This window comes from Maritimibacter sp. 55A14, assembly GCF_003122205.1.
Classification (GTDB): domain Bacteria; phylum Pseudomonadota; class Alphaproteobacteria; order Rhodobacterales; family Rhodobacteraceae; genus QEYE01.
Genome location: NZ_QEYE01000003.1, coordinates 56,146 through 111,512, shown reverse-complemented (window position 1 = coordinate 111,512; position 55,367 = coordinate 56,146). Strand labels below are relative to the sequence as shown.

General features: G+C 66.8%; 53 protein-coding genes (2 of these 53 only partly in view). 32 read left to right on the top strand and 21 right to left on the bottom strand.

What is annotated here, in order from left to right; translation table 11 throughout:
* The 5 genes from DDZ14_RS03455 to DDZ14_RS03435 all read left to right on the top strand — a co-directional run.
* Positions 1-536, top strand: partial view of a tetratricopeptide repeat protein gene (locus DDZ14_RS03455; protein ID WP_233252462.1) — the 3' portion only. It extends 31 nt beyond the left edge of the window; the window shows 536 of its 567 coding nt (coding positions 32-567); its start codon lies beyond the left edge, outside the window; the stop codon is at positions 534-536.
* Between the two features lie 27 nt (positions 537-563).
* Entirely contained in the window at positions 564-3,419 is a 2,856-nt protein-coding gene (locus tag DDZ14_RS03450) for a helicase-related protein (RefSeq protein ID WP_369914419.1), read from the top strand.
* Positions 3,420-3,423: 4 nt separating this feature from the next.
* A complete protein-coding gene (locus DDZ14_RS03445) occupies positions 3,424-3,798 on the top strand; it encodes an RNA-binding S4 domain-containing protein (RefSeq protein WP_109423543.1) in 375 nt (124 codons plus the stop codon).
* A gap of 61 nt (positions 3,799-3,859) precedes the next feature.
* Positions 3,860-4,198, top strand: a complete 339-nt coding sequence (fdxA, locus tag DDZ14_RS03440; RefSeq protein WP_109423542.1) for a ferredoxin FdxA — start codon at positions 3,860-3,862, stop codon at positions 4,196-4,198.
* A gap of 295 nt (positions 4,199-4,493) precedes the next feature.
* On the top strand, positions 4,494-5,006 hold the full coding sequence (locus tag DDZ14_RS03435) for a CarD family transcriptional regulator (RefSeq protein WP_109423541.1): 513 nt from the start codon (positions 4,494-4,496) through the stop codon (positions 5,004-5,006).
* 75 nt (positions 5,007-5,081) lie between these two features.
* On the opposite strand, the gene DDZ14_RS03430 is transcribed toward DDZ14_RS03435, so the two are convergent.
* Positions 5,082-7,025 (bottom strand): monovalent cation:proton antiporter-2 (CPA2) family protein, encoded by a 1,944-nt coding sequence (locus DDZ14_RS03430; RefSeq protein ID WP_109423540.1) that lies wholly within the window; start codon positions 7,023-7,025, stop codon positions 5,082-5,084.
* Between the two features lie 299 nt (positions 7,026-7,324).
* On the opposite strand from DDZ14_RS03430, the gene DDZ14_RS03425 reads away from it, so the two are divergent.
* Positions 7,325-7,549, top strand: coding sequence for a hypothetical protein (locus DDZ14_RS03425; protein WP_109423539.1), 225 nt, complete (start codon positions 7,325-7,327; stop codon positions 7,547-7,549).
* A gap of 45 nt (positions 7,550-7,594) precedes the next feature.
* On the opposite strand, the gene DDZ14_RS03420 is transcribed toward DDZ14_RS03425, so the two are convergent.
* The 5 genes from DDZ14_RS03420 to DDZ14_RS03400 form a co-directional block, all read right to left on the bottom strand.
* On the bottom strand, positions 7,595-8,551 hold the full coding sequence (locus DDZ14_RS03420; protein WP_109423538.1) for a phosphoadenosine phosphosulfate reductase: 957 nt from the start codon (positions 8,549-8,551) through the stop codon (positions 7,595-7,597).
* Between the two features lie 146 nt (positions 8,552-8,697).
* The gene (locus tag DDZ14_RS03415) at positions 8,698-9,774 is read right to left on the bottom strand and encodes a glycosyltransferase family 2 protein (RefSeq protein ID WP_233252461.1); all 1,077 of its coding nucleotides are present in this window, start codon (positions 9,772-9,774) and stop codon (positions 8,698-8,700) included.
* Positions 9,771-10,448, bottom strand: coding sequence for an FkbM family methyltransferase (locus DDZ14_RS03410; protein WP_109423537.1), 678 nt, complete (start codon positions 10,446-10,448; stop codon positions 9,771-9,773). The genes DDZ14_RS03415 and DDZ14_RS03410 overlap by 4 nt, the downstream gene beginning before the upstream one ends.
* A 92-nt stretch (positions 10,449-10,540) precedes the next feature.
* Entirely contained in the window at positions 10,541-11,449 is a 909-nt protein-coding gene (locus DDZ14_RS03405) for a hypothetical protein (RefSeq protein ID WP_109423536.1), read from the bottom strand.
* A 15-nt stretch (positions 11,450-11,464) separates the two neighbouring features.
* Positions 11,465-12,274 (bottom strand): hypothetical protein, encoded by an 810-nt coding sequence (locus DDZ14_RS03400; protein ID WP_109423535.1) that lies wholly within the window; start codon positions 12,272-12,274, stop codon positions 11,465-11,467.
* Between the two features lie 244 nt (positions 12,275-12,518).
* Between DDZ14_RS03400 and DDZ14_RS03395 the strand changes: the two genes are divergently transcribed.
* A complete protein-coding gene (locus DDZ14_RS03395) occupies positions 12,519-14,336 on the top strand; it encodes a glycosyltransferase family 2 protein (protein WP_233252460.1) in 1,818 nt (605 codons plus the stop codon).
* On the opposite strand, the gene DDZ14_RS03390 is transcribed toward DDZ14_RS03395, so the two are convergent.
* Genes DDZ14_RS03390 through DDZ14_RS03380 form a run of 3 tightly spaced genes read right to left on the bottom strand, consistent with a single transcriptional unit; the run spans position 14,333 to position 17,305 of the window.
* A complete protein-coding gene (locus tag DDZ14_RS03390; protein ID WP_109423533.1) occupies positions 14,333-15,553 on the bottom strand; it encodes an acyl-CoA dehydrogenase in 1,221 nt (406 codons plus the stop codon). The genes DDZ14_RS03395 and DDZ14_RS03390 overlap by 4 nt on opposite strands.
* Before the next feature lie 43 nt (positions 15,554-15,596).
* On the bottom strand, positions 15,597-16,319 hold the full coding sequence (locus tag DDZ14_RS03385; RefSeq protein ID WP_109423532.1) for a gamma-glutamyl-gamma-aminobutyrate hydrolase family protein: 723 nt from the start codon (positions 16,317-16,319) through the stop codon (positions 15,597-15,599).
* Positions 16,316-17,305 (bottom strand): amidoligase family protein, encoded by a 990-nt coding sequence (locus tag DDZ14_RS03380; protein WP_158275455.1) that lies wholly within the window; start codon positions 17,303-17,305, stop codon positions 16,316-16,318. The genes DDZ14_RS03385 and DDZ14_RS03380 overlap by 4 nt, the downstream gene beginning before the upstream one ends.
* Before the next feature lie 130 nt (positions 17,306-17,435).
* On the opposite strand from DDZ14_RS03380, the gene DDZ14_RS03375 reads away from it, so the two are divergent.
* From DDZ14_RS03375 to DDZ14_RS03360, 4 genes are all read left to right on the top strand, one after another.
* Positions 17,436-18,347: a MoxR family ATPase gene (locus DDZ14_RS03375; protein WP_109423530.1), complete on the top strand. Its 912-nt coding sequence runs from the start codon at positions 17,436-17,438 to the stop codon at positions 18,345-18,347.
* 81 nt (positions 18,348-18,428) lie between these two features.
* On the top strand, positions 18,429-19,691 hold the full coding sequence (locus DDZ14_RS03370) for a VWA domain-containing protein (protein WP_109423693.1): 1,263 nt from the start codon (positions 18,429-18,431) through the stop codon (positions 19,689-19,691).
* Between the two features lie 140 nt (positions 19,692-19,831).
* A complete protein-coding gene (locus DDZ14_RS03365) occupies positions 19,832-20,479 on the top strand; it encodes a tyrosine-protein phosphatase (protein WP_158275454.1) in 648 nt (215 codons plus the stop codon).
* Positions 20,476-22,260, top strand: coding sequence for an ABC transporter ATP-binding protein (locus tag DDZ14_RS03360; protein WP_233252459.1), 1,785 nt, complete (start codon positions 20,476-20,478; stop codon positions 22,258-22,260). The genes DDZ14_RS03365 and DDZ14_RS03360 overlap by 4 nt, the downstream gene beginning before the upstream one ends.
* A 594-nt stretch (positions 22,261-22,854) precedes the next feature.
* Here DDZ14_RS03360 and DDZ14_RS03355 read toward each other — a convergent pair.
* Positions 22,855-24,129, bottom strand: a complete 1,275-nt coding sequence (locus DDZ14_RS03355) for an aminotransferase class V-fold PLP-dependent enzyme (protein ID WP_109423528.1) — start codon at positions 24,127-24,129, stop codon at positions 22,855-22,857.
* Positions 24,130-24,358: 229 nt separating this feature from the next.
* On the opposite strand from DDZ14_RS03355, the gene DDZ14_RS03350 reads away from it, so the two are divergent.
* Together DDZ14_RS03350 and DDZ14_RS03345 are read left to right on the top strand one after the other, a co-directional pair.
* Positions 24,359-24,940: a thermonuclease family protein gene (locus DDZ14_RS03350; protein ID WP_233252458.1), complete on the top strand. Its 582-nt coding sequence runs from the start codon at positions 24,359-24,361 to the stop codon at positions 24,938-24,940.
* A gap of 92 nt (positions 24,941-25,032) precedes the next feature.
* Complete coding sequence (locus DDZ14_RS03345; protein WP_109423526.1) at positions 25,033-25,272, top strand: YdcH family protein; 240 nt, start codon at positions 25,033-25,035, stop codon at positions 25,270-25,272.
* A gap of 30 nt (positions 25,273-25,302) precedes the next feature.
* Here the strand turns inward: DDZ14_RS03345 and DDZ14_RS03340 are convergent, their stop codons facing one another.
* Positions 25,303-25,776 carry a CoxG family protein gene (locus DDZ14_RS03340; protein ID WP_109423691.1) on the bottom strand — a complete coding sequence of 158 codons (474 nt, stop codon included), beginning with the start codon at positions 25,774-25,776 and terminating at the stop codon, positions 25,303-25,305.
* Positions 25,777-26,006: 230 nt separating this feature from the next.
* Here DDZ14_RS03340 and DDZ14_RS03335 point away from each other — a divergent pair, with 230 nt between their 5' ends.
* From DDZ14_RS03335 to DDZ14_RS03325, 3 genes are all read left to right on the top strand, one after another.
* The gene (locus DDZ14_RS03335) at positions 26,007-27,428 is read left to right on the top strand and encodes a short-chain fatty acyl-CoA regulator family protein (protein WP_109423525.1); all 1,422 of its coding nucleotides are present in this window, start codon (positions 26,007-26,009) and stop codon (positions 27,426-27,428) included.
* Positions 27,425-28,447: an NADP-dependent oxidoreductase gene (locus DDZ14_RS03330; RefSeq protein ID WP_233252457.1), complete on the top strand. Its 1,023-nt coding sequence runs from the start codon at positions 27,425-27,427 to the stop codon at positions 28,445-28,447. Before DDZ14_RS03335 ends, DDZ14_RS03330 begins: the two co-directional genes overlap by 4 nt.
* A gap of 71 nt (positions 28,448-28,518) precedes the next feature.
* Positions 28,519-29,601, top strand: a complete 1,083-nt coding sequence (locus DDZ14_RS03325; protein WP_109423524.1) for a PLP-dependent cysteine synthase family protein — start codon at positions 28,519-28,521, stop codon at positions 29,599-29,601.
* Positions 29,602-29,624: 23 nt separating this feature from the next.
* On the opposite strand, the gene DDZ14_RS03320 is transcribed toward DDZ14_RS03325, so the two are convergent.
* Both DDZ14_RS03320 and DDZ14_RS03315 read right to left on the bottom strand, forming a co-directional pair.
* Positions 29,625-30,842, bottom strand: a complete 1,218-nt coding sequence (locus DDZ14_RS03320; protein WP_109423689.1) for a multidrug effflux MFS transporter — start codon at positions 30,840-30,842, stop codon at positions 29,625-29,627.
* A gap of 55 nt (positions 30,843-30,897) precedes the next feature.
* Complete coding sequence (locus DDZ14_RS03315; RefSeq protein ID WP_109423523.1) at positions 30,898-31,941, bottom strand: proline racemase family protein; 1,044 nt, start codon at positions 31,939-31,941, stop codon at positions 30,898-30,900.
* Between the two features lie 218 nt (positions 31,942-32,159).
* Between DDZ14_RS03315 and DDZ14_RS03310 the strand changes: the two genes are divergently transcribed.
* The 5 genes from DDZ14_RS03310 (at position 32,160) to DDZ14_RS03295 (ending at position 35,441) form a co-directional block, all read left to right on the top strand.
* Entirely contained in the window at positions 32,160-33,692 is a 1,533-nt protein-coding gene (locus DDZ14_RS03310) for an acyl-CoA carboxylase subunit beta (protein ID WP_109423522.1), read from the top strand.
* 10 nt (positions 33,693-33,702) lie between these two features.
* Positions 33,703-34,098: a DUF6497 family protein gene (locus DDZ14_RS03305; protein WP_233252456.1), complete on the top strand. Its 396-nt coding sequence runs from the start codon at positions 33,703-33,705 to the stop codon at positions 34,096-34,098.
* 214 nt (positions 34,099-34,312) lie between these two features.
* Entirely contained in the window at positions 34,313-34,447 is a 135-nt protein-coding gene (locus DDZ14_RS20115) for a hypothetical protein (protein WP_255417484.1), read from the top strand.
* A gap of 78 nt (positions 34,448-34,525) precedes the next feature.
* The gene (locus DDZ14_RS03300) at positions 34,526-34,882 is read left to right on the top strand and encodes a hypothetical protein (protein WP_109423520.1); all 357 of its coding nucleotides are present in this window, start codon (positions 34,526-34,528) and stop codon (positions 34,880-34,882) included.
* 358 nt (positions 34,883-35,240) lie between these two features.
* On the top strand, positions 35,241-35,441 hold the full coding sequence (locus tag DDZ14_RS03295) for a hypothetical protein (RefSeq protein ID WP_109423519.1): 201 nt from the start codon (positions 35,241-35,243) through the stop codon (positions 35,439-35,441).
* A 67-nt stretch (positions 35,442-35,508) separates the two neighbouring features.
* Here DDZ14_RS03295 and DDZ14_RS03290 read toward each other — a convergent pair whose 3' ends face one another.
* Positions 35,509-36,720, bottom strand: a complete 1,212-nt coding sequence (locus tag DDZ14_RS03290) for a DcaP family trimeric outer membrane transporter (RefSeq protein WP_158275453.1) — start codon at positions 36,718-36,720, stop codon at positions 35,509-35,511.
* Positions 36,721-36,905: 185 nt separating this feature from the next.
* On the opposite strand from DDZ14_RS03290, the gene DDZ14_RS03285 reads away from it, so the two are divergent.
* The gene (locus DDZ14_RS03285) at positions 36,906-38,906 is read left to right on the top strand and encodes an acetyl/propionyl/methylcrotonyl-CoA carboxylase subunit alpha (protein ID WP_109423517.1); all 2,001 of its coding nucleotides are present in this window, start codon (positions 36,906-36,908) and stop codon (positions 38,904-38,906) included.
* Positions 38,907-38,981: 75 nt separating this feature from the next.
* Here DDZ14_RS03285 and DDZ14_RS03280 read toward each other — a convergent pair whose 3' ends face one another.
* Complete coding sequence (locus tag DDZ14_RS03280) at positions 38,982-39,479, bottom strand: DUF4174 domain-containing protein (protein ID WP_109423516.1); 498 nt, start codon at positions 39,477-39,479, stop codon at positions 38,982-38,984.
* Positions 39,480-39,578: 99 nt separating this feature from the next.
* Between DDZ14_RS03280 and DDZ14_RS03275 the strand changes: the two genes are divergently transcribed.
* The 4 genes from DDZ14_RS03275 (at position 39,579) to prpE (ending at position 47,378) form a co-directional block, all read left to right on the top strand.
* Positions 39,579-40,592, top strand: a complete 1,014-nt coding sequence (locus tag DDZ14_RS03275; RefSeq protein ID WP_109423515.1) for a hypothetical protein — start codon at positions 39,579-39,581, stop codon at positions 40,590-40,592.
* Positions 40,555-42,690: a methylmalonyl-CoA mutase gene (scpA, locus tag DDZ14_RS03270; RefSeq protein WP_233252455.1), complete on the top strand. Its 2,136-nt coding sequence runs from the start codon at positions 40,555-40,557 to the stop codon at positions 42,688-42,690. The genes DDZ14_RS03275 and scpA overlap by 38 nt, the downstream gene beginning before the upstream one ends.
* 173 nt (positions 42,691-42,863) lie before the next feature.
* Positions 42,864-45,149 (top strand): NADP-dependent malic enzyme, encoded by a 2,286-nt coding sequence (locus DDZ14_RS03265; RefSeq protein WP_109423513.1) that lies wholly within the window; start codon positions 42,864-42,866, stop codon positions 45,147-45,149.
* 333 nt (positions 45,150-45,482) lie between these two features.
* Positions 45,483-47,378: a propionate-CoA ligase PrpE gene (gene prpE, locus DDZ14_RS03260; RefSeq protein ID WP_109423512.1), complete on the top strand. Its 1,896-nt coding sequence runs from the start codon at positions 45,483-45,485 to the stop codon at positions 47,376-47,378.
* Between the two features lie 12 nt (positions 47,379-47,390).
* Here the strand turns inward: prpE and DDZ14_RS03255 are convergent, their stop codons facing one another.
* From DDZ14_RS03255 to DDZ14_RS03235, 4 genes are all read right to left on the bottom strand, one after another.
* A complete protein-coding gene (locus DDZ14_RS03255) occupies positions 47,391-47,819 on the bottom strand; it encodes a DUF6647 family protein (protein WP_146193073.1) in 429 nt (142 codons plus the stop codon).
* 175 nt (positions 47,820-47,994) lie between these two features.
* Complete coding sequence (locus tag DDZ14_RS03250) at positions 47,995-48,624, bottom strand: 3-oxoacid CoA-transferase subunit B (protein ID WP_109423510.1); 630 nt, start codon at positions 48,622-48,624, stop codon at positions 47,995-47,997.
* 188 nt (positions 48,625-48,812) lie between these two features.
* Entirely contained in the window at positions 48,813-49,508 is a 696-nt protein-coding gene (locus tag DDZ14_RS03240; protein ID WP_109423508.1) for a CoA transferase subunit A, read from the bottom strand.
* Between the two features lie 104 nt (positions 49,509-49,612).
* On the bottom strand, positions 49,613-50,719 hold the full coding sequence (locus tag DDZ14_RS03235) for a class II histone deacetylase (protein ID WP_109423507.1): 1,107 nt from the start codon (positions 50,717-50,719) through the stop codon (positions 49,613-49,615).
* Positions 50,720-50,815: 96 nt separating this feature from the next.
* Between DDZ14_RS03235 and DDZ14_RS03230 the strand changes: the two genes are divergently transcribed.
* Positions 50,816-51,079 (top strand): DUF167 domain-containing protein, encoded by a 264-nt coding sequence (locus DDZ14_RS03230; RefSeq protein WP_109423506.1) that lies wholly within the window; start codon positions 50,816-50,818, stop codon positions 51,077-51,079.
* Positions 51,080-51,212: 133 nt separating this feature from the next.
* Here DDZ14_RS03230 and DDZ14_RS03225 read toward each other — a convergent pair whose 3' ends face one another.
* Complete coding sequence (locus DDZ14_RS03225; protein ID WP_109423505.1) at positions 51,213-51,443, bottom strand: hypothetical protein; 231 nt, start codon at positions 51,441-51,443, stop codon at positions 51,213-51,215.
* 148 nt (positions 51,444-51,591) lie between these two features.
* Between DDZ14_RS03225 and DDZ14_RS03220 the strand changes: the two genes are divergently transcribed.
* From DDZ14_RS03220 to DDZ14_RS03205, 4 genes are all read left to right on the top strand, one after another.
* Positions 51,592-52,284, top strand: coding sequence for a M48 family metallopeptidase (locus tag DDZ14_RS03220; protein ID WP_109423504.1), 693 nt, complete (start codon positions 51,592-51,594; stop codon positions 52,282-52,284).
* Between the two features lie 85 nt (positions 52,285-52,369).
* Complete coding sequence (locus tag DDZ14_RS03215) at positions 52,370-52,627, top strand: DUF6455 family protein (protein ID WP_109423503.1); 258 nt, start codon at positions 52,370-52,372, stop codon at positions 52,625-52,627.
* Between the two features lie 61 nt (positions 52,628-52,688).
* Positions 52,689-53,039, top strand: a complete 351-nt coding sequence (locus DDZ14_RS03210; protein ID WP_109423502.1) for a YigZ family protein — start codon at positions 52,689-52,691, stop codon at positions 53,037-53,039.
* Complete coding sequence (locus DDZ14_RS03205; protein ID WP_109423501.1) at positions 53,036-53,386, top strand: diacylglycerol kinase; 351 nt, start codon at positions 53,036-53,038, stop codon at positions 53,384-53,386. Before DDZ14_RS03210 ends, DDZ14_RS03205 begins: the two co-directional genes overlap by 4 nt.
* A gap of 108 nt (positions 53,387-53,494) precedes the next feature.
* On the opposite strand, the gene rimO is transcribed toward DDZ14_RS03205, so the two are convergent.
* The gene (rimO, locus tag DDZ14_RS03200; RefSeq protein ID WP_199221282.1) at positions 53,495-54,877 is read right to left on the bottom strand and encodes a 30S ribosomal protein S12 methylthiotransferase RimO; all 1,383 of its coding nucleotides are present in this window, start codon (positions 54,875-54,877) and stop codon (positions 53,495-53,497) included.
* 120 nt (positions 54,878-54,997) lie between these two features.
* Here rimO and DDZ14_RS03195 point away from each other — a divergent pair, with 120 nt between their 5' ends.
* Positions 54,998-55,367, top strand: the start of a protein-coding gene (locus tag DDZ14_RS03195) for an AsmA family protein (protein WP_158275452.1). 1,625 nt of this gene lie beyond the right edge of the window; only the first 370 of its 1,995 coding nucleotides appear in the window; the start codon lies at positions 54,998-55,000; its stop codon lies off the right edge, out of view.

Below are 55,367 nucleotides of genomic sequence, written 5' to 3'. Positions count from 1 at the left end.
TCGTGGCGGCAGGTCTGGTTTTCCTGACCGTTCTGGCGGTGCCCGCCGCCGCGCAGCAGGACGAGACGCTGAACGAGCTCTTCGCGGAACTCGGGCAGCCCGACGCGCAGGACTGGCAGATCATCGAGCAGGAGATCATGTCGAGCTGGTCGAAATCGGGCTCCGCGGCAATGGATCTTCTGCTGGAACGCGGTATCGAGGCCATGAAGGCCGGCGAGATGGAGGCCGCGGTGGAGCATCTGAGCGCGCTGACCGATCACGCGCCGGACTTCGCCGAGGGCTGGAACGCGCGCGCCACCGCGTTCTTCCACATGGAGGAGTTCGGCGCGTCGATTTCCGATATCCGCCATGTCCTGGCGCTCAACCCCCGGCATTTCGGTGCGCTCTCCGGGCTCGGTATGATCCTTGAGGCGCTTGGCGAGGACGCGGCGGCGCTGGCCGCCTATCGCGCGGCATTGGCTGTACATCCGCACCGGCCCGGCATAATCGAGGCGGAGGAACGGCTGGCGCGCAAGGTGACCGGCCGGGAACTCTGATCGCCGGGCAGAACACGGGCAGCTTCCATGGCTATGAACGACAGCGCGATCAAGGCGGTGCTGGGGCCGACCAATACCGGCAAGACGCATTACGCCATCGAGCGGATGCTGGCCTATCCGACCGGCGTGATCGGCCTGCCGCTCCGGCTTCTGGCGCGCGAGGTCTATGATCGGATCGTAGCACTGCGCGGCCCGTCCGTCGTGGCGCTGGTAACCGGGGAGGAGCGGATCGTCCCGGACCGGACGAAATACTGGGTCTGCACCGTCGAGGCGATGCCGACGGGCATTGGTGCGGATTTCCTGGCGGTGGACGAGATCCAGCTCTGCGCCGATCCCGAGCGCGGCCATGTCTTCACCGACCGGCTGCTGCATGCGCGCGGGCTGCGCGAGACGATCTTCCTGGGCTCCGACACGATGCGCCCGGCCATCGCCGCACTGGTGCCGCAGGTGGAGTTCCTTCGCCGCGAGCGGTTCTCGACGCTGACCTATACCGGGCCGAAGAAGATCAGCCGGATGAAGCCGCGCTCCGCCATCGTCGGCTTCTCGGTGGAAAACGTCTATGCCATCGCCGAGTTGCTGCGCCGTCAGAAGGGTGGCGCGGCCGTGGTGATGGGCGCGCTCTCGCCCCGAACCCGCAATGCGCAAGTCGCGCTCTACCAGAACGGCGATGTGGACTATCTGGTGGCGACCGACGCCATCGGCATGGGGCTCAACCTCGATATCGACCATGTGGCCTTCTCGGGGCTGGAGAAGTTCGACGGCCGACGGATGCGTCACCTTGCGCCCAACGAACTGGCGCAGATCGCCGGGCGGGCGGGGCGCTACATGGCGCCGGGAAGCTTCGGCGTGACCGGCGAGGCGCCGCAGCTGTCCCCCGAGACTGTGGAGGCGATCGAGAATCACAGCTTCACGCCGCTGCACCGGCTTCAGTGGCGCAACCGGAAACTCGATTTCGGCAGCCCCGCGCGGCTCATCGCCTCGCTGGAGGTAGCAAGCGGTGATCCGCGGCTGATGCGCACCCGCGAGGCCGACGACCTGGCCGCGCTCAAGACGCTTGCGTCCCTGCCGGAGGTTCTGGACCGCATGGACGGGCCGCGCGACGTTCGGCTTTTGTGGGACATCTGCCAGGTGCCCGACTTTCGCAACATTACCTCGGGGGAACATGCCGCGCTCCTGACGCGGCTCTATGCCTTCCTTCAGGGCGGCGGTACCGTCCCCGACGACTGGATGGCCGGGCAGATCCGCCGCATCGACCGGACCGAGGGCGATATCGACACATTGTCAAAACGGCTGGCATATATCCGCACATGGACCTTCGTGGCGCAGCGCAAAGGTTGGGTCGCGGACGAAAATCATTGGCGCGGCGAGACCCGCGCGGTAGAAGACCGTCTGTCGGATGCGCTCCATGCCCGTCTGACGCAGAGATTTGTTGACCGGCGCACCAGCGTGCTGATGCGCCGGTTGAAGCAGAAGGAGAGCCTTGTGGCAGAGGTGAACGACAAGGGCGAGGTCACGGTCGAGGGTCAGTATATCGGCCGGCTGGAGGGATTCCGGTTCCGCCAGGACAGCACCGCCAGCGCCGATGAGGCCAAGACGCTGCGCGCCGCGGCGATCCAGGGTCTGCAGCCGCAGTTCCACCTGCGCGCGGACCGCTTCTACAACGCCCCCGATACCGAGTTCGACTTCACCGAGCAGGGCGGGCTGATGTGGGGCGAGAACGCGGTGGGCAAGCTGGTGCCGGGCGCCGACGCGCTCTCGCCGCAGGTGCAGCCCTTCGTGGACGAGGAAGCCGGCCCCGACGTGGCCGAGAAGGTGCGCCGCCGGCTCCAGCATTTCATTGACCGGCGCATCGCCACGCTCTTCGAGCCGCTGCTGGCGCTCAAGCGCGACGAGGAGATGACCGGGATGGCCCGCGGTGTCGCCTTCCGCCTGGTGGAAGCGATGGGCGTGATCCCGCGCGAGGAGATCGCGCAGGACGTCAAGGCGCTGGAGCAGGACATGCGGGGCATGCTGCGCAAGCACGGGGTGCGCTTCGGCCAGTACACGATCTTCATGCCGCTCCTGCTCAAGCCCGCGCCGACGCGGCTGCGGCTGGTGCTCTGGTCGCTGGTGAAGGGGCTGGGCGAATTTCCCTCGGCGCCGCCGCCGGGGCTGGTGACGATCCCCGCCGTGGTCGATGCCGATCCGGGCTATTACCCGATGTCGGGCTACCGGCTGTCGGGGGCGCGGGCGATCCGCATCGACATGCTGGAACGTCTGGCCGATATGCTGCGTAGTCAGGACAACCGGGGCGGGTTTGAGGCCGCCGCCGACATGCTGTCGATCACTGGCATGACGCTGGAGCAATTCGCCGACCTGTTGCAGGGCCTGGGCTACAAGGCCGAGCGCGGCGAGCGGCCCAAGGCGCGGCCGGTCGCGGCCGCGACGCCGGAGGCCGAGGCAAGTCCGGATACGCCCGAGGCCGGCGCCGATGCCCCCGAGGGCAACGGCGCGTCCGAGCCCGAGGCGACGCCCGACGCGCCGGCGGAATCCGCGGCCGGGGCAGATCCCGCGCCCACCCCCGCGACCGAGGCGCCCGAGCCCGAGGCCGGGACGCCGGCGGAGGCGCAAGCCGAAGGCGGCGCCACCCCCGAACCCGAGACCGAGGTCTTCTATACCTTCACATGGGCGCCCAAGCGGCGGCCGGGCGGTCCGCGTGCGGCGCGTCAGGGCGGCAAGCCGCGCGGCAAACCCAAGGCCAAGACGCAGGGCGGGGCCAGGGAACGCGATCCGCAGGACCGTGGCGGCAAGTCCTTCTCGGCCCGCCCACCGCGCAAGGAAAAGCCCATAGACCCGGACAATCCCTTCGCCGCGGCGCTGATGGGGCTGAAGGACAAGACCTGACGTTTTGGGACCGGCGCGCGAGACCCTGCGGATCGACAAATGGCTTTGGCAGGCCCGGTTCTTCAAGACCCGCAGCCTGGCCGCACGGGTGGTGAGCGCCGGCAAGCTGCGCGTGAACGGCACCCGCGTGACCAAGCCCTCCGCCACGGTGGGGCCGGGCGACACGCTGACCTTTCCGCAGGCCCGCCGCATCCGCGTGGTGCGCGTCCTGGCGCTGGGCGAGCGGCGCGGACCGGCGCCTGAGGCGCAGGCGCTCTATGACGATCTGACGCCGCCGGAGGAGAGCGTTCCAGGCGCGCCGCGTCCTGAAGGAAAGGGGCGTCCCACCAAGAAGGAGCGGCGCAAGTTTGATCCTTTTCGCCGCTCCCCGCTTGATTGATCCTGCCCGCCGGAATAGGTAGCTCACATCCGATGAACACAGCCACGAAGATCGCCCGCCAATGACCTATATCGTCAACGACAACTGCATTGCCTGCAAATACACCGACTGTGTCGAGGTCTGCCCGGTGGATTGTTTTTACGAGGGCGAGAACATGCTGGTGATCCATCCCGACGAATGCATCGACTGCGGCGTTTGCGAGCCGGAATGCCCCGCCGACGCGATCCGCCCGGACACCGAGCCGGACATGGAAAAATGGGTCGAGTTCAATCGCAAGTATTCCGAGATGTGGCCGGTGATCATCACCAAGAAGGACCCCCTTCCCGACGCCGAGGAACGCGACGGCGAGACCGGAAAGCTGGAGAAGTATTTTTCCGAAGCTCCGGGCGAGGGCGGCTGAGCGCAAAACGGCCGATGATTCGCCGCAGCACGCCGATCTGCCTGCTGCGCAACCCGTGATTAGGCCGTTAAGCGGCTGATAACGTTTTGTTTACGGCCAATGCGGCGCCGCGGCACTGGAAAATGCCGGGTTTTTCTGTTATATTCCTGTCGCAATGTGGGGAAACCTGAACCGAACGCGCGAACGCGACGTGCGGCGGTGAATTTTTGAAAGACGGAGGAGGTTCCGGTCCGCGGGTGCGGTCTAGGGCACTTCGTCTCTTACTGCCTGCGGGCCTGATCGGGAACAGTTGTACATGAGCAAGACCAAGAAGAACTCGGAATTCCGTCCCAACGATTATGTTGTGTACCCCGCGCATGGCGTGGGCCAGATCCTGTCGATTGAGGAGCAGGAGATCGCTGGCATCACGATGGAACTCTTCGTGATCTCGTTCGAGAAGGACAAGATGACGTTGCGCGTGCCCACCAACCGTGCCTCGGAGATCGGCATGCGCACGCTGTCGAGCCCGGACATTGTCACCAAGGCGCTCGACACGCTCAAAGGGCGTGCGCGGGTCAAGCGCGCGATGTGGTCGCGCCGCGCCCAGGAATATGAGCAGAAGATCAATTCCGGCGACCTGATCTCGATCGCCGAGGTCGTGCGCGACCTGCACCGCACCGACGAGCAGCGCGAGCAGTCCTATTCCGAGCGCCAGCTCTACGAGGCCGCGCTGGAGCGGCTGACCCGCGAGGTTGCGGCAGTCAGCGGGATCGACGAGGATAAGGCGCAGCAGCGCGTGGACGACGTGCTGATCAGCCGCGCCGCCTGACACACGGGCTTTCTCCCGGTATCGCAATGCCAAGGCCGCAGCCCCGCTGCGGCCTTTTTCGCGGCCTCCGGACGGTCAGTCCGCCCGACCGACCGGCGTGTCGGGCACCGGGTAATCCGCCGCCTCGTCGCGGATCTCGTCGTCCTCGGCCTTTTCAGGGTTGTTGAATTTCGAGACCAGTTCGGTTTCCAGTTCCCGGTCCAGTTCGCGCGCGCGTTCGATGTAGGCCTCGTTTTCCGTCACCGGAATGCCGGGCTTCCAGAGTTTCGCGAGCTCCTGGAGCACATAGCGGTCGGCCCGGTAGAAGGCTCGCACGCGCTGATGCGCCTCCGGTTCCAGGACGCCCAAATGCTGGAGCACGTAGCGCCCGGCGCGCAGGCTGCTGTCGAAGGTCTCGCGCACGATTTCGTCGGCGCCAGCGCGATAGAGCGCATAGACCTGCACCCGGTCGCGGGCGCGCGCCACGATATGTAGGTCGGGCCGGACCCGGCGGGCGTGTTGCACCAGTTTCAGCGCCGCCTCGTGATCGTCGAGCGCCACGACCAGCACATCGGCGCTGGCCAGGCCCGCAGCTTCCAGCAGCTTGGGCCGCGTCGGGTCGCCGAAAAATCCCTTGAAGCCGAAGCGCCGCATCAGTTCGACCGTTCGGATATCGTTGTCGAGCACCGTGGTCTTGTAACCGCTGGCGCCGACGACCCGGTTGACCACCTGCCCGAAACGTCCGATCCCGGCGATGATCACCTGGCCGTGCTCGTCGATCTCGTCGGCCTCGCGGCGCTGCTTCTCGTCCTTGAAATAGACCTTGATCCGGTCATAGGCGATGAAGAGCAGCGGTGTGAGCAGCATCGAGAGCGCGACGACCAGGAGCAGCGTCTGCGACAGTTCGACCGGCAGCACGAAGGTCTGGGTCATGAAGCTGATGAGCACGAAGCCGAATTCCCCGGCCTGCGCAAGGCTCAGCGTGAAAAGCCACTTGTCGCGCGCCTTCAGCCTGAAGAGCCAGGCCAGCACGAAGAGCACGCCCCCCTTGATCGCCATGACCGCCAGCGTCAGGCCGAGGATGGTGGTGAAATCGCCGAAGAGAACATTGAAATCTATCCCGGCGCCCACGGAAATGAAGAACAGCCCCAGCAGCAGGCCCTTGAAGGGATCGATATCGGCCTCCAGCTCGTGCCGGAATTCCGAATTGGCCAGCACCACGCCGGCCAGGAAGGTGCCGAGCGCGGGCGACAGGCCCACCAGCGTCATCAGGAAGGCGATTCCCACGACGATGAGCAGCGCAACCGCGGTGAAAAGCTCGCGCAGGCGCGCGGCGGCGACGAAATGGAAAATCGGCCGCGACAGGTAGTGACCGCCCAGGATCACCGCCGCGATGGCGCCGATGGTGACCAGCGTGACGCCCCAGCCCGGCAGCCCCTCGACCAGCGACAGCGCCTCGGCCCCTTGGCCGCCCGCGCCATGACCCTGCTCTGCGGCGGTGACGTGGCGGCCCAGTGCGGCCAGTTCGCTCATCGCCAGCAGCGGGGCCAGCGCCAGCATCGGGATCACTGCGATGTCTTGGGTCAGCAGTACCGAGAAGCTGGAGCGCCCGCCATTGGTGTGCATCAGTCCCTTTTCGGACAGCGTCTGAAGCACGATCGCGGTGGAGGAGAGGGCGAAGATCATGCCCACGGCGACCGATACGCTGACCGGCAGTCCCAGATACCAGGCGCCGCCTGCAATCAGCCCCATGCTGAGCAGGATTTGAAGCCCACCCAGCCCTATGAGCTTGTTGCGCATGTTCCAAAGGCTGCGTGGGTCAAGCTCCAGTCCGACGAGAAAGAGCATCAGCACCACGCCGAACTCCGCGAAATGGCGGATGTCGGTCATTTCGGCCCCGACCAGGCCCACGACCGGACCGATGACGACTCCCGCGATCAGGTAGCCCAGCACCGAGCCCATACCCAGCCGCATCGCCAGCGGCACCGCGATCACGGCGGCGGCCAGGAAAATCGTGGACTGGTGCAGGAAGGATTCCATGAAATGCCTTCGACCTTTGCGCGGGATCCGGGTGATTGGCCTGTCCTGAAAGCATGCGGCAGGGCCGATGCGTCATTCAAGCGGTAATCGGCTTGGCGTCGCAAAGCCCCGCGTCGCGGCGGGCGCCCTTCCGCTGCCCACATCGACGGCACGATGGCGCGGATCCGGGCAGACCGAGGTCCAGCATCCCGGCCCGTGCAACGCGGGCATGCGCCCAAACCACTGGTACGAACCGCCCGATCGGGCCATCTTGAGGCGCAAGGGAGGAAACCACACTGCGAAGCAAATGAGGTTTCCAAATGGCAGCAATCACCACGAATTCCGGCCGCAACAGCGATCTGCGCCAGCGCATCGACATGTTCTTTGCGCGGATGGGGCAGGGGGTGAACGCCTATCTCGAGCGGCGCTCGCGCCGGGACCGGATCGAGGAACTCGAGGCGATGTCCGATGCCGAACTGGCGCGCATTGGGCTTACGCGCGAGCGCATCCTGCATTACGTCTTCCGCGATATCTACTATCTCTGAGGCGCCTGGCGGCGGGCGGCGCCATGCCGTCCGCCGCCGCTGAAACTAGAGCGCCGCGGCCTGCCACGGCCGCGCATCAGTTTCCTCGCTGTGCAACTTTCGCAGCGCCGCGTCGTGAAACTTGCGGATGAACCGGTCGTCGTGTCGCGCCAGAATCGCGGCTGTGCAGCGCGCAAGAAGGTCCGGCCGCTCATTGCGCCCGACGCGCCGGGTGAACTGGCGCAGATAGGGCCGGTGGTCGTGGCGGGTCCGCATCAGTGCGGCGAATCCGGCCCGCGAGGTGCGGCCCCCGCGCAGCGCGTCCAGCATCCGGCCCAACAGGTCCGTTCCCGCGAACATCCCTGGCAGCGTACCGGCCATGTGACGGCAGCGCAGCTTCGTGACGTGCTCGCCGGTGAACTGCGCGGCATGCATGGCGTCCTCGGCCACGGTCGGATCGTAGAGAAGCAGCATCGCGTCGGCCGCCTCGATCATCTCGGGTGCATATCCGTAGCGGTCGGTGAAGTTCATGCGGCGCGCTTCGGGAAAGCGGTTGTCCCATTCCGTGGTGTTCCGGGCCAGCGTGGCCTGGGGGCCGACGGCCAGCACCCGCGCGCCCGGCGCGACCACCGAATAGGCGCAGGCGGCATAGCCGCAGGAGCCGATGCCCAGGAAGAGCACGCTGTCGAACTCGTCGAAGAAGTCGTCATCGGTCATGTGATCGAAGAAGGCGTGCAGGGCGCCGTCGCGAAACCAGTCGTGCCGGTCCGACACAAGGCCGAGATAGGACCAGCCCCGTTCGAGCGCCGCCGGCAGGCCCAGAGGCAGGCGTGACGGGGCGCGTGCGAGCGCGGCTTCGCGCCAGTCGAAGGCGACCAGGAGCGTCCTGCCCTGCCGCAGATGCATCGCCGTGTGCAGATCGCCCACCGGCTGGAAAAAGCCCTTGCCGATCAGTGCCGACCGCATGGCGTCCTGCCAGGCTTCCGGGGTCTGAACCGCCGCAAGTGTCGAGAACGCTTCCATGATTCTGTCTCCGAAACCTGTACGAACTATGGGCCGCGCGACGTCGGCGCCGGGTGTCGCCGCTGCTTGCAGTGCTTGTGGCATGGGGGTGGGTCCGGGATCGGGCCGCATCAAGAAATCAATGTGACTTTTTGGTTACCGAAACATTAGCGGTCTTGCGATTCCGCATGCGCCTTCCGCGCCCAAGCCATCAGGCGGGCGGCTTCCGTTCGGGTGATCGCGCGGGTCGGCGGGCAGATCCGGATATGCCCGTAAAGCGCGCGCAGATCCTCGTCGCGCATCAGCGCCTCGAAACGCTGCCCCCGCCAGGCGCAGGCCGCGTCGTGGAGGCGGGCCAACTCCGGGTCGGATTTCAGGCGCTGCAACGCTTCCTCCACGCGGGGCCAATGCGCGAGGACCGAGCGGTCTTCCACATGGCAGAGATTGCGCTCCACCCAGTAGGACATTCCAGTGGCGCTGCCGCTGCGGTTGGGCCGGCCGCGGTCGCATTTCAGGATGTAGCTCTGCATCGCGCCGAGCGGGTAGTGGTTGAGCTGGACCAGCCCGAAACAGTCCTGCCGGAAATCGGTGAAGAGCCGCGAACTTCGGTAGATCGCGGGCAGGGCGCGGCCGGATCCGTCCACCCATTGTGCCTCGTCCAGCCGGTCCCTGTCGGGGTTCCTGGGGCGATGGACGCCCAGCTTGCGGTAGATACCGTCATTGCGAAAGAGCGTCTTGAACATCCCCAAACGCCAGGGCCAGAGCGGCGGGTTCTGCCCCGCGCGGGTGAATTGCCCCGTGACCGACGCATCCTCGAATGCATCGACGCCGTCATTGCCGAAAATCCGCCAGGTCAGGGCGATGGCGCTGGCTTCCGGCACCGCTTCCAGCAGATCGCCGATGCGCCCCGCACCCGCGTGGATGTTCACGAACTCGTCCACGTCGAGCACCGCGATCCAGTCCGCCGCCTGCGTCAGCGGGTGCTTGTCGGCGCGTTTCAACGCGCTCCACTGCACACCGCTGTCGTCGATTTCGGTATTTCGGACATGGGTGATCCGCCCCATCGCGTCGAGCCGGTCGAGCATCGCGTCGGTGCCGTCGTCGCAATCATTTGAGAAGACCAGAAAATCGGTGAACCCCGTAGCGCTGTGATGAGCCAGCCATTCCAGCAGGAAGGCGCCCTCGTTGCGCACCGTCAGGATGGCCAGCACGCGCAGGGCGGGGTCTTCGGGCGCGCCGGTCATATCCAGTCCAGATTGACCTTGCGCGGCGGGTATGCCGCGGTGATGCGCTGGCGCAGCGCCTTGAAGCGGGGGCGCAGATCCTTGAACTTGCGCTCATGCGTCTCGGCCACAAGGCAGCGGATCGGGCCGAAAAGCTCTGCCGCCTCCATCGCTTCGAGGATGTCCAGTTCAGCGCCCTCGATATCCATCTTGACGAAAGCGATCTCGCCGCGCTCGGCGATCTTCTCGCGCAGGAAATCAGGGAATGCGATCACCGGCACCTCCACCGCGTTTTCCGCGCTGATCGAGCGCCCGCCGGCCATGATCGTGCTCTTGACCGAGGCGCCGGAAGGGTTGGTGTCGAAATTCTCCGCCCGCATCAGTTCGACCTGGCCGGCCTCCACCCCGACGGCGGCATTGATGCGGGTGACGTTGGGCATCTCGGCCGTGGCCTCTTCTAGCCGTCCGAAGGCATAGGGGTCGGGCTCGAATGCGATCACGTCGGCGCCGGTGGCGGCCAGCAGCGTCGTCACCGCGCCCACATTCGCCCCGCAATCGAGCACCAGATCGCCCGGTTTCAAGAGCGCGGTCACACCCAGCATGAACCCCTCCGCGCGGGCCTTGCGCTGGTTGCGCTCCATCCGGCGGATCATCTTTTCCGCCTTGGTCTCGGGCGTCTTTGCGGGCTCAGACATGGGTCACGTCATGTCCCTGTACGAAGCCGCGGCATGTACGGCGTTGAGAGGGAAAAAGGACGCCGGAAAGTAGCTGATGCCCATGCGTTCTCCTAACCCGCCGCGCCGGTCAGGGACGTTTCCGCGTCCGGTGCGAGCCGGCGCACGTATTTCTCGCCGGTCAGGTCGTGCAGATAGCCGCGCGCGGTCTTGTGGTGGCCGACATCGCGCAGATGCTTCTGGCTGCGATAATGGATCGTGTAGATCTCGCGGTTCTCGGGCAGCGGCTTGCCCTTGAGCTTGCCGCCCAGGATGAAGTGCTGCTCTTCGGGCAGGATGTTCCATTTCAGCCCGGCGCGCTGGATCGCCGCGGGCAGCGCCATCTGGTCCAGATAGGGGCGGCGGCGGTCGAGGCTGTCCACCTTGTCGATGATCTGCGCGGTCTCGTACCAGACATCGGGAAAGCGGCGCCGCGTCCTGGTGGCCTTTTCGGGGAAGGCGACCAGGCCGGAGCTGAAATAGGGCACGACCTTCCGGGCCTTGCGCCGCATCATGTAATAGCGTTCCTCCGGCACCGGCATGTCCAGCGCGCCATAGATCGTGTCCCAGATCGTCTGTTCCGCCCAGACCATCGAGGCCGCCATCGAGCACGAGACATGGCCCGCCTTGACGATATTGCGCGCATCGTTGGGGCGCAGGAAGAGCACGTCGGAATCGACGAACATCGAATAGGTCGTGTCGCGCGGCTCCAACGCCGCCAGCATCTTGTTGCCATGCGGGTAGGGCGGGTCGAAGCGGCCCTCGCTGCGGAAGGTCCGGATTTCGCCGCCTAGCTTCTCATGCGCGGCATGGATGGCCGGGTGCAATTCGTCCAGCCGGTGTTCCGGGCAGTAACCGACGCATTTGACCTTGGCGGGGAAATGCATGCGGATCGAGGCCAGCAGGTAGCAGGCCATCGCCTCGTATTCCGGCGGCTCGACGATGTAGAAAATCGTCAGGCTGGGGCTTCTTGTGCCGGCCATGTCTGCCTCCCGGCCCTATTTCAGCGCCTTTTTCGGGTCGATGCCGATCTTCTCGCACATCCGCCAGGCATAGGAACCTTCGAGCGGCGGGTTCTTGCGCCACCAGGGCTTGGTTCCGTTGGTGTAGAGATGCACCGAAAGGGTGTTGTCGGTGAAATGCCCCTCCACCCGGCCATAGGGGTCATAGAAGATATCGTTGAGTTGGAACGGCACCGGATAGAGGTAGTCGTGGCTCAGCGCCTTGTCGTAATCGCCGGTCTGCTGGGCGAAATAGGTGAAGGCCTGCGGCCCGAAGGCGGTGCGTTCGGCCTTGTAGATGCGCACCGGCAGCGGGTCGCGCGCGTTGCGCTCCAGCTTCTTGCGCTGGTTCTTGTTGAACCAGGGCGGAGCGTCGGGCAGGTTCTCGTAATAGTCCATCAGCATGTCGATCAGCGCGCCGTCCGGCGGGATGTAGACCACGCCGCAATTGAGCGCGCCGCGAAATCCGTGCCCGGCATAAATATGGTCCATGTCGTCGGGAAAGGGCTTGTGGCAGAAGGCGTCGCAGTCGATCCAGATCGCGCCGGTCATCTTGATCATCTTGTAGCGGAACACGTTGGACAGGAAGGAGGCGCTGGTCTGCTCCACCACGTCCATGTCGATATCCATGATCTCGGCAGCGGGCCGCACCTCGACGCCTTCAGGTGCGTTGGTGACGTTGTCGGTGCAGTAGAGCGTGGTAGGGTGCCCGGCCAGGATATGCGACTTCAGGCAGAGCTGGTTGAGGTAATGCAGTTCCTTACCGATCCAGAGGGAGGCCACCGGCCTCCGGTTCAACTCGACCATTCCTGTCTCCGCTCTTGCCCCGGACCGCGCCTTGGGACGCGCGGAACATTGTGATTGTTGTTGCGCGGAGGATGCGGATTTCGCCGCGGGCTGTCCAGTTCCTTTTGCCCCGCGGGCGGACCGGCGGTGCGATTGGGGGCGGTCTGTGACGTGTCCGACTCACCGCGGGCCGCCCCCCTTGCTTTTCGGCCCCGGCCCGATATGCAATGGCCCCGCGCAGGCAAGCAGGCACAAGGCGGATGCGATGATTTCCAGGAATGTCAGCCCGCATGGGCGAGTCACCGCCGTCTCGATGATGAAGGACGAGGGGCCCTATGTGCTGGAATGGGTGGCGCATCACCTGGCGCTGGGCTTCACCGATCTGGTCGTCTACACCAACGACTGCACCGACGGCACCGACGAGATGCTGATGCGGCTGGAGGAGTTGGGCCTCGCCCATCACCGGGTCAACGCGATCCCGGAGGGGATACGCCCGCAACCCTCGGCGCTGAAATACGCGCAAGTGGAGCCTGTGGTTTGCAACAGCGACTGGCTGATCGTTTTCGATGCCGATGAGTTCCTGTGCATCAAGCGTGGCGAGGGTACGATCGACGGGCTGATCTCGGCGGTCGAGGCGGAGGGCGCGAACGGCATCGTCGTGACCTGGCGCATCTTCGGCTCCGGCGGGGTGCAGGACTGGTCCCGCGCGCCGGTGACCGAGCAGTATCTCCATGCCGCGCCGCCGATGTGGAACAAGGGTTGGGGGGTCAAGACACTCTTCCGGTTCGATCCCGACTACTGGAAGCTGGGCATCCACCGCCCGAAGATGAAGAACAAGCATCTGAAGACGGAATTTCCCGACCGCGTGAAATGGCTCAACGGGTCGGGCCGCCCGATGGAGGAGTATTTCAAGTTCCGTGGCTGGCGGTCGATCACCCGCACGGTGGGCTATGACTGGGTGCAGATGAACCATTACGCCGTGAAGTCGATGGACAGCTACGCGATCCGCAAGTTCCGCGGCAACGTTAATTTCAAGAAGGACAAGTACAACGCCGATTACTGGGCACTGCAGGACCGCAACGAGGTTTATGACGACGCGATTCTGCGCCACGCGCCGCGCCGGGCGGAGATTTTCGAGGCGCTTCTGGAAGACCCGGTGTTGAACCGGCTGCATTTCGCGGCAGTCGAGCGCGCCGAGGCGCGGCTCGCCGAATTCAAGCGGACCCCGGACTATGACGAACTGATCGCCGGGCTCAAGGCGGCCGCGAAAGTGCCGATCACGCAGGTGGAGGCGAAACCGCCCAAGCCGCGCGATCCCGAAAAGATCGCCGCGCTGATGTCGGAGGTGGAGAAGAAACGCGTCGGGCAGGCGAAGGCGGCGCGGCAGGCCGCGGCGCAGGAAGCGGCCGGCGTGCTCGCCGAGGCGCTTTATGTCTCGGGCGAGATCGACCTGTCCGGCGACCCGCCGCTCGAATGGTTTACGAACCACGAATTGAAGCTGCCCGCCGATGCCCGCGTCTTCACCCCCGCGGGGCTACAAGCGATCGCCGAGGGCAAGTTCGAACGCAATCATGCGCGCCGCCTCCCCGGCCTGCTGCCCGAAGACGGGCGTTATCTGGAGGTGGGCGCCGCGGTGGGCTTTTTGGCCGGCCACCTGGCCCGCACGCGCCCGGATGTCACCGTCACCGCGCAGGAGGAACGCCCGGCACTAGCCTGCACCGCGGCGCGGGTCTGGGCGGAGAACGGGCTTTGCATGACGGCCCGCCACCACTTGGCGGCAGTGCCGCTCTTTCATGCCGAGGACGGCCAGCACGATGCGCGCGGGCTGGCGGAATTGCTGCGCAATACCCGGCCGGACCTGCTCTATCTGGGCGACCCGCGCCTGACGCCGGGCATGGTCGCAGGCGCGCTGGACGCAACTGGTGCGGCGCCACTGCGCATCGTGATCGCGGGCCGGCTGATGCTGGAGCAGGCGGACGAGGCCGCCGCCTTCGCCGACGCGCTCGCCACTTGGGGATACGCCGCGCCGGAGGAGGAGCCGCTCACCGACGCGCGCCTGCTGGAGCGTCAGGCCGGGGCCTAGAAGAACGCCTGAAGACCGGTCTGCGCGCGCCCCAGGATCAGCGCATGCACGTCATGCGCCCCCTCATAGGTGTTGACGGTCTCCAGGTTGCACATATGGCGCATGACCTGGAATTCCTCGGAAATGCCGTTGCCGCCATGCATGTCGCGGGCCATCCGCGCCACATCGAGCGCCTTGCCGCAATTGTTGCGCTTCATCAGGCTGATCATCTCCGGTGCGGCGCGCCCCTCGTCGAGCAGCCGCCCGACACGCAATGAGCCTTGGAGCCCCAGTGTGATCTCGGTCTGCATGTCGGCCAGCTTCTTCTGGTAGAGCTGCGTCTGCGCCAGCGGGCGGCCGAACTGCTTGCGGTCGAGCCCGTATTGCCGCGCCGCGTGCCAGCAGAACTCGGCCGCGCCCATGACGCCCCAGGAGATGCCGTAGCGCGCGCGGTTGAGGCAGCCGAACGGCCCCTTCAGACCCTCCACGCCTGGCAGCAGGGCGTCCTCGCCCACCTCCACGCCGTCCATCACGATCTCGCCCGTGATCGAGGCGCGCAGGCTCAGCTTGCCGCCGATCTTCGGCGCCGAGAGCCCTTTCATGCCCTTCTCCAGCACGAAGCCGCAGATCTTGCCGCCATGCGCCTCGGACTTCGCCCAGACCACGAAGACGTCGGCGATCGGCGCGTTGGAAATCCACGTCTTTGAGCCGGAGAGCACATAGCCGCCATCGGTCTTGCGGGCGGTGGTCTTCATGCCGGCGGGGTCGGAGCCCGCATCGGGTTCGGTCAGGCCGAAACAGCCGATCAACTCGCCCTTCGCCAGTCCCGGCAGGTATTTGAGGCGCTGCGCCTCGGAGCCGTAGGCGTGGATGGGATACATCACCAGGCTCGATTGCACCGACATCATAGAGCGGTAGCCCGAATCGACCCGCTCCACCTCGCGCGCGATCAGCCCGTAGGTGACATAGCCCGCGCCGATGCCGCCGTATTCCTCCGGCACGGTGACGCCCAGGAGCCCCATCTCGCCCATTTCGGCGAAGATGCCGGGATCGGTCTCGGCCTCGCGATAGGCCGCGATCACGCGGGGTTGCAGCTTTTCCTGCGCATAGGCGCGTGCGGCGTCGCGCATCATGCGCTCGTCCTCGGAAAGCTGGTCCTCCAGCCGGAACGGATCATCCCAGTCGAAGCGTCCCAGGTCGGGGCTGTGCTTGGCGGTGAGCGGGGCTTCCACGTTCATGTCGGTCTCCGGCAGGCTGTGTCAGGGGTTGGGCGGGACCGTATCATTTGCAATGACCCGGAGCAATGGCGCGGGCGACCGCGTCGCGCGCGGTCCCGCCGTCGCCCGCCGCCGCGGCGGTCAGCGCGGCAAAAAGTGCACGTTGCCGGCGGGCGTAAATCAGGTGCTCGGGATGCCATTGCACCCCCAGCGCAAAGACCGCACCTGCGCATTCCACTGCCTGGATCATGCCGCCGCTGTCGCGCGCGGCCACGCGCAGCCCGTCGCCCAGCCGGTCCACCGCCTGGCTGTGGAGCGCGTTGACCCGCATCTCCTGCGGCCCTGCAAGGATTTCCAGAAGCGTCCCGCGTTCCACCCGCACGGTCTTGCGCGGCAGGATGGTGCGGAAACGGCGGCTTTCGCGGTGCACCTCGTAAGCGTCCTGATGCAGTGTGCCGCCGCGCGCCACGTTGAGCATCTGCGCGCCGCGGCAGATGCCCAGCACTGGCTTGGATTGGGCGTCCGCCGCATGCACGAGGTCACGCTCGTAGTGGTCGCGGTCGGGGTCGAGCCGTGCCGTGGCGACCAGCGCGCCGCCATATATGTCCGGCGAGATATCGTCGCCCCCGCCGATCACGATTCCGTCCACCCGCGCGACGTCCGACGCCCGCCCGACGCCCCAGCGCACGGCCCGCCCGCCGGCCAGCCGGATATTGAGCGCGATGAGCGGGAAGATGCGCCAGCCCGACCGCGACGAGGTGGTGACGCCGATCAGCGGGCGGCTCATGGATCCTGCGCTCCGGCATGGCCGTGGGCGCGCAGGATCTCGCCGCTCTGCCGCGCCCAGTCCGGGCGCAGGCTCAGGAACGCATTGCGATGCGCGTCCCAGCCCACGGTCAGATCGGCCATCGCTTCCGCGTCGGCGGCGACGCGTTCCACCAGCACCCACTGGTTCCATTCGGCGGCCAGGCTGTAGCCGGGCTCGTCGATGCGGCAATCGGGCAGTCGGTAATGGAAGGTGGGCCGCGCGCGCAGCTTGCCCTGATCGCCGAAGAGCCGGTCGAAGCGCGCGCGGTCCAGATGCGCCAGCAGCGGCAGCATGTCGAGCCCGCGGTTGCGCGACGGCCGGTGGGCGGCATAGACATCGAAAAGCCCGTCGAGATCCAGGTCCGGCCAGCCATCGGCCAGCGCGTCGATCAGGCTGCGCGGATAGGGGTCGGTGAACGGCAGCAGACGGCGGCTGATGTCGATCGGGTTGCGCTTGCGCAGCCAGTCCTCGATCAGCGCGAAGGCGGTCAGGATATGCACCGGCGCCGTGCCCTCCAGCGCCGGCACCTCGGGGTTGAAATGCAATCCGAAGCCCAGGAGCAGCCCGTCGCGGCTCCCCAGCGCACCCGCCGCGCGCAGGTCGGCGCGAAGCCGCTCCAGGTCCGGCAGCGCCGCGACCGGCAGGGGCGGCGTCACGATCTCCACCGGGATGACCGCGCGTCCCAGCTCGAGCCCTGCCTTCTTGAGCGGCGTGTCCGCGGCATCGCGCCAGCGCGCGTCCAGGTAAATCTCGAAATCGCCATGCTTCGTGCCGCGCACCCTGACGTCCTGTGGCCCGCTCACCTCCAGCCGGCCGCCGAAACGCGCCTGCACCAATTCGCCCGCGCGCCGCGTATCGAGCCCGCCGAACTCGATCTCCACGCCCACGCGCCGCGGTGCGCCGCCGAGGCCCAGGGGATCGGGCAATGCCGCGAAATCCGGCGCCTGCTCTACATGAACTGCCATCGCGGCCTCCTTGCCGGGCTGTCCCCCGATTACATAGCAGCGCACCCGCGCAGACAAGACCGCAGCCTGTGGACCATGCCGGGCGCCGCCGCTAAGCTCCCGCGAGACATCCCAGGGGGCGGAGGCGCGCATGACAACCGGTATCCAGTCCATCGAGGACGTGCAGAAGCTCCTGGCCGGGCAGGATTACGTCTGCGGCCGGGCGCTGGCCACGGTGGTCTTCCTTGCACTTCGGCTCGGCCGTCCGCTCTTTCTGGAAGGCGAGGCCGGCACCGGCAAGACCGAGATCGCCAAGGCGCTCGCAACCGGGCTGGACCGCCGACTGATCCGCCTGCAATGCTACGAGGGGCTCGATGCCGCAAGCGCGGTCTATGAATGGAACTTCCCCGCCCAGATGGTCGCGATCCGCACCGCCGAGGCGGTGGAGGGAACCGATCGCGAGGCGCTCACCGACGAACTCTTCTCCGAGCGTTTCCTGGTCCGCCGCCCGCTGCTGGAGGCGATGAGCCCGCAGCCCGGCGGCCCGCCGGTGCTGCTGATCGACGAGCTGGACCGTACCGACGAACCTTTCGAGGCCTTCCTGATGGAGGCGCTCAGCGATTTCCAGGTCACGATCCCGGAGATGGGCACGATCCGCGCGCCCGCGCCCCCGATCGTCATCCTGACCTCCAACCGCACGCGTGAGGTGCACGACGCGCTCAAGCGGCGCTGCCTCTATCACTGGGTGGACTACCCTGACGCGGCGCGGGAGCTGGAAATTCTTGCCGCCCGCGCGCCTGGCGCCTCCCGGCAGCTCTCGCGCGAGGTGGTGGCCTTCGTGCAGCGGCTGCGCACCGAGGATCTCTTCAAGAAGCCCGGCGTGGCCGAAACCATCGACTGGGCGAAATGCCTGCTCGCCCTAGACGTGGTCAGCCTGACGCCGGATGTGATCGCCGACACGCTGGGCGCGGTGCTGAAATACCAGGACGACATCCAGAAGATCCAGGGCTCCGAAGCCGCTCGCCTGCTTGAGGAGGCCCGCGCCGGGCTGGAGCCCGCATGAGGTTCTTCTTGCCCGAAATATCCTCCGGGGGTGCGGGGGTGGAAAACCCCCGCCGCGGCGCCCGCCGCCGGGCGCGCCGCCATGGTTGAATACGCGCCGCTCGAGTTGCCCGAGGACGGCCGGCTCGCGGACAATATCGCGCATTTCGGCCGCGCGTTGCGCGCCGCGGGGCTGCCGGTGGGCACGGGGCACATCGTCGATGCAGTGCGCGCCGTGGCCGCGGTCGGTTTCAGCGACCGGGCGGATTTCTTCTATTGCCTGCGCGCCTGCTTCTGCTCGCGTCCCGAACACCGCGCCGTCTTCGCGCAGGTCTTCCGGCTCTTCTGGCGTGATCCGCGTTACCTGGAGCACATGATGGCGATGTTGCTGCCCTCGGTGCGCGGCGCGCGGGAAGAGCGGAACGCGCAGGCCGCCGAACGCCGCGCCGCCGAGGCGCTTCTCGACGGCGTGGAGCGCGCCGCGCCCAACCTCCCGGAGGATGACCGCGAAGGCAGAGAGATCGAGATCGACGCAAGCCTGACCATGTCCGCCGAGGAACGCCTCCGCCAGCTTGATTTCGAGCAGATGTCGGCCGAGGAGATGGCGCAGGCCCGCCGGCTTCTCGCGCGGCTCCGCCTGCCGGTACTGCCGCTCAAGACGCGCCGGCTGGCTGTCGATCCGCTGGGCCGCCGCCCCGACTGGCGCGCCACGATGCGCGCCGCGATGCGCCGCGGCGGCGAGGTGGAGCGGCTGGCCTTCCGCGCGCGCCGCACCCGCTGGCCCGACCTGGTGGTGCTTTGCGACATATCGGGTTCGATGTCGGCCTATTCCCGCGCCGTGCTGCATTTCCTGCATGCCATCTCAAACGCGCGCGGCGCGGGCTGGTCGAAGGTCCACGCCTTCACCTTCGGCACCCGGCTGACCAACATCACCCGGCAAATGGCCGCCCGCGACGTGGACGCCGCGGTGGCCGCCGCTGGCGCGGAGGCGCGCGACTGGGAGGGTGGCACCCGCATCGGCGACTGCCTGCATGCCTTCAACCGCGACTGGTCGCGGCGGGTGCTGGGGCGCGGCGCGCTGGTCCTGCTGATCACCGACGGGCTGGAGCGTGGCGCGCCTGAGCGGCTCGCGCGCGAGATGGAACGGCTGCACCTGAGCGCCCGGCGCGTCGTCTGGATCAACCCGCTGCTGCGCTGGGAAGGTTTCGCACCGCGCGCCGCGGGCGTGCGGGCGATGCTACCCCATGTGGACTGTTTCCGGGCTGGCCACAATATCGCCTCTCTGGAGGAACTGACCAGGGCGCTGGCCAGCGCCACCGATCAGGGCGACAAGCCGCGGCTGATGCGGCTCCTGGCCGCCGCCTGAGACGACGGAAGACCGCCCGTCTTGCCCCGCATCGCGTTTCAGGCTAGACCTCGCCCCTGTTTTTCCCGCCATCCCACCGGCACGGCATGTCCTCCCGACCATATCAGCACAGGCCCGTTCCCAATGACCGCGCTGCCCCGATGACCCAAGGCGACCGGCTCTCCACGCCGCTGGGCCGCGCTGGCGCCTGGTGGGAACTGATGATGACCGATCACGGCATCCTGCGTGTGCTCTGGCCCAACATGCACCGGATCGCGCCGGGCGTGTGGCGTGCCAACCAGCCTTCGCCGCTGCGGCTGCGCCGCTGGCGTGCGCGCGGCATCCGCAGTGTCGTCAACCTGCGCGGGGCGGAGCCGAAGGCGCCATATCTGCTGGAGGCCGAAGCCTGCGCCGCGCTGGGGCTGCGGCTGGAGAGCCTGCGCTTCTCGGCGCGCCGCTTCGCGCCGCCCGCGCGGCTGATCGAGATGCTCGATCTCTTCGCCCGCGTCGAACGGCCCTTCGTGATGCACTGTAAGTCGGGTTCGGACCGGTCCGGGCTGGCCGCCGCACTCTACCTGATGGATGCCGAGGGCGTGCCGGTCGACCGGGCCCGCCGCCAGCTCGGGCTGCGCTACCTGCATCTGAGCTTCACCAATCGCGGCGCCGTCGATCACCTGCTCGACGCCTATGCGCGCGACAGTGCGGCGCGGCCGATTTCCCTGCGTGACTGGCTGGAAACGCGTTACGATCACGTCGCGCTGGAGGCCGAATTCGCGGCGCTGCGCGGCAAAAGGGATCTCGTGTCTTGAACGGCCTCTCGCCCTCCGACGCCTACGCCGACGGGCGGGTCGTCATGGCCTGGCTCTGGCGCGCCTATCTGCGGCCCTGGCTGCCCTGGATCGGCGTCGCGCTGGCACTGATGGTGGTGGAGGGCGCCTCGGTGGGCGCGCTGAGCTACATGGTCAAGCCGATGTTCGACGAGGTCTTCGCCCAGGGCGGGGACCGCGCTGCGGCGGGCTGGATCGCGCTCCTGGTCTTTGGCTCCTTCCTGGCGCGCGCGCTGGCCGGGTTCGGGCAGCGCTTCATCATGGTCACCGTGGGCCAGAAGGTGGCGGCCGCGCTCCAGCGCGACATGGTGGGCCATCTGCTGACGCTCGACGGGACCTGGTTCCAGATCAACCCGCCGGGCAGCCTGATCGAGCGGGTTCGCGGCGACACGCTGGTCGCCACCAAGGTCTGGTCGAGCGTGCTGACCGCCTTCGGCCGCGACATGGTGGCGCTGATCTCGCTTCTGGCGGTGGCGATCTCCATCGACTGGGTCTGGACCCTGATCGCCGTGGCCGGCGTGCCGGTCCTGCTGCTGCCGATCATGGGCCTGCAACGCTGGGTGCGCCGCACTACGCGCGCCGCGCGCGTCGCGGCCGCGGGCATCGCCACCCGGCTCGACGAGATTTTCCACGGCGTGAGCACGATCAAGCTCAACAACATGGAAGACCGCGACGCGGCGCGCTTTGCCTCGGGGCTCAAGGGCTTCACGCGCGCGCAAATCCGCTCCGGCGCGGGGCAGGCCGGCATCCCCGCGCTGATGGATGTGACCGCCGGTCTCGGGTTTCTGGGGCTGATCGTCTATGGCGGGCTCCAGATCATGGAGGGCAGCGCCACGATCGGCGAGTTCATGTCCTTCTTCACCGCCATCGCGCTGGTCTTCGACCCGCTCAAGCGGCTGGGCAACGTCGCGGGCGTCTGGCAGTCGGCTCTGGCCAGCCTGGAACGGATCTACGGCATTTTCCAAGAACGCCCGCATGTCCTGTCGCCGCCGCGGCCGCGGTCGCTGTCGGAGCTGGAACAGCCCGCCGATATCCGGCTGGTGGACGTGCATTTCGCCTATGGCGACGCGCCGGTGCTGGACGGGGTCAGTTTCACCGCCAAGGCCGGGCAGGTCACGGCGCTGGTCGGTGCGTCGGGGGCGGGCAAGAGCACGGTCTTCAACCTGCTCACGCGGCTGGGCGACCCGCAGGAGGGCCGCATCACCATCGGCGGCGTGGATATCCGCGAGTTGTCGCTGGGCGATCTGCGCGGCCTCTTCTCGGTGGTCAGCCAGGAGGCCGCGCTCTTCGACGAGACGATACGCGACAACATCCTCTTCGGGCGCCCCGAGGCGGATGCGGCGGCGCTGGAGCGTGCGCTGGAGGCCGCGCATGTGAGCGATTTCCTGGCCCGGATGCCCGAGGGGCTGGACGCCAGCGCGGGGCCGCGCGGCTCCAATCTCTCCGGCGGCCAGCGCCAGCGCGTGGCGATCGCGCGCGCGGTACTGCGCGACGCGCCGGTGCTGCTTATGGACGAGCCGACCTCGGCGCTCGACGCGCGCTCGGAGGCAGTGGTGCAGGAGGCGCTGGAGCGGCTTGCCGAAGGCCGCACGACCCTGGTGATCGCGCATCGGCTCTCGACCGTGCGGGACGCCGACAAGATCGTGGTGATGGACAAGGGCCGGGTGGTGGACGAGGGCACCCATGACGAGCTTCTGGCCCGCGAAGGCATCTATGCCGGGCTCTACCGGCTGCAATTCGCGGCTGAGGACGCCGCAAGCTAGAAGGCGGGACCAGCATCGGTGCGGCGCGTGGGGAAGAAGCGGCCGGACCGCCGCCACGCGGAAATCGCAGGATCGAACCGTGCCATCACCGCATCCGGAATCCGACGCAGCGGGTCACGCGCAAGCCCGCACGGGGTTCCCGTTTGTGGAAGTTGAGCCCGGCGCTATGTGCGCGCCAAGGCAAAGAGGAGGCCGCTGACAGCGACCAATCCGATCAAGATGACTGCGCTCGACATGGCGTCTCTCCGCGTGCGATCCGTGTGTGTTGGAGTGATGCGGTGGAATCGCCTCGCACGGCAATCTCCGTCGCGACAACTGGCCACCGGGTGTTGCAGGAATGCCGGGAATGTCGGCGGATGGTCACCGATCGAGCCGGCCTGTCCGCGTGTTTCCGCCGAATAGACAGAAAATCGCGGGCAAGGGGCGCGGGCCGGAACTGCCGGCGCGGCTCCAAGCCGCGCCCGGAGTAGGACGGAACGCAACGATGAACGGCGCCACCTGCGACCGGGCGCCGCGACATTGGCCAGCGCGGCGTGCCGCATTGGAGGTTCACCGGGTGCGGCGGATTGACCGCAAGCCGGCATTGGTCCCGGTTCAGGACTGCGGGACCGGAACCGCCGCACCGGTGATCCCGGCCATCGCACCCAGAAACTCCAGCACCTCGGCCTCGGTGTTGTAGTGGCAGAGCGAGACACGGATGCAACTCTCCAGCCCCAGCGGGTCCAGGATGTTGCCCGAATAATGATCGGCCTTGCGCAGATGGGTGCGCACCCCCTGCGCGTTCAGCCGCGCGACGACATCCACCGAACCGATCCCGTCCACGACGAAGGAGACGAGCCCTTCGCGCCGCGGGTTCTCCACCCCGCCGATGACCTCTACGCCGGGCATCGCGGCCAGTCCCGGCAGGTTGCCCACGCCGTGCAGCATCGCATGCGTCAGGCGCGACTCGTGCGCGTGGATCGCGCGTGCCGCCGCCTCGATCCGGGCGCGCCGGTCGGTGGCCTGCGAGACCGCGCCGCCCAGCCAGTCGAAATAGGCCACGACATCGGCGAAGGTGGCATAGGCGCCGGTGTCGCGCGTGCCCATCTCCCAGCCCTCGGACGGGGCGCCGCGCAGCATGTCATGGGGCAGGCGCGTCAGCCGGTCGGAAATCCAGGCCAGCCCATAGCCGTGGCGCGAGAAGACCTTGTAGGGCGACACCACGTAGCCGTCGATGCCGTAGGCGGCGATGTCGATGCCGCCATGCGCGGCGTGCTGGATGCCGTCCACCACGATCAGACAGTCGGGCGACACGGCGCGGATCGCCGCCGCGATCCCGGCCACGTCCACGCCCATGCCGGTGACGGGCGAGGTGTGCAGGATCGTGGCGACGCGGGTTTTCCCGGACAGGTGCGGCACGTAATCCGCGGCGGTGACGGTGCCGGTCGCCGGATCATGGGGCACGCTGACATAGTCCATGCCCGCGATCCCCGCCCAGCGGATCGCGGCGCTGCGCGAGGCGGGGTGTTCCAGCGTGCTGCCCAGAACCTCGCCCGGACCGGCGTCCAGGCAGGCGGTGCGGATCAGCCGGAACAGCAATTCCGTGCCGCTTTCTCCGACGAAGAACTGGCCGTCGGGGGCGTTGAAGAAGACGCGCATATCCGCCCGCGCACCCGCGATGATATCGGCAAGCGCCTTCGACGCAGGGTTGTCGCGGCCCTGGTTGTCGGGGATCGCGGCCATCCGGGCGGAGGTCTCGACCACGGAATTCAGGGTCAACGCGCCGCCGGCATTCTCGAAGAAGACGCGCGGGCCTTGGAACGGGCAGGCGTCCACATGCGCGAAACGGGCGCGGATTTCGGACATGAGACCGGGATCGGAGAGCGGCATGGGGGGCTCCTGCAAGACGGGCGGCGCGGGGCGTGCGCACCGGTCAGTCATCGCCCCGAAGCGGGCCGAAGGCAAGCCGCTCAGGGCGCGTTAAGAAAGATTAACATACCGGTTGCGAGGTGGCGTCGGCGCGCGCATCCTGAGCCCCGTGTTAAGGATTTGTTCACTCTTTCTTCTGCTCTGCGCAGCGCTCCCCGTTTGGGCGACCGAGATCGGCGGCCGCGCGCGGGTGATCGACGGCGACACGATCGAGATCGGCGCGACCACGATCCGGCTGCACGGCATAGACGCCCCGGAACTGGCACAGACCTGCACCGACGCGCAGGGCCGCGCCTGGAGTTGCGGCCGCTGGGCGAAGCGCCAACTGGCGAAACGCCTGCGCGGCGCGCAGGTAAGCTGCTACGGGCGCGAGCGGGACCGCTATGGCCGCCTGGTGGCGCAGTGCCGGGCCGGGGAGGCGGATCTGGGCCGTTGGCTGGTGCTGAACGGCATGGCCACGGCTTACCGGAAATATTCAACCGCCTATGTCGCGCAGGAGGCGGCGGCAAAGCGCGAATCGCGGGGGCTCTGGGCCGGCCAAATGGTCGCGCCCGGAGCTTACCGGGCGAACCGCCGGCAAGACCGGCAGGCGGATGCGGCGCCGCAGGCGGACTGCCGGATCAAGGGCAACATCTCGGGCAACGGGCGCCTTTACCATCTGCCGGGCAGCCGCTGGTACGGTGATACGCGCATAGACACCGCGCGGGGCGAGCGCTGGTTCTGTTCCGAGGCCGAGGCGCGCGCGGCCGGATGGCGGCGTGCGCGGGGCTGAATCGCTGGCCTCGACTTGACCCCGATCAAGGTTTGCCCGCGCCGCCCTGCCTAGGGTTGCCGGGTGACGCGATCAGAGGAGGATGAAGCGCAATGTCCCACACCCCGCATGAACTGGCCGAGGAATTTCCCGAACAGGCCGAGGCGATTCAGAAGCTCAAGGTAGTGAACGCCCATTTCGCCAAACTGGTGGACGACTATCACGACGTGAACCGCGCCATACACCGTGCGGAGACGAACGTGGAACCCATCGACGACCTGTACGAGGCGGAACTGCGCAAGAAGCGGCTCATGCTGAAGGATCACATCTGGTCGATGCTTCAGCCAGCCTGAGGCCGGGCGGCCGGGCGGCGCGGGAACCGGTCAGGCCGCGCCGTCCTCTTCCGCCGCGCCGTCGCTCTCGACCCGCTCCTGGAACCGCTCGAAGAACTGGTCCGCCATCTTCGTCGCGAATCCGTTGATCAGGCGCGAGCCGAGTTGCGCGAGCTTGCCGCCCACCTTGGCTTCCACGTCATAGCTCAACTCGGTGCCGCCAGCCTCGGCATCGGCGAGATGCACGTCGGCCGCGCCCTTGGCGAAACCCGCGACGCCGCCCTTGCCCTCGCCGGAGATGCGGTAGCTTTGCTCGGGCACGATGTCCGACAGCGTCACAGCACCCTTGAAGGTGGCCTTCACCGGGCCGACCTTCTGCTTCACGGTGGCCTCGAAACCTTCCTCGGGCGAACCGGTCAGCTCCTCGCAGCCCGGAATGCAGGCGGCCAGAACGTCCGGGTCGTTCAATGCCGCCCAGACGGTGGCGCGGTCGGCGGCGATGGTGCGGCTGCCCTTGAGTTCCATGATCTCCTCCCTGTCCTGTGCGGCAGGATAGGGGCGCACGGGGCGTGCTTGCAATCCGCCAAATGTCGGAGCGGGTCACGCCTGCGTGCGCCGGCGCCGGAACGCCGGGTCTTGCCGCGACCCATTTGCAATTGCTAACCTCGGCCAGCAAATCTGCAAATCAGGCGGGGCGTTCGGCGCATGCGCAGGACAGATCGGCATTGGCAAACTTGCGGGCGGGGTGCAGGGTGATGGCGACGCAGAAACTCTATGCCGGTGTGAAGCTGCGCGAGACGCGCACGCGGCTCGGCCTGACGCAGAAGGATTTCGCCGCCAAGCTGGGCGTGTCGCTGCCCTATCTCAACCAGATGGAAAACAACCACCGCCCGGTTTCCACCGGCGTGGTGCTGGCGCTCGCCGGCGAGTTCGGCCTCGACGTGACCGAACTGAGCACCGGCGACGCCGAGCGCATGGTCACCGACATGCGCGAGGCGCTGGCCGATCCGGTCTTCGCCGACACCGCGCCGCCGCTGGCCGACCTGCGGCTCGCGGCGTCGAACGCGCCGGCACTGGCGCGCGCCTTCCTTGAGCTGCACCGCGCCTACCGGCAAAGCCACGAGCGACTGGCTTCGCTCGACGAGGCGCTGGGGCGCGAGGACAGCGCCATCCGCCCCTCGCCCTGGGAGGAGGTGCGCGATTTCTTCCACTACTGCGACAATTACATCGACGCGGTGGACCGGGCGGCGGAACGGGTGGCCGGGGCGCTGGCAGAGGCCGACCAGCCACCGCTCGCCGCCGCCATAGGCTATCTGGAGGCGCGCGACGTAGCGGTGCGGCTGACCGACGGCGCCGCGCTGCGCAGCTTCGATGCGGAGGCGCGCGTGCTGTCGTTGGCGGCGCGCAGCGCGCCGTCCACGCAGCGGTTCCAGATTCTGCACCAGATAGCGCTCTTGACCCAGGGCGAGTTGCTGGATGCCACGCTGGATCTGGCGCGCTTCCAGTCCGAGGAGGCGCGCGCCATCGCCAGGATCGGCCTTGCCAACTATTTCGCGGGCGCCGCGCTCTTGCCATATGGCGCCTTTCTGTCCGCCGCGCAGGAGGTGCGGCACGACCTGGAACAACTCGCCGACCGCTTCGGCGCCTCGATCGAGCAGGTGGCGCACCGGCTCTCGACCCTGCAGCGGCCGGGGGCGAAGGGTATTCCCTTCTTCTTCGTGCGGGTCGATCAGGCGGGGACGATCACCAAGCGGCATTCGGCCACACGGCTGCAATTCGCCCGGTTCGGCGGCGCCTGCCCGCTGTGGAACGTCCACCGCGCCTTCGAGACGCCGGGCCAGTTCCTGCGCCAGTTGGCGGAGACGCCGGACGGGGTGCGTTATCTCTGCCTGGCGCGCGACGTCTCCAAGCCCGGCGGCAGCTTCAAGGCGCCGCTTCGGCGTTATGCCATCGGGTTGGGCTGCGAGGTCGTCCATGCGGGCGCGCTGGTCTATGCCGACGATCTGGACGTGGACAATTCCGCCGCCTTTGAGCCGATCGGGATCTCCTGCCGGATCTGCGAGCGCACGCGCTGCCACCAGCGCTCCGTGCCGCCGCTGGAGCGGCCCTTGCGGGTGAACCACGACGTCAGGGGCGTGCTGCCCTACACGATCGGACAGGACGGGGAGGTGACATGACCGAAACGATGCCGGGGCTGGAAAACCGCCGCGTGATTCTTGCCGCGCGGCCAAAGGGCGTGCCAGGCCCTGAGCATTTCGCGGTGGAAGACGGGCCGGTCCCGGTGCCGGGTCCGGGACAGGTTCTGGTGCGGACCGCGTTCTGGTCGGTGGATCCCGCGATGCGCGGCTGGGTCAACGACGTGCCCAACTACATCCCGCCGGTGGAGATCGGCGCGGTGATGCGCAGCTTCGCCGTGGGGCGGGTGGTGGCCTCGCGCCATCCCGGCTTTGCCGAGGGCGAGATCGTCACCGGGCTCTTCGGCTGGCAACGTTACGCGCTGGTCGAAGGCGCCACGATCGACCGCAAGGTGGTGGAGACGGACCTGCCGCAATCCCTGGCGCTGGGCCTTCTGGGGCTGAACGGCGTGACCGCCTATCTGGGCCTCACCCGTGTGGGCGCGCCGGAGCCGGGGCAGATGGTGCTGGTCTCTACCGCCGCGGGCGCGGTCGGCTCGGCCGTGGGTCAGATCGCGAAACTGCTGGGCTGCCGCACCGTGGGCGTGGCCGGTGGGCCGGAGAAGACGGCGCTTTGCCGCGATGTCTTCGGCTATGACGCGGCCATCGACTACAAGGCCGGCGGGCTCGACGCGGCGCTGGCAGCGGCCTGCCCGGACGGCTGGAACGTCTATTTCGACAATACCTGCGGGCCGGTCTCCGACGCGGCCCTGCACCGGATGGCGACGGGTGCGCGCTGGATCATCTGCGGCACCGCCGCCGTGACCGACTGGGACCCCTGGCCCGACGGCCCGCGCGTACACCGCGCGCTGCTTGTAAAGCGCGCTCGCATGGAGGGTTTCCTTGTTCTCGATCACAAGGACGCCTATGCGGACGCCATTGCGCGGCTGGCCGGCTGGGTGAGGGACGGGCGTATCGTCTGGCGCGAGCATATCCTCGACGGGGCCGAGGCCGCGCGCGACGCGATCGGGATGCTCTACCGGGGCGAGAACACGGGCAAGCTTCTGGTACGTGTCGACTGACCCGCATCCTGTCCTATTGGCGCGGCGCAACTTCGTGCTAGGCTGCACGCTCCGAAACAGGGGGACAGGCAATGACAGGAACCGGGGGGCTGCGCCGCACCAATGGCCGTGGCAGGCGCTACGACAGTATCGTGGAGACGATCGGGGACACGCCCGCGGTGCGGGTCAACCACCTCGCGCCAGAGGGCGTGGAGCTTTACGTGAAAGCCGAGTTCTTCAATCCCGGCGCGTCCGTCAAGGACCGCCTGGCGGTCGGGATCATCGAGGCGGCGGAGCGCGCGGGCGCGCTCAGGCCCGGCCAGACCGTCGTGGAGGCCACCAGCGGCAATACCGGCATCGGGCTGGCGCTGGTCTGTGCCCAGAAGGGCTATCCGCTGGTGGTGACGATGGCCGAGAGCTTCTCGGTGGAGCGGCGCAAGCTGATGCGCATGCTGGGCGCCAAGGTGGTTCTGACCCCGAAGGAGCAGAAGGGCACCGGCATGTACATGAAGGCGGTGGAACTGGCCGAGGCAAATGGCTGGTTCCTGGCGCGCCAATTCGAGACCGAGGCCAACGCCGATATTCACGAGGCCACGACCGCGCGGGAGATCCTCGCGGATTTCGCGGGCCACCGGCTCGACTGGTTCGTGACGGGCTACGGCACGGGCGGCACGGTTACCGGCGTCGGCCGCGTGCTGCGCCGCGAGCGCCCGGAGACGAAGATCGTGCTCTCCGAGCCGGCCAATGCGCAGATCGTGGGCAGCGGTCAGGCACAGGAGCGCGGTCCGGACGGCGGCCCGGCTGTCAGCCATCCGTCCTTCGAGCCGCATCCGATCCAGGGCTGGACGCCGGATTTCATTCCGCTCGTCCTGCAGGAAAGCATAGATGACGGTCTCTATGACGAGCTGATCCCGGTTGCGGGGCCCGACGGGATCGCCTGGACCAAGAAACTCGCGCAGCGTGAGGGCATCTTCACCGGCATCTCGGGCGGCGCCACTTTCGCGGTCGCCATGCAGATCGCCGAGAGGGAGGAGCCGGGCGCGGTGATCCTGTGCATGCTGCCCGATACGGGGGAGCGGTACCTTTCCACGCCGCTCTTCGACGGGATCGAGGCGGATATGGATGCCGAGGAGCGGGCGCTGTCGAATTCCACGCCAGGCTACCAAATGGGCTGACGCGCGGTAAACGCGTCGTGGACTCAGGCGCGGGCGAGTTGCCGCTCGCGCCGGAGAACGTAGAGGATCGACAGCACCGCCGCGCCCGATGTGAGCGCCATGATCCATTGCAGCGGCAGCGCGCCCGAGCCGGGTTTCAAGAGCGCGCCCGCCAGGGCCGAAAGCGCCGCGCCGCCGCCGATCATGATCGCGCCGCCCAGCCCGCTGGCGGTGCCGGCCAGATGCGGGCGCACCGACAGCAGCCCGGCGGTCGCGTTGGGCAGCACCAGCCCGTTGCCCAGCCCCACGAAGGTCATGAAGCCGAAGAAGAGGAGCGCGCTGCTGATCCCCGACAGCGACAGCACCAGCGAGACCGCCAGCCCGGCGGCGCAGAGCGCGGACCCCAGCAGCACCATCCTGTTGATCCCCAGCCGCACCGAATAGCGCCCGGAGAGGAAATTTCCCAGCGCGTAACCCAACGCGGGCGCGCCGAAATAGAGGCCCAAGGCGGCCGGTGCCAGCCCGTAGACCTGCGCACCCACGAAGGGCGCACCGCCGAGATATGCGAAAAATGCGCCCGACGAGAAGGCGGCGGTCAGCGCGTAGCCCCAGAACCGATGGGCGCGCAGCAATTCGGGGTATTGTGCGATCTGGGCGCGTAGGCTGGTCGCGCCGCCCGCCGCCGTCTCGCCCTGGTCGGCCCAGGCCACCAGCCAGACCAGCACGCCGCCAAGCGCGAGCATGATGAAATTGGCCTGCCAGCCAAAGAGTTCGTCGAGCACACCGCCGATCGCCGGGCCGATCATCGGCACCACCGCCATGCCCATCGTCACATAGCCGATCATGCTGGCGGCCTCGGCCTCCGGCACCATGTCGCGGACGATGGCGCGGCTCAGCACCATGCCGGTGACGATCACAGCCTGCGCCATGCGGAACCCCAGGAAGACCTCCGCCGTGGGGGCCAGGATGCAGCCGATCGTGGCCAGCACGAACAGCATCGCGGACCACAGGATGACCGGCCTGCGTCCGTAGCGGTCGGAAATCGGGCCGATCAGCAGTTGCAGCCCGGCATTCATCGCCAGATAGAGCGCGACGGAAAGCTGCATCACCCGGTACTCGGTTTCGAAATATGCGGTCATCGAGGGCAGCGACGGCAGGAACACGTTCATCGCCATCGCCGAGAGACCGGCGAAGAGCACAAGCGTCAGGATATGCGGCGGGGTGGTGCGGTCGAGAAATCGCACCTCGGGGCGGGATGTCATGGCGCAGAATTTACGCCTGCGCGCGGCGATGTCCATATGCGCCCGCGAATGGCGGCTATGCGCGTGCCGCAGCCGGCATCTCGGGCCATGTATCCGTCAGGCGGTAGCCGCGCGGCCAGGGGTCGGTGGGGTCGAGCAAAAGCTGATGCATGCCGGTGATCCAGCCGCGTCCGCGCACGCGGGGGATGATGGCGGGCCGTCCAGCGAGCTGCGTCTTGGCCTCGAAGCGGCAATCGAAGCGGCCGCCCAGGATCGAGAGCCCGGCATAGGGCTCGCCCGGCCTCAACTCGCCCCGCGCCGCCATCACGGCCATGCGCGCCGAACAGCCCGTGCCGGTGGGCGAGCGGTCGATCTTGCCGGGGTCGATCACCACGGCGGAGCGGCCGGTCTTCACGCCGTCGCATTCGCTCACCGCCTCGGTGAACTGGCAGAAGGATATGTGCGCCCAGGGCTGTGCGGGGTGGCGGAAACCCAACTGCTCATTGGCCGCGGCGGTGATCCGCGCGCCAAGTGCGGCCAGCGCGCGGGCGTTGCCGGGGACGAGCGGCAGGCCAGCTTCCTCGCTGCGGACCAGCACGAAACTGTCGCCGCCGAAGGCGGTATCGACGGTCAGCCGCCCCAGCCCCTCCACCTCCAGCGCGGCGTCCAGCCGGTCGGCGAAAGCGGGCACGTTCGTCAATTCGATATCGCGTGCCTTGCCGTTCTCGCAGCGCGCGGTGATCTCCACCAGCCCGGCGGCGGCTGCCAGCGTGAAGCGGGTGACGGGCTCCTCCATCGGGATCAGCCCCGTCTCCAGCAGCACGGTGGCCACGCAGATCGTGTTGGAGCCGGACATGGGCGGGGTATGTTCGGGTTCCATCGTCAGAAAACCCATGACGGCGCGGGGGTCCTTCGCGGGGACCAGCAGATTGACGTGCCGGAAGACGCCGCCGCGCGGCTCGTTCAGCACGAAATCGCGCAGCCGCCCGTCGGCGGCCAGGTGGTCGCGCTGCGCCCAGAGCGTGTCTCCCGGCGGCGGTGCAATCCCGCCGGTGATGACATCGCCCACCTCGCCCTCGGCATGGGCGGACACGACCTGAATGACACGGTCCGATCGCATGGCGCAGCACCCCCTATCGTTTCCCGATGCGCCCAGCCAAGCCGGTCCTGCGCGGCGGCACAAGCCCTTCCGGAATGTTTGTGCCGATGCCTGCGGGATTTGCTAATTTGCAATTTGCTTTCTTACTTCTGCCAAGACTTTGCAAATATTCCATATTTACCTTTCCCGGCCTGTCCGCCAACGGTATGTTCGCGCTGATACTCAGGGGGAGACCGGCGATGAAAGACATCCTGCAGGAGCTTGAGAGACGCCGCGGCGATGCCCGCGAAGGCGGCGGCGCGCGGCGCGTGGAGGCGCAGCACAGCAAGGGCAAGCTGACCGCGCGCGAACGGATCGAACTGCTGCTCGATCCCGGCTCCTTCGAGGAATTCGACATGTTCGTGTCGCATCGCTGCACCGATTTCGGGATGCAGGACAGCAAGTATTCCGGCGACGGCGTGGTGACCGGCTGGGGCACGGTCAACGGCCGCCTGGTCTATGTCTTCAGCCAGGATTTCACCGTCTTCGGCGGCTCCTTGAGCGAAACCCACGCGCAGAAAATCTGCAAGATCATGGATATGGCGATGCAAAACGGCGCGCCGGTGATCGGGCTCAACGATTCCGGCGGGGCGCGCATCCAGGAGGGTGTGGCCTCGCTGGCGGGCTATGCGGACGTGTTCCAGCGCAACATCATGGCCTCGGGTGTGGTGCCGCAGATCAGCGTCATCATGGGCCCCTGCGCGGGCGGCGCGGTCTATTCCCCGGCGATGACCGACTTCATATTCATGGTCAAGGACAGCTCCTACATGTTCGTCACCGGCCCCGACGTGGTGAAGACGGTCACCAACGAGGTCGTGACGGCGGAGGAACTGGGCGGGGCCAAGACCCACACCACCAAGTCCTCGGTCGCGGATGCGGCCTTCGAGAACGATCTGGAAGCACTGATGGAGGTGCGCCGGCTGATCGACATGCTGCCGCTCAATAACCGCGAGAAACCGCCGCACCGGCCGTTCTTCGACGACCCGGAGCGGTTGGACATGTCACTCGACACGCTGATCCCCGAAAACCCCAACATGCCCTACGACATGAAGGAGTTGATCGTGAAGACCGCGGACGAGGGGGATTTCTACGAGATCCAGGCCGAGTTCGCGAAGAACATGATCACCGGCTTCATCCGGCTGGAAGGCCAGACCGTGGGCGTGGTGGCCAACCAGCCGATGGTGCTGGCCGGCTGCCTGGATATCGACAGTTCCCGAAAGGCGGCACGTTTCGTGCGGTTCTGCGATGCCTTCGAGATCCCGATCCTGACCTTCGTCGACGTGCCGGGCTTCCTGCCGGGGACGGGCCAGGAATTCGGCGGCGTCATCAAGCATGGCGCGAAGCTTCTCTTCGCCTTCGGCGAGGCGACGGTGCCAAAGGTCACGGTCATCACGCGCAAGGCCTATGGCGGGGCCTATGACGTGATGAGTTCCAAGCACATCCGGGGCGATTTCAACTATGCCTGGCCCACCGCCGAGATCGCGGTGATGGGTGCCAAGGGCGCGACCGAGATCCTCTATCGCAGCGAGTTGGGCGACGCCGAGAAGATCGCGGCGCGCACCAAGGATTACGAGGACCGTTTCGCCAATCCATTCGTGGCGGCGGAACGCGGCTTCATCGACGAGGTGATCCAGCCCCATTCCACCCGCAAACGCGTCTGCCGGGCCTTCGCGTCGCTTCGCAACAAGAAGCAGACGAACCCCTGGAAGAAACACGACAACATTCCACTCTGAAGGTCAGGCGATGACACGAGGCACAATCATGCTGCTGGCGGCGCTGGCCGCCGGGCCGGCCACGGCGGAGGGCAAGTCCTACGATGTACCTTCCGGGCAGCCTGTCTCGCTGCTGGAGGCGATCTGGGAGGACGGCGCGGCCGCGCCGCTGCGGCTGCGCTTCCTGGCGCCGCGGATCGCGCAGGCGGACGGCGGGATCACCTTCGCCGAGGCCGAATCCGACCTCGCGCATCTGTGCAAAACCGTCGCGCTGCCGCTCATCGCCGAGGCCGGACGGACACCCGCCCGCGTCATCGTGTCGCTCTCGGACCGCGCCGTCCCGCACGGCCAGGCCGACCCCGAGGCCACCCAGTTCTTCGAGGCTTTCCGCCCCGAGGACGGGCGTTGCATTTGGGAGGCTTTTTGATGCTGGGGCAACGCCATGCGGACGCTTCCTCATTCTGCCATGCTGCTGGTGCAAACGCGTCACATTCTGCCGATGCGAATATGCGATCCTATCCTCTTGCGATTTTTTCGCGTAACGTGGACAGTGGTCACGCTAAAATGACCACCTCTAGCATACGCACCGTGGAGCCTGAGGCCGAAGCGGGGCGTAGTTTTGAAAGACTGAGGAGTAAAGAATGTCCAAATACTACAAACTGGTCCTCGCCCTTGGCCTGGTTTCCTTTGCCGCTGCCTGCGCGCAGCAAGAGGAAGAGGTCGTGTACGTGGAGCCGGAGCCGATCATGGAAGAACCGGCAACCACGAAGTACTGATTCTGTTTCGGGGCGGCGCGCGCAGGGCTTTGCCCACGCGCCCGCCCCCCTTCAGACCCCTTATCCGCAGGGGGTCTCATGCTGAAGCACCGCGGAATCCCCTCACGACTGCCCGGAACTGATTACCAGTTCACGATCCGCCGCCCGGCCAAGGCCGGAGCCACGCCGATTGTGCGCCGCGAACGCTTCGCCGACCGCCGCGCTGCGGACCGGCGTGCCGATTCGGGCTTTCTGCACGCACTCTGGTCGGTTTATGGCGAAACGCCGTTTGAGCGGGGCAATCTGGATGCCGGGCGGCTGTCCTGGCTCTTCGGGCGCGAGGTGATTCCCGCCGAAGATCCCTTCGATCCGGCCAGTTACGACGCACTGCTGAGAATCGACGTGAGCGCCGCACGGCGGACATTCCCGGATATCTTCGACGGGGGATCGGCATGATCCCGCGCAGCAAAAACTCGATCTGGCGGCATTCTGCTCATCGCGGGGCGGGGCGGAACGCCATGCTGGCGGTGTCCGGGACGGCGTCCTATCGTATGCACAAGGCAGATGCTCCAAGTACCCTAACTTCTGCCTGTGGTATCCATAACCGTTACCCTTCCCCTCAGCTGGGGCCCGGCCAGTTCTCTGGCCGGGTCCTTTTTGCGGCCGTTCACATATCTGCGGTATTCCGCCTGAACCGTCCGTTTTTGCTTGCACGGCCGTTGCGTGGTGCTCAAATCCTTCTTCTGAGGGTCTGCAAACGGAACCGGCACGGAACCGGGGCGTTTACAGACCGGGATCATGGAGGACGAGAGCAATGCAAATCTGGACAAAACTCGCCGGGCTCGCGGTGGTCACGCTGCTTGGCGGTTGTCTCAACAACGACCTGGGGCGGGCCGGGGTCGGGGCCGCGGGTGGCGCTGTCATCGCGGATGCGACCGGCGGCAACGTGCTGGCCGGTGCCGCCATCGGCGGCGCGGCGGGCGCCTTGTGCGACGACGCGGGCGTCTGCAACTGAACACCCCGCAAAGGAAACGGGGCGGCCCGCAAAGGCCGCCCCGCCGAATTCCCCTCAGATCGTCAGATCAGAAGTTGAACTGAACCGAGGTCTGCAGACGGGTGGCTTCTTCGGAAGCACCGTTCACCAGTTCCAGCTCGTTCCAGCTGACTTCCGCGCCAACCGTCATGCGGTCGGTCGGGGACCAGAACAGCGAAGCGTGGATGGTCTGCTGGGTTTCCGGAGCCGTCGCAGCGGCGAAGGTGTCGTCGATCTCGGTCACACCCCATTGCAGGCCGGCCGACAGGGTCGGGCTGAGCTGCTGGGTGACGCCGATGTTGTACATCAGAACCTCGACGGCGTCGACGGAGCCGCCACCGTCCAGACGGGCGTCCGGTGCGCCGTCGACCACGTAGCGGCCGATGCCTTCACCCCAGGCAACGTTACCGTTGATGGAGCCGCCCTGCCAGGCGTTGAAGATGCCGCCGAACATGATGCCGAAGCCGTCATCGGAATCGGACCCGGTCACAGGCACACCGCCGATGGTCGGGGCAAGGTTCGGGTCTTCGATGTTGCGGTAGATACCGGCAACATCGACCGAACCCCAGGCGCCTTCAGCGCGCACTGCCGCGACGAAATCCGGGACTTGGTCGTTGTTGTTGACGGAGCCGCCGGAGTCACCGATGGTTTCCGGGTTCTCGACCGAGAAGGCGACCGAGAACATGTCGTTGACCTGGTGGGTATAGCGGATCTGCGGCTGACGCACGAACAGGATGCCCGAGGGGCCCTGGAAGTCCACGGTGCCCGGATAGGACGACAGCGGCATGAACAGGGTCCAGTACTGACCGATGGTCCAGCCGTTGGTCTGGATGAAGGCGTGACGCAGACGGAAGTGCTCGGAGTTGGAAACGGCCTGGTTGCCTTGGCCGCCGAACAGGTCCCATTCGATCTTCGCGGTCACTTCACCGATGCCCGTCTGGGTGGTGGAGGTGATGTTCAGGCGCGACTGACGCACGTGGAAGCGGAAACCACCGTCATTGGCTGCCGAATCCGGGATCGTCAGGGACGGCGGGAAGATGGTGTCGCCCTGGGTCTGATCGAAGTCGTAGATGAAGTCAGCCTTGACGTAGCCGCCGAAGGTCAGGACCGTGTTCGCCGGGACGTTCACGGTGCCCGCGCTCTGCGTGGAGACGCGTGCGTCCAGCGCGGAGGTGTCCGCGAAGGCAGGCGCCATGAGCATCGCGGATGCCAGCGCGGTCGAACCGGCCAGCGTCGCGATGCGCTTGGTTGCATATTTCATTGTGTACCTCATTCTTCAATTCACAGTCCGGTCGCTCCGAACCTGGCCAGACTTTGGCACCAAAGCTTTCCGCATGGAATTCAACAAAAATGTGACAGAACATATCGGGCAACCACTGTTGCGATTGTGTCACGAAGATACGGCCAGAAGGCCGGAACGGTAACCCAGGGAAAGGGACAGCGAGCATGTTCAATAAGATTCTGATTGCCAACCGGGGCGAAATTGCCTGCCGGGTCATCAAGTCGGCGCGGAAGATGGGAATCGCCACGGTTGCAATCTATTCCGATGCGGACCGCCATGCGTTGCATGTGCAGATGGCCGACGAGGCGGTGCATATCGGCCCCCCGCCCGCCAACCAGTCCTATATCGTCATCGACAAGGTGATGGAGGCGATCCGCGCGACGGGCGCCGAGGCGGTCCATCCGGGTTACGGGTTCCTGAGCGAAAACAGGAAGTTCGCCGAGGCGCTGGAGGCCGAGGGCGTGGCCTTCATCGGCCCCCCCGCCGGCGCAATCGAGGCGATGGGCGACAAGATCACCTCCAAGAAGCTTGCACAGGAAGCGGGTGTGTCCACGGTGCCCGGCTATATGGGGCTCATCGAGGATGCCGAGGAGGCGGTGAAAATCTCGGGCGAGATCGGCTATCCGGTGATGATCAAGGCCTCCGCCGGGGGTGGCGGCAAGGGCATGCGCATCGCCTGGAACGACGACGAGGCGCGCGAGGGTTTCCAGAGTTCCAGGAACGAGGCCGCAAGCTCATTCGGCGATGACCGCATATTTATCGAGAAATTTGTGACCCAACCGCGACACATCGAGATTCAGGTGTTGGGCGACAAGCACGGTAACTGCCTCTATCTTGGAGAGCGAGAGTGCTCGATCCAGCGCCGGAACCAGAAGGTCATCGAGGAGGCGCCAAGCCCGTTCCTCGATGAAAAGACCCGCCGCGCGATGGGCGAACAGGCCGTGGCGCTGGCCCGCGCGGTGGATTATAGCAGCGCCGGGACGGTGGAGTTCATCGTCGATGGCGAGCGCAATTTCTACTTCCTGGAGATGAACACACGGCTTCAGGTGGAGCATCCGGTGACCGAACTGATCACCGGGGTCGATCTGGTCGAGCAGATGATCAGGGTCGCCGCGGGCGAGAAGCTCGACCTGACGCAGGAGGATATCTCGCTCGACGGCTGGGCGATGGAATCGCGGCTCTATGCCGAGGATCCGTACCGCAGTTTCCTGCCCTCCATCGGTCGGCTGACGCGCTATCGCCCGCCCGAGGAGCATGTCGAGGACGCCTCCGTGGTACGCAACGACACCGGCGTCTATGAGGGCGGCGAGATCTCGATGTATTACGACCCGATGATCGCCAAGCTCTGCACCTGGGGGCCGACGCGCGATCATGCCATCGAGGGGATGCGTGTGGCGCTCGACAGTTTCGAGCTGGAGGGTATCGGGCACAACCTGCCTTTCCTTTCGGCGGTCATGGATCACCCGCGCTTCGTGTCGGGCGAGATCACCACGGCCTTCATCGCCGAGGAGTATCCCGACGGGTTCTCGGGCGCGGTGCTGCACGACTCGGCGCTGCGAAAGCTGGCGGCGGGGGCGGCCGCGATGCACCGGGTTTCCGAGATCCGGGCGGCGCGGGTCTCGGGGCGCATGTCGCATCACGAGCGCGAGGTCGGCCGCGACTGGGTCGTGTCGCTGGGCGGGCACGACTATCCGGTGACCATCGACGCCGACCGCGGCGGCGCGACGGTGCGCCTTGCCGATGACGGCGCGTTGCGCGTCACCTCCGACTGGGTGCCGGGCCGGCCGCTGGCGGTGCTCGACGTGGACGGCGAGACGGTCGTTGCCAAGGTCGCCCCGCAGCCGCTGGGCTTCCGGATGCGTCACCGCGGCGCCGATCTGGACGTGCGCGTGCAGACCCCGCGCCAGTTCGAGCTGTCGGCGCATATGCTGGAGAAGACGCCGCCCGACACCTCCAGGATGCTGCTTTGCCCGATGCCGGGTCTCGTCGTGTCGCTGGCGGTGTCTGCGGGCGACGAAGTGCAGGAGGGTCAGGTGCTTTGCACCGTGGAGGCGATGAAGATGGAGAACGTGCTGCGCGCCGAACGCGCGGGCGTGGTCTCGAAGATCAACGCCGAGCCCGGATCGAGCCTGGCGGTGGACGATGTCATTATGGAGTTCGAATAGGATGTTGTCCGCCGCCCGCCCGTCCTGTCGCCGCGGACCGGCCCCCGCCATGCCCGCCCGCGCGGGCGGGTGGGGCTACCGGCGTTCCATCTCGTCGCGGCGCATCGGCATCTTGTCGATGGCATGGGTAATCTCGCGCACATCCCAGGGCACCGGCTTGCGCAGGGCAACGGTGCCGTCCTTGGCGATGATCGTCAGCATGAAGCCGCGCGGGCGGAGCCGCTGGCGCAGAGGGCTCATGGCCTTTGGGTCGGTATCGGTGATCACCACCACGTCGCGCTCCACCAGCTCGGCGGGCCGCGCGGCGAGCAGATCCATCTGCTCGCTGAAGCGCGGATCGGCGGGGGTGTCGGCGAAGACGACGATCGGTCGGGCCACCCATTTCAGTGCCTCCAGATCGGCCTCCGCGGCCGACATGACGACCAGGTCGGACCCCGCTTCCGCCGCTTCGGCCGTCTGCGCCCCGGACGCCTCGGAAGGGCTGTCATCTGTGACCGCCACGGCCAGGCTGTCCTGTGCCGGCGCGGCGGCGGCTTGCAGGACAAGAAAGAGGAATGCGATCGCTCGTGTCATGGAACCTCCGGTTCCCCCACATATAGGCCAGTGGGGCAGGAATGCGAAGAGGGCGCGGCACCGCGCGGCCATTAACCCGATGCAGAGGACATGCGCCTAATGTCGGCGGTCACAGGCATAATCCCGGCGGCGCTGGCCGCATTCGGATGCGGGGTACGGCGGCTCTTGGAAGTTGTCCTGCATATCGGTGCGCACCGCACCGGCACCACGACCCTCCAGCACCACCTGCACCTGAACCGGGACAATTTGACGAAAAACGGAATCGCCGTCTGGGGGCCGGAGCGCACGCGTGCCGGGCTCTTCACCGGGCTGATCCGCGCGCCGGCGCCGCTGAGCGGTGCGCAGGCGCTGCGCGGGGCGCTCAGTTCCGCGCGCATCCGGCGCGAGATCGCGGCGTTGCGGGAGGCCGGCCACAGCCATCTTCTGGTGAGCGAGGAGAACATGATCGGCGATATCCGCACCAACCTGGCGGCGGGCGCGCTCTACCCGCAGGCGGCGGCGCGGCTCGGCGCCCTCGGGGCCGGGTTCGGGGCCGATTGCACAAGCGTGGCGGTAGCGCTGCGCAGTTACGACAGCTATTGGGCTTCCGCCATCGCCTATGCGATCCGCGCCGGGCTGCCGCTGCCGGACGCTGCGGGGCTGGCCCGGCTGGCCGGGGCGCGACGCGGCTGGCGACAGGTCCTGCGCGAGACCGCCGCGGCCTTTCCCGGCGCCCGCCTCGTGGTATGGGATTTCGACACGCTGAAGGGCCGGATCGGAGATCAGCTCGCCCTGATGGTTGGCGGTTTGCTTCGCCCGGCTCTGGCGGGGCCGGCCGGACACCACAACGCCTCCGGCTCGCGCGACCTGCTTCGCGCGCGTCTCGCCGCGCGCGGCGATCACGCCGCGGCTGCGCGCATCCCGCCGGGGAAGGGGCCGTTCATGCCCTTCGGCCCGGCGGCACGCGATGCGATGCGCGCGCGCTATGCCGGGGACCTGGAATGGCTGCGGGACGGTGCCGATGGCATCGCCCGATTCTGGAACGAAGCCGCGGGGAACACCCCGGCAGAAACGACAGCAAGAGAGGAATGGATCCGTGACGGACAGCAAGAAGGACTGGGCGCAGCGCGCTGAGAAGGAACTCAGGACCCGCAGCCCGGACGACCTCGACTGGGAGACGCCGGAGGGCATCACGGTCAAGCCGGTCTACACCGCCGAGGATACGCAGGACCTGGCGCATATGGGCTCCATGCCCGGTGCGGCGCCCTTCACCCGCGGCCCCAAGGCCACGATGTATGCCGGCCGGCCCTGGACGATCCGGCAATATGCGGGCTTTTCGACCGCCGAGGACTCCAACGCCTTCTATCGCCGTGGCCTGGCGGCGGGGCAGCAGGGTGTCTCGGTCGCTTTCGACCTGGCCACGCATCGCGGCTATGACAGCGACCACCCGCGGGTGGAGGGCGATGTCGGCAAGGCGGGCGTGGCCATCGACAGCGTGGAGGACATGAAGATCCTTTTCGACGGCATCCCGCTGGAGAAGGTGTCGGTCTCGATGACCATGAACGGCGCGGTGATCCCGGTGCTGGCCAGCTTCATCGTCGCGGGCGAGGAACAGGGCGTCGACCGGGCACAGCTTTCGGGTACCATCCAGAACGACATCCTCAAGGAGTTCATGGTCCGCAACACCTATATCTATCCGCCGGAACCCTCGATGCGCATCGTCAGCGACATTATCGAGTTCACCTCCACCGACATGCCTCGGTTCAACTCGATCTCGATTTCCGGCTACCACATGCAGGAGGCCGGCGCGACGCTGGTGCAGGAACTGGCCTTCACGCTGGCCGATGGCAAGGAATACGTGAAGGCGGCGCTGGCGCGCGGGCTCGACGTGGACAAGTTCGCGCCGCGGCTGTCGTTCTTCTTCGCCATCGGCAAGAATTTCTTCATGGAAGCCGCCAAACTGCGCGCCGCGCGTTTCCTGTGGCACCGCATCATGTCGGAATTCGACCCCAAGGACGAACGTTCGCTGATCCTGCGCACCCATTGCCAGACATCGGGTGTCAGCCTGGCCGAACAGGATCCCTACAACAACATCGTGCGCACCGCTTATGAGGCGCTCTCGGCGGTGCTGGGCGGCACCCAGTCGCTGCACACCAATTCCTTCGACGAGGCGATCGCGCTGCCCACCGATTTCTCGGCCCGGATCGCGCGCAACACGCAGCTCATCCTGCAAAACGAGACCGGCGTGACCAAGGTCGTCGATCCGCTGGCGGGCTCCTATTATGTCGAGAAGCTGACCGCCGACCTGGCCGATGCCGCCTGGGCGATCATCGAGGAGGTGGACAAGATGGGCGGCATGACCAAGGCCGTGGCCTCGGGCATGCCGAAACTCCGGATCGAGGAAGCCGCGGCACGCTGGCAGGCCGCCGTGGACCGCGGCGACGAGGTGATCGTCGGCGTCAACAAGTGGCGGCTGGAAAAGGAGCAGGAGATCGAGATCCTTGATGTGGACAACGTCAAGGTCCGTGAGAGCCAGATCGCGCGGCTGGAGAAAATCCGCGCCACGCGGGACCAGGCCGCCTGCGACGCGGCGCTCGGCGCACTGGAAGCGGGCGCGAAATCCGGAGAGGGCAATCTGCTGGCGCTGGCGGTCGAGGCCGCGCGCGCCCGCGCAACGGTAGGAGAGATTTCCATGGCGATGGAAAAGGCATTCGGGCGCCACCGCGCCGAGGTGAAGACGCTGGCGGGCGTCTATGGCGCCGCCTATGAGGGCGACGAGGGGTTCGCACGGATCAAGAAGGACGTGGACGCCTTCGCCGAGGAGGAGGGCCGCCGCCCCCGCATGCTGGTGGTGAAGATGGGCCAGGACGGCCACGATCGCGGCGCCAAGGTGATCGCCACCGCCTTCGCGGATATTGGCTTCGACGTGGATGTCGGCCCGCTCTTCCAGACGCCGGAGGAAGCCGCGCAGGACGCGGTCGACAACGACGTGCATGTGGTCGGCGTCTCCAGCCAGGCGGCGGGCCACAAGACCCTGGCGCCCAAGCTGGTCGCGGCGCTGAAGGCCCAGGGCGCCGGGGACATCATCGTGATCTGCGGCGGCGTGATCCCGCAACAGGATTACGAGTTCCTTTACAAGGCCGGGGTGAAGGCGATCTTCGGGCCGGGCACCAACATCCCCGAGGCCGCAAAGAACATCCTCGATCTGGTGCGCAAGACGCGGGCGGCCTGATGCGCGGGTGCGGGTGGTTCTCTGGCAATGCTGGCCGGATGGCGTGGTGTGGTGCTATGGATCATCTGATCGCCTGCCGGCGCGCCGCCGGAGGGAATGCTTCGGTTCCGCTTTCTGCGGAAATAGTTTAACGTTAAATGAAATAAGAACCAGACTCGGGGGAGACCTTTGAAATGACCGATCTCAGCCAGGAAAACGCGCGTATGGCGGCGTTGGAATATCACGAGTTCCCGAAACCCGGGAAGCTGGAGATACGTGCGACCAAGCCGATGGCGAACCAGCGCGACCTGGCCCGCGCCTATTCCCCCGGCGTGGCGGAGGCCTGCCTTGAAATCAAGGCCGATGAGGCAGCGGCGCGGCGCTATACCGCGCGCGGCAATCTGGTGGGCGTGGTCACCAACGGCACGGCTGTGCTGGGGCTCGGCAATATCGGGGCGCTCGCCGCCAAGCCGGTGATGGAGGGCAAGGCGGTCCTGTTCAAGAAGTTCGCGAATATCGACTGCTACGACATCGAACTCAAGGAATCCGACCCCGAGAAGCTGGCTGATCTCGTCTGCGCGCTGGAGCCGACCTTCGGCGCGATCAACCTCGAAGACATCAAGGCGCCGGATTGTTTTATCGTTGAACGAATATGCCGGGAGCGGATGAACATCCCGGTTTTCCACGACGACCAGCACGGCACCGCCATTGTCGTGGGCGCAGCAGCGGTCAACGCGCTGCATGTCGCGGGCAAGTCGTTCGAGGATATCAAGGTGGTCAGCGCCGGGGGCGGCGCGGCGGGGATCGCCTGTCTCAATATGCTTCTCAAGCTGGGCGTGAAGCGTCGGAATGTATGGCTCTGCGATGTCCACGGGCTGGTCTACGAGGGTCGGGAGGAGGACATGAACCCCGAAAAGGCCGCCTTCGCCCAACCCTCCGACCTGCGCCGGATGGAGGACGTGATCGAAGACGCGGATCTCTTCCTGGGTCTCTCCGGTCCCAAGGTGCTGACGCGCGAGATGATCGCGAAGATGACGCCGCAGCCCATCGTTCTGGCGCTGGCCAACCCGATGCCCGAGATCATGCCCGACGAGGTCAAGGCGGTGGCGCCGGATGCGATCATCGCGACCGGGCGGTCGGACTATCCAAACCAGGTCAACAACGTGCTCTGCTTTCCGTTCATCTTTCGGGGCGCGCTCGATGTCGGCGCGTCCGAGATCAACGACGCCATGCAGATCGCCTGCGTGGAGGGTATCGCGCAACTCGCCCGTGAGACCACAAGCGCCGAGGCCGCCGCGGCCTACCAGGACGAGACGATGAGCTTCGGTCCCGACTACCTGATCCCCAAGCCCTTCGATCCGCGTCTGATGGGCGTGGTGGCCAGCGCCGTCGCCCGTGCAGCGATGGCGTCGGGCGTCGCCTCGCGCCCGCTCGAAGATGTCGAAGCCTACAAGATGCGGCTCGACGGCTCTGTGTTCAAATCCTCGCTCCTGATGCGCCCGGTCTTCGCCGCCGCGGCGCAGGCCCGCCGCACCATCGTCTTCGCCGAGGGCGAGGATGAGCGCGTGCTGCGCGCGGCCAACGCCATGCTCGAGGAGATGACCGATCAGCCGATCCTGATCGGGCGGCCGGAAGTGATCGCGCACCGGGCCGAGCGCGCGGGCCTGCCGATCCGCCCCGAACGCGACCTGAAGATCGTCAACCCCGAGAACGATCCGCGCTACCGCGACTACTGGAACAGCTATCACGAGATCATGGCGCGCCGCGGCGTGACCCCCGACATCGCCAAGGCGGTGTTGCGTACGAACACCACCGCCATCGGGGCGGTCATGGTCCACCGGGGCGAGGCTGACAGCATGATCTGCGGCACGTTCGGCCAGTATCTGTGGCATCTCAACTACATCACGCAGGTACTCGAGGGCGGGCCCGAGGCGCTGCATCCGGTGGGCGCGCTGAGCCTGATGATCCAGGAGGACGGCCCGCTCTTCATCGCCGATACGCAGATACATCCCGAACCGACGCCCGAACAGGTGGCCGAGACGGTTATCGGCGCGGCCCGGCACGCGCGCCGCTTCGGCATCGCGCCGAAGATCGCGCTCTGCTCGCATTCGCAATTCGGCAATCTCGACACCGCCTCCGGGCGGCGGATGCGCGGGGCGATGGAACTGCTCGACCGGATGGAGCCGAATTTCGAGTATGAGGGCGAGATGGCCACCGACGCCGCGCTGGACCCGGAACTGCGCGGCCGCATCTTCCCGCATTCGCGTTTCGAGGGCGCGGCGAATGTGCTGGTTTTCCCCAGCACCGACGCCGCCAGCACCGCGCGCAACATGCTCAAGATGCGTGCCAACGGGCTGGAGGTCGGGCCGATCCTGATGGGCATGGGCAACACGGCCCATATCGTGACGCCGTCGATCACCGCGCGCGGGCTGCTCAACATGGCGGCGATCGCGGGCACACCGGTGGCACATTACGGCTGACAGGGGACATGCGCCGCCATGCACGGAGGCATGGCGGCGCAGAACTGCATGGGAGGGTTACTTCTTGGTCGTGCCGGGTTTCGCGGGTTTGGCTTTCTTGTCGCCCATGGCAACAATTCCTCTGCAAGATCGGGAGGGCGGAATGCCGTTCCCTGATGCAAACCCTCGCGCAACACGGCCCCCGATTCTCGCGGGATTTCGACCAGAATGTCGAATTTGGCCCGACGCGGCGCGAAATGCGCCGGGCGGGAGTGACATTGCGGCGCAGGCCCGGCGGTTGAGCCGGCAGGTGACGCTGGATAACAGCTATGGCTGAGTGGAGGAGATGATCTGATGGGATACGCCGAGACATACAACGCCTGGAAATCCGATCCGGAAGGGTTCTGGATGGATGCCGCACAGGCGATCGACTGGGACGAGAAACCGTCCCGCGCGCTCTTCGACGAGAACGCGCCGATCTACGAGTGGTTCAAGGACGGCATGGTGAACACCTGCTGGAACGCGGTCGACCGCCATGTGGAAGCCGGGCGCGGCGGGCAGGCGGCGATCATCCATGACAGCCCGGTGACCGGCACTGTCCACCGCATCACCTATGGCGAGTTGCGCAACCGCGTGGCGCGGCTGGCCGGCGCGCTGCGCGCGCAGGGTGTGGAGAAGGGCGACCGCGTCATCATCTACATGCCCATGGTCCCCGAGGCGCTGGAGGCGATGCTGGCCTGCGCGCGGCTGGGCGCGATCCATTCCGTCGTCTTCGGCGGTTTCGCCGCGCATGAGCTGGCGGTTCGCATCGACGACGCCGCGCCAAAGTGCATCATCGCGGCAAGCTGCGGGATCGAGCCGGGCCGCGTCGTGCATTACAAGCCGCTCCTGGACGGGGCCATCGAGCAGGCAAGCCACAAGCCCGATTTCTGCGTGATCTTCCAGCGCGAGCAGGAAGTCGCGCGGCTGGAGCGCGGCCGAGATCACGACTGGCATGCCTTCCAATACGGCGTGAAACCCGCCGATTGCGTGCCGGTGGAGGGCGACCACCCGGCCTATATCCTCTACACCTCCGGGACCACGGGCGCACCCAAGGGCGTGATCCGGCCGACCGCGGGCCATCTGGTCGCGCTCAACTGGACCATGAAGAACATCTACAACGTCGATCCGGGCGACGTCTTCTGGGCCGCCTCCGACGTGGGCTGGGTCGTGGGCCACAGCTATATCTGCTACGCCCCGCTCATCCACGGCAACACCACCATCGTTTTCGAGGGCAAGCCCGTCGGCACGCCGGATGCCGGCACATTCTGGCGGGTGATCCGCGACCACAAGGTGCGTTCCTTCTTCACCGCGCCCACCGCCTTCCGCGCCATCAAGCGCGAGGATCCGGAGGCGAAGGAACTGGCGAAATACGACATCTCCTGCCTGCGCGCGCTCTATCTCGCTGGGGAACGCGCGGACCCCGACACGGTCAACTGGGCCGCCGACAAGCTGGGCGTGCCGGTGATCGACCACTGGTGGCAGACCGAGACCGGCTATGCCATCGCCGCGAACCCGCTGGGGATCGAGCATCTGCCGGTCAAGGTCGGCTCGCCCTCGGTGCCGATGCCGGGCTATGACGTGCAGATCCTCGACGAGGGCGGCCACCCGATGAAACCGGGTGAGCTTGGCGCGATCGCGGTCAAGCTGCCGCTGCCGCCGGGCACGCTGCCCAATCTCTGGAATGCCGAGGCGCGCTTTCGCAAGAGCTACCTCGAAACCTTCCCCGGCTATTACGAAACCGGCGATGCGGGTTATGTCGACGAGGACGGCTATCTCTGGATCATGGCGCGCACCGACGACGTGATCAACGTTGCGGGCCACCGGCTCTCGACCGGCGCGATGGAGGAGGTGCTGGCCGCCCATCCGGACGTGGCGGAATGCGCCGTGATCGGCGTGGCGGATGAGTTGAAGGGCCAGCTTCCGATGGGGTTCCTGTGCCTGACAAGCGGCGTGACCCGTCCGCATGAGGAGATCGTCAAGGAATGCGTTGCGATGGTGCGCGACCAGATCGGCCCGGTCGCGGCCTTCAAACTCGCTGTGGTGGTGGACCGGCTGCCCAAGACGCGCTCGGGCAAGATCCTGCGCGCGATCATGGTGCGCATCGCCGACGGCACCGAATGGAAAATGCCCGCCACCATCGACGACCCGGCGATCCTGGATGAGATCGCCGCGGCGCTGAAGACGTTGGGTTACCCCAAGGGCGGTTGAGGCTCCCAGGCCTCAGGGATGGACGTCGCGCGGGCAGCGGCTGCGAAAGAAGACCAGGAGGGCATCGTACTCCCAGGCGATGCCTTGTCCGGCCAGCCAGCGCTGTTGGAGCGCATAGGCCTCCTGCTCTGTTGCGTTGATGCAGTCCCATAGTCTCGATTCGAGCTGCACGAAGTGGACCAGCTCATGCAGAAGTACCGAACGGTCCCAGAGATTGGCCGCATCCCACGGCTGCGGCAGGTAGATCAGCCGCGCGGAGGGGTCATAGGCGCCTTCCAGCGCGCGGTCGACGACCAGTTCGCCCTCGCCATAGGGGATGTGTTCGCCGCGCGCACAGAAGATGATGCGCGGCGGCACCTCCCGCAGCGCCTCCGTCTCGTAGGGGCTGGTCGCGTCGATCCAGTCCAGCAGGGTGGCGACAAGCGGCATGTCGGGGGTCACGGGGGCGCGGCGCCTGCGCCGATGCCGCCCCGGAGATGTGCAGGGCCAGAAGGATTGCCGCAAGCGCGGCGCGCAGAATGGGGGCAGGATACGGAATGGCGTCGTCCGGGTTGCGTCCGCGCCAGTATAGCGGCCGGGGGCATTCGGGAAAACACCCCCGGCGAAACGGTCGGGATCAGTTGACGATCGTGGCCTCGGTCGCGGCGCGGATGTCGTCTTCGGTGACGCCTTCGGCAGCCTCCACGATCTTCAGGCCGCCCTCAACCACGTCGAGCACGCCCAGATTGGTGATGATGCGGTCCACCACGCCGGTGCCGGTCAACGGCAGGGTGCATGCCTTAAGCAGCTTGGAGTCGCCCGCCTTGTTGGTGTGGTCCATCACCACCACGACGCGGCGCACGCCCGCGACCAGGTCCATCGCACCGCCCATGCCCTTCACCAGCTTGCCGGGGATCATCCAGTTGGCCAGATCGCCGTTCTCGGCCACTTCCATCGCGCCCAGGATCGCCATCGCGATCTTGCCGCCGCGGATCATCGCGAAGCTCTGGTCGGAGCCGAAATAGGAGGTGCGCTCCAACTCGGTCACGGTCTGCTTGCCGGCGTTGATGAGGTCCGGATCGACCTCGTTCTCGGTCGGGAAGGGGCCGATGCCCAGCATCCCGTTTTCCGATTGCAGCGTCACATCGACGCCTTCGGGAATGTAGTTGGCCACCAGCGTCGGAATGCCGATGCCGAGATTCACATACATGCCGTCTTCAAGTTCCTGCGCCGCCCGTGCGGCCATCTGGTTGCGGTCCCAAGGCATGGTTATCCTCCCATAAGTGGTCGCAAGATCAGCCAATAGATCGGCCAAATTTGCGCAAGAAACAAGTTGACGGGAATTGCTATGAGCCAATTCCAAGAGGTGTAGACGTAGCCGTCGAAGAATGTGAGGTAGAGGAAAGTCGCGATATCCGCGACAATATAAACTGCCCCGAGTAGCCTAGCCATTTCTTACGCCGCGCGCGTGGTGCGCTGTTCGATGCGTTTCTCGTGCTCGCCCTGGATCAGACGGTGCACATAGATGCCCGGCAGGTGGATGCAGTCCGGGTCCAGGCTGCCGCGCGGCACGATCTCCTCCACCTCGGCCACGCAGACGCGCCCACAGGTTGCCGCCGCCGGGTTGAAGTTGCGCGCGGTCTTGCGGAAGACCAGGTTGCCGGTGTCGTCAGCCTTCCAGGCCTTGACGATCGACAGGTCGGCCACGATCCCGCGCTCCAGGATATAGGTCTCGCCGTCGAATTCCTTGTGCTCCTTGCCCTCGGCGACCTGTGTGCCGACGCCGGTCTTGGTGTAGAAGCCCGGAATGCCCGCGCCGCCGGCGCGCATGCGTTCGGCCAGCGTGCCCTGCGGGTTGAATTCCAGTTCCAACTCGCCGGAAAGATACTGGCGCATGAATTCCGCGTTCTCGCCCACATAGGACGACATCATCTTCTTCACCTGCCGGGACTGAAGCAGAACGCCCAGCCCGAAATCGTCCACGCCCGCATTGTTGGAGGCGACGGTCAGGTCCTTCACGCCGCTGTCGCGGATCGCCGCGATCAGCAGTTCGGGAATGCCGCAGAGCCCGAATCCCCCCGCCGCGATCAGCATGCCGTCCTCCAGAAGCCCGTCGAGGGCCTCGGACGCCGAGCCGTAGATCTTCTGCATCTCATGCTCCCAGATTATCGGTTTTTTCGTGCTCAGTTGTGACCGCGGGGCAGGGGGGAGTCAATGCCGATGCCGCAGCGCAGCGCGCGGGTCGCGTCGCGGCGTTAGAAGAATGCCGCCGCCATCTCGCCGATCATCTCGGAGAAGAGCGCCTGCATCCGCGCCGGGGGCTGGCGCCGCATATAGACCTCGGCCAGCGGGTCGGGTGCTGATTTCGCGCTGCCCGACAACTCCTCGATCACGGCATGGCCGCAGAAAGGCACGTAAAGCTCCGAATAGCCGCCCTCGTGGACAATGGCGAGCTTGCCCGCACAGACCTCCGCCGCGACCTCCATCATCCGCCGCGTCATCAGCCGGTAGGTCTCGGCCGTGCACATCATCCGCGAGAGAGGGTCCACCAGCGCCGCGTCATAGCCGCAAGCGACGATGACGATATCGGGGCGGTAGGCGGCGAGGGCGGGCACGACCAGCCGCTCCACCGCCTCCAGCCATGTGGCATGGCCCGCGCCCGGCGGCAGCGGCACGTTCATGTTGAACCCCTCGCCCGCGCCGCGGCCGCGATGCGCGACGAAGCCGGTATCCTCCGGGTAGTTGCGGTCCTGATGGATCGAGATCGTCAGCACATCGTCGCGGTCGTAGAAGATCGCCTCGGTCCCGTTGCCGTGATGCACGTCCCAGTCCACAACGGCAAAGCGGCGGCCCAGCCCATCGGCGCGGGCGGCCTCGATGGCGATGGCGATATTGGCCAGCAGGCAGAAGCCGTTGGGCCAGTCCGGCAGGCAGTGATGCCCCGGCGGACGCGAGAGCGCATAGGCATTGGGATGGGTGCCGCGCAGCACTTCTGCGACCGCCGCCCCGGCCAGCCCCGCCGAGACGCAGGCGATATCGAACCCGCCAGGGCCGAAGGGCGTCTGCTCCCCGATCTCGCCGCCATTGCCGTCCGACAGTTCCTTGAACCGATGCAGGAATGCCTCCGGATGGACGCGGATGAGGTCATGCCAGCCGGCGGGTGGCGCGCTGCGCACGTCCAGATCGCCGATCAGACCCGTCACCTCCATGAGGTTTTTCAGCCGGCGCTTGGTTTCCGGGCTTTCGGCCAGCCCGCCCGCGGCCTGCGGCTGGATCAGACCGCCCACCGGCATGGTCAGCGCGTAGTTGCCGCCGGCGTGCCAGAAGCACCGCTCATCCCAGTAGAATGCCGTCCGGCCCATGATCCGCCTCCCGTTGCCTCGGCCGGGACAGTGGCAATTCGGCGGCCAAAAGCCAAGAGGGTGACGCGTCCCCCGGATGCCGCTAAGAGGGAAGTCATGGCCGAGCCCGACCTGCACCACCTGACCGACGGCGCACCTTTCGCGGTGCGCGTGACGCCCAAGGCCGCGCGCAACGCGCTCAGGTGGGAGCCGGGGCCGCCGCCGCTGCTGCGCGTCTCGGTCACCGTGGTTCCCGAGGACGGCAAAGCCAACGCTGCGGTGCTGAAGTTGCTTGCCAAGGCGCTGGGCGTGCCGAAATCGCGGCTGGAATTGCTGCGCGGCGCGACTTCCCGTGACAAGCTCTTCCGGGTGAGAGGCTGATCCCGGCCAGAGCGGCCACCATTCAATCCGCAGCGTTTGTCCTTGAGCGAAGCCCGCGATGCGTCTCCAGACCTGCCAGGGATCGCAAGGGCCATCCTCAGCATTTTTTGGTCCAGCGCCTCGGGACGTGCCTCTAGCGTTTCAGCCGGTAACTGCCTTCCGGAAGATCGAGCGCGGCGGCCAGGTCGCGCAACTGCGTCATCGAGAAGGTGACGGTCTGCACCCGGTCAGTGCGCGGATCGTACTGCTCCACCGTCACGCATTCCTCGAAGGCATTGATTGTCACATCCTCCTGAAGCGGCGGCCCCGCCTCGTCTACGAGGGTGATCACGGTGGCGTCGAATTCGTGCTCGATGGTGAACATGGCCGGGCTCCTGTGCGTCCCCTCGACCGCGATAAAACCCGTCTCGGCGGGAAATTGCAAACCGGTTGGCGCACTGCGATTGGGGTTCGCATTTCCGCGGTGCCGGTCTATCTTGCGGTCAGAGATTGAAGACCCGACGAGGAGTGACATGCGCCTGTTTGCCCTGAGTGCCGCCCTGCTGCTTGCGGCGTCTTGTACCACCGTGACCACCCAGCCCGCGGCGTCCGTTCAGGCGCCCCCGGCGGTCAGCCGCGACGTGGCTGTCCGCAACTTCGCGCAAGTGATCCGCCGGGTGGAACCGGTGGCCGAGCAAGTCTGCCGTGAACGCACGAGCGGGCTCAATTGCGACTACAACATTTCCGTCGATACCCGCGCCGATCAACCGCCCAATGCCTATCAGACCCGCGACCGGTCCGGTCGGCCGCAGATCGTCCTCACCGCGTCGCTGATCGCGGATACCCGAAATTCCGACGAACTCGCCTTCGTCGTGGGGCACGAGGCCGCGCATCACATCGAGAACCATCTGCCGCGAAAGCAGCAATCCGCAGTGGGTGGCGCCGTTCTCGGTGGTGTGCTGGGTGCCGTTCTGGGTGGCGGCGAGATGGTGCGCGCCGGCGCCGATCTGGGCTCGTCGGTGGGTGCGCGGGCCTATTCCAAGGAATTCGAGCTGGAAGCCGATGCGCTGGGCACGGTGATCGCGCATCGCGCGGGCTTCAACCCGGTGCGTGGCGCGCAATATTTCGCCCGCATCCCCGATCCCGGCGACCGCTTCCTGGGCACCCATCCGCCCAACGCCAGCCGCATGGAGACGGTGCGCCGCACCGCGGCAGCCCTGCGCTGACATGGCCGGCGGTGTATTGACTCAGGTCAAGGCTCACGGGCCGGGGCTGCGCCAGACTGGATTCGCCAACACCGGAGGATCCGAGATGTTCAACCTGTCCCGACTGGCCCGTCACGAGAAACTCGTCGATGCGATGGCCGAAACCCAGGGCATCGACCTGGCGGAAGAGATCATGCGCGGTACGCTTTCGGGCGGCGACCTGCGTGCGGCGATCTACAGTTGCACCGGCTGCGCCAATGTCGAGGGCTGCGAGGCCTGGCTGGCCGCGCATGCCGACGGCGCCGAGGGCACGCCGGAGTTCTGCCGCAACGCCGGGCTCTTCAAGGCGCTGCGCGCGGTCTGAGCGGCCAAGGCTGGCGCGGGCGCTGCGTCCGTGCTAGCCCGCCTCCCGCGAAGGGGGCGGGATGCAGGTATTCGAGAACATTCTCACCGACCGCGGATCGAAATACGCGGTGTCCGGCGGACCGGTTCGAGATCGAGAGGCGGTGGAGGCGTTTCTCAAGGCCCTGAAACGGCGCAAGAAATTCGCCCGCGCAACGCATAATTCCTGGGGCGTTCTGCTGGCGGAAGGGCCGCTCAAGGCCGATGACGGCGAGGTGGGCGCGGGTGCCGTGATCCTGCGCATGCTCGAACGCGCCGGGCTGACGGATCACATCGTCGTTGTCACGCGCTGGTATGGCGGCGTAAAACTCGGTGGCGACCGGTTTCGCCGGGTGCAGGACGCCGTGAATTACTATCTGGAGCATCGCGCATGAAATCGCTTTGGAGCCGCTTTTGCGAGCGCGCGGGCTGGAGTTGGGAGGGCTGGCGCCACTGCTGGAACGACGAGTTGAGCCTCAAGCAATGGGCGCTCGCCAATCTCGTCTCCGCCGTGCTGGCCTTCTGGCTGCCGCTCGGCGGGGCGGAACGCGCGCTGATTCTGGCGCTGGGCGTTCTGGTCATGGCGATGGAACTGATCAACACCGCCATCGAGCGGGCGGTGGATTTTACCTCCGGGGACCGGCATCCGCTGGCCAAGCAGGCCAAGGACACCGCCAGCGCCGCGGTCGTCGTCACCGCGCTCGCCGCGGGCGTGGCCTGGCTGGCGGTGCTGACGGGGTAGCGCGCTTCCCGAGCAACCGAAGCTCAGTCGCCGGTCTGTTCCGAGACGCGCCGGGCGACGGCCAGACACGCGTCCGACCACGGCCATGAAATGCGGATCAGACGTGTCCTAGACCAGCCGCCCCCAAAGATCGTATTCCGACGCCTCATCGACCTCCACCGTGACGATATCGCCGGGCGACAGGGCCTCGAAGCCCTTGTCGATGAAGAGATTGCCGTCGATCTCCGGCGCGTCGGCGCGGGTGCGGCAGGTGGCGCCTTCGGCGTCCACCGCGTCCACGATGACCTGCTGACGGCCGCCCACCCGCACCTGAAGCCTGGCCGCCGAGATGGCCTGCGCCTTTTCCATGAAGCGGTTCCAGCGGTCCTGCTTGACCTCCTCGGGCACGTGATCGGACAGGACGTTCGACCGCGCCCCGGCGACATTCTCGTACTGGAAGCAGCCGACCCGGTCGAGCTGCGCCTCGTCGAGCCAGTCGAGCAAGGTCTGGAACTCCGCCTCCGTTTCGCCCGGAAAGCCCACGATGAAGGTGGAGCGCAGGGCGATTTCGGGGCAGTCGCGGCGCCACGCGGCGATCTCGTCCAGGGTCTTCGCCGCCGCGGCGGGCCGGGCCATGCGCCGCAGCGTGTCGGGATGGGCGTGCTGGAAGGGGATGTCGAGATAGGGCAGGATCAGCCCCTCGGCCATCAGCGGGATGAGCTGGCGCACATGCGGGTAGGGGTAGACGTAATGCAGCCGGACCCAGGCGCCGAGTTCCCCGAGCGCGCGGGCAAGATCGGTTATGTGCGCAGGCACGGGTGCTTCACGCCACGGGCTCGTCTCATGCTTGAGGTCGACGCCGTAAGCGCTTGTATCCTGTGAGATAACCAGCAGTTCCCGCACCCCGGCTGCGACCAGGCGTTCGGCTTCCCGCAGCACTGCGCCGGCGGGACGCGATACCAGCCGTCCGCGCATGTCCGGGATGATGCAGAACTTGCATTTGTGGTTGCAGCCCTCGGAAATCTTTAAATAACTGTAGTGTCTCGGGGTCAGGGACACACCCGATGTCGGGAGGAGATCGACGAAGGGATCGGGGCTGGGCGGCACCGCCGCATGAACCGCGTCGAGCACCTGCTCGTACTGGTGCGGGCCGGTCACCGCCAGTACCTTTGGATGCGCGCCGGTGATGTAGTCCGGCTCCGCCCCCAGGCAGCCGGTGACGATCACCCGCCCGTTCTCGGAGAGTGCCTCGCCGATGGCCTTCAGGCTTTCGGCCTTGGCGCTGTCGAGAAAGCCGCAGGTGTTGACGATCACCGCATCCGCGCCCTCGTAATCGGGCGAGATGCCGTAGCCTTCGGCCCTGAGCCGGGTCAGTATGCGTTCGCTGTCGACCAGCGCCTTGGGGCAGCCCAGCGACACCATCCCGATGCTGGGCTGGTCGTCGCGTGTCATGCCCGCGAAGCGCGCGGCCGGGGCGATGTCGGGGCGGAGATCGGTCGGGTTCTGGCTCATGGCCCGCATATAGAGCGCCACCGGCGGCTGCGAAAGCCCCCGTCGCACGCAATGGTCTGTTGTGGCGCGCTGTCTGCGAGCTTAGATTTGATCCCGTGTCCTGAAGGCGGGAGTATGATCATGCGCTGGATTATCCGTATCCTCGTGACGTTGATGCTGCTGGGCGTGGTTGCGGTGACGGCGCTGCTTCTGATGCCAGCTGACCGAATCGCGCGGGTGGCCGAACAGGAATTCGAGTCCGCGACCGGCCGCGCGCTGCGCCTGAGCGGAGAGATCAAGCCGACGCTCTGGCCGGTGATCGGGGTGACGGCCGGACGAGTGGAGATCGCCAATGCCGACTGGGCTGCCTCCGGGCCGATGATCTCGGCGGATGCGCTGGTGATCGGGCTCAAGCCCGTGCCGCTCATGGCCGGCGAGATCGAGATCGACACGTTGCGCATCGAGACCCCCGCGATCCGGCTGGAGCGGGATGCGTCGGGCCGTGGCAACT

Coding starts and splice junctions, on each gene's coding strand:
- DDZ14_RS03450 (WP_369914419.1), top strand. CDS start 564: ATGGCTATGAACGACAGCGCGATCAAGGCGGTGCTGGGGCCGACCAAT.
- fdxA (WP_109423542.1), top strand. CDS start 3,860: ATGACCTATATCGTCAACGACAACTGCATTGCCTGCAAATACACCGAC.
- DDZ14_RS03435 (WP_109423541.1), top strand. CDS start 4,494: ATGAGCAAGACCAAGAAGAACTCGGAATTCCGTCCCAACGATTATGTT.
- DDZ14_RS03430 (WP_109423540.1), bottom strand. CDS start 7,025: ATGGAATCCTTCCTGCACCAGTCCACGATTTTCCTGGCCGCCGCCGTG.
- DDZ14_RS03425 (WP_109423539.1), top strand. CDS start 7,325: ATGGCAGCAATCACCACGAATTCCGGCCGCAACAGCGATCTGCGCCAG.
- DDZ14_RS03420 (WP_109423538.1), bottom strand. CDS start 8,551: ATGGAAGCGTTCTCGACACTTGCGGCGGTTCAGACCCCGGAAGCCTGG.
- DDZ14_RS03415 (WP_233252461.1), bottom strand. CDS start 9,774: ATGACCGGCGCGCCCGAAGACCCCGCCCTGCGCGTGCTGGCCATCCTG.
- DDZ14_RS03410 (WP_109423537.1), bottom strand. CDS start 10,448: ATGTCTGAGCCCGCAAAGACGCCCGAGACCAAGGCGGAAAAGATGATC.
- DDZ14_RS03405 (WP_109423536.1), bottom strand. CDS start 11,449: ATGGCCGGCACAAGAAGCCCCAGCCTGACGATTTTCTACATCGTCGAG.
- DDZ14_RS03400 (WP_109423535.1), bottom strand. CDS start 12,274: ATGGTCGAGTTGAACCGGAGGCCGGTGGCCTCCCTCTGGATCGGTAAG.
- DDZ14_RS03395 (WP_233252460.1), top strand. CDS start 12,519: ATGATTTCCAGGAATGTCAGCCCGCATGGGCGAGTCACCGCCGTCTCG.
- DDZ14_RS03390 (WP_109423533.1), bottom strand. CDS start 15,553: ATGAACGTGGAAGCCCCGCTCACCGCCAAGCACAGCCCCGACCTGGGA.
- DDZ14_RS03385 (WP_109423532.1), bottom strand. CDS start 16,319: ATGAGCCGCCCGCTGATCGGCGTCACCACCTCGTCGCGGTCGGGCTGG.
- DDZ14_RS03380 (WP_158275455.1), bottom strand. CDS start 17,305: ATGGCAGTTCATGTAGAGCAGGCGCCGGATTTCGCGGCATTGCCCGAT.
- DDZ14_RS03375 (WP_109423530.1), top strand. CDS start 17,436: ATGACAACCGGTATCCAGTCCATCGAGGACGTGCAGAAGCTCCTGGCC.
- DDZ14_RS03370 (WP_109423693.1), top strand. CDS start 18,429: ATGGTTGAATACGCGCCGCTCGAGTTGCCCGAGGACGGCCGGCTCGCG.
- DDZ14_RS03365 (WP_158275454.1), top strand. CDS start 19,832: ATGACCCAAGGCGACCGGCTCTCCACGCCGCTGGGCCGCGCTGGCGCC.
- DDZ14_RS03355 (WP_109423528.1), bottom strand. CDS start 24,129: ATGCCGCTCTCCGATCCCGGTCTCATGTCCGAAATCCGCGCCCGTTTC.
- DDZ14_RS03345 (WP_109423526.1), top strand. CDS start 25,033: ATGTCCCACACCCCGCATGAACTGGCCGAGGAATTTCCCGAACAGGCC.
- DDZ14_RS03340 (WP_109423691.1), bottom strand. CDS start 25,776: ATGGAACTCAAGGGCAGCCGCACCATCGCCGCCGACCGCGCCACCGTC.
- DDZ14_RS03335 (WP_109423525.1), top strand. CDS start 26,007: ATGGCGACGCAGAAACTCTATGCCGGTGTGAAGCTGCGCGAGACGCGC.
- DDZ14_RS03330 (WP_233252457.1), top strand. CDS start 27,425: ATGACCGAAACGATGCCGGGGCTGGAAAACCGCCGCGTGATTCTTGCC.
- DDZ14_RS03325 (WP_109423524.1), top strand. CDS start 28,519: ATGACAGGAACCGGGGGGCTGCGCCGCACCAATGGCCGTGGCAGGCGC.
- DDZ14_RS03320 (WP_109423689.1), bottom strand. CDS start 30,842: ATGACATCCCGCCCCGAGGTGCGATTTCTCGACCGCACCACCCCGCCG.
- DDZ14_RS03315 (WP_109423523.1), bottom strand. CDS start 31,941: ATGCGATCGGACCGTGTCATTCAGGTCGTGTCCGCCCATGCCGAGGGC.
- DDZ14_RS03310 (WP_109423522.1), top strand. CDS start 32,160: ATGAAAGACATCCTGCAGGAGCTTGAGAGACGCCGCGGCGATGCCCGC.
- DDZ14_RS03305 (WP_233252456.1), top strand. CDS start 33,703: ATGACACGAGGCACAATCATGCTGCTGGCGGCGCTGGCCGCCGGGCCG.
- DDZ14_RS20115 (WP_255417484.1), top strand. CDS start 34,313: ATGTCCAAATACTACAAACTGGTCCTCGCCCTTGGCCTGGTTTCCTTT.
- DDZ14_RS03300 (WP_109423520.1), top strand. CDS start 34,526: ATGCTGAAGCACCGCGGAATCCCCTCACGACTGCCCGGAACTGATTAC.
- DDZ14_RS03295 (WP_109423519.1), top strand. CDS start 35,241: ATGCAAATCTGGACAAAACTCGCCGGGCTCGCGGTGGTCACGCTGCTT.
- DDZ14_RS03290 (WP_158275453.1), bottom strand. CDS start 36,720: ATGAAATATGCAACCAAGCGCATCGCGACGCTGGCCGGTTCGACCGCG.
- DDZ14_RS03285 (WP_109423517.1), top strand. CDS start 36,906: ATGTTCAATAAGATTCTGATTGCCAACCGGGGCGAAATTGCCTGCCGG.
- DDZ14_RS03280 (WP_109423516.1), bottom strand. CDS start 39,479: ATGACACGAGCGATCGCATTCCTCTTTCTTGTCCTGCAAGCCGCCGCC.
- DDZ14_RS03275 (WP_109423515.1), top strand. CDS start 39,579: ATGTCGGCGGTCACAGGCATAATCCCGGCGGCGCTGGCCGCATTCGGA.
- DDZ14_RS03265 (WP_109423513.1), top strand. CDS start 42,864: ATGACCGATCTCAGCCAGGAAAACGCGCGTATGGCGGCGTTGGAATAT.
- prpE (WP_109423512.1), top strand. CDS start 45,483: ATGGGATACGCCGAGACATACAACGCCTGGAAATCCGATCCGGAAGGG.
- DDZ14_RS03250 (WP_109423510.1), bottom strand. CDS start 48,624: ATGCCTTGGGACCGCAACCAGATGGCCGCACGGGCGGCGCAGGAACTT.
- DDZ14_RS03240 (WP_109423508.1), bottom strand. CDS start 49,508: ATGCAGAAGATCTACGGCTCGGCGTCCGAGGCCCTCGACGGGCTTCTG.
- DDZ14_RS03235 (WP_109423507.1), bottom strand. CDS start 50,719: ATGGGCCGGACGGCATTCTACTGGGATGAGCGGTGCTTCTGGCACGCC.
- DDZ14_RS03230 (WP_109423506.1), top strand. CDS start 50,816: ATGGCCGAGCCCGACCTGCACCACCTGACCGACGGCGCACCTTTCGCG.
- DDZ14_RS03225 (WP_109423505.1), bottom strand. CDS start 51,443: ATGTTCACCATCGAGCACGAATTCGACGCCACCGTGATCACCCTCGTA.
- DDZ14_RS03220 (WP_109423504.1), top strand. CDS start 51,592: ATGCGCCTGTTTGCCCTGAGTGCCGCCCTGCTGCTTGCGGCGTCTTGT.
- DDZ14_RS03215 (WP_109423503.1), top strand. CDS start 52,370: ATGTTCAACCTGTCCCGACTGGCCCGTCACGAGAAACTCGTCGATGCG.
- DDZ14_RS03210 (WP_109423502.1), top strand. CDS start 52,689: ATGCAGGTATTCGAGAACATTCTCACCGACCGCGGATCGAAATACGCG.
- DDZ14_RS03205 (WP_109423501.1), top strand. CDS start 53,036: ATGAAATCGCTTTGGAGCCGCTTTTGCGAGCGCGCGGGCTGGAGTTGG.
- rimO (WP_199221282.1), bottom strand. CDS start 54,877: ATGAGCCAGAACCCGACCGATCTCCGCCCCGACATCGCCCCGGCCGCG.